We start from the raw sequence: 57,331 nt of genomic DNA, 5'->3' as shown, positions 1-57,331 counted from the left end.
CTTATCTTGCCTGGCCAATGTCTGGTCCACCATCTCACCGCAGAGTCCCAGATAATTATTGGGATTGAGTAAATAATCCACTTCACTGCCGCTTAAAACCCCAGTTATCTCAGTATTTTCTTTTAAGAGGTCAGCAAAAGAGCGACCAGTCTCCATTGCTTTGCAACAAATTTTGTAAACCAAATCGTGGGCTTTTTCACGGCCAAGTTTGGGGCCTAGCCCCATCATCACTGCTTCAGAAGAGACCAGTCCCCCCGTCATTTCTAAATTTCGCAACATATTTTCTGGGTGCACATTGAGACCACTTAAAGCAAACCTAGCTTGTGCCAAAGCAGCAGCAGATAAACAGAAGATTTCAGGAAGAACCACCCATTCAATCTCCCAAGAACCTGTCGCTCGCTCGTGATCCTCTTCCATTGCATTCAGTAAAGCCGCCACCTGCTGCCGCACAATGGGTACTATTCCACTGATATACACCGAGGAGACGGGGTTGTGTTTTTGCGGCATAGTACTGGAAGCTCCTCGCCCTGAAGTAAAGGGTTCCGTAACCTCTCCAATTTCTGTCTGTGCCATCAGCTTGATATCTAGGGCTATTTTTCCCAATGTGCCGGTAATCAGACCCAACAGGCAAGCAACTTCAGCAATCCTGTCGCGCATGGTGTGCCAGGCAATCAGAGGCTTACCCAGGTTGAGTTCCTCCATAAGGCCAGCCTGCACTAAAAGGCCCTGCTCTCTTAAAGAAGCCAAATTGCCCGCTGCACCACCAAACTCGCCCACAAAGGCACGCTTCTTAATCTCCTCAAGGCGCTGCTGGTGCCTGTGGAAACCAGCCAGCCATACAGCTGCCTTATAGCCAAAGGTAATTGGCACAGCTTGCTGAAGGTTACTGCGAGCCACCATTGGTGTGTCCCTATAATCCTTGGCCAGGGTTGCCAGTGCATCGGCGATCGCATCTACTTCGGTTTCCACCAACTCCATTGCTGCCCGAATCTGCAATACGGTAGCGGTATCGGTAATATCCTGGGTTGTAGTGCCCCAGTGACACCACTGACCAAGACCATCACTACAGCGCTCAACTAACTGCTGTACAACCCCCAAGACCGGATAGCCGATCAATTCTGTTTGAGATTTTAATCGCTTGAGGTCAATTTCTTCGGTATGGCAATGTCTGCAAATCTCATCAGCCGCCTCTTCAGGAATAACGCCAAGTCGTGCCTGAACCCTGGCTAAGGCGGCTTCCACATCCAGATAGTATTGGACTCTTTGCCGATCCGAAAATATCTCGCTCATTGCTGGAGAGCTAAAGAGACCAGAAAAGACTTGGGAGTCAATAAGGGTTGCAGCCATTGTTAATATTCCAAACAGCAGGTAACAGTAGCAATGCTTTAAAACAATCTTTAATAGGTATAAAGGTAATCTAAAGATTCAGGAGCAAACCAAAGTCTAGATGTCATTTTTTCTAGATAGGATAAACAATAGCATTCAGGGAAGAATGCCACGGCTAGCTGACAACCTTGCTTCGGTCAAGTAGAGAAATAACAGGATCAAAGTAGTACTAAAACTAGGGCGCTAGCCAGCACCAAGACCAAAAGCCAGGTACCCCGTAATCGCCAATATAAGCAACAGTCCGATTAATCCTGCGCGACCTGGTATTTCCGAGGGAGGAGATTGTATATTTTTCTCACGCACATAAGTATTAACAATGATTTTTGCTTCTTTTAAATCAACCTTCTTGGACTCACGCAACAATTTCATAGCTTGAATCATTTCGCCATTTTCGATTGCATCAATTACATCTTTTTCCAATTCCATCATTGATCCACTTACGGCTCAAAGAACTATAATTTTGGCACGAGAAACATGAAATTGCATGGTTCCAACAATAACTCTGTCGGGTCATCCCTCGTAGCAGTTTGGGCACTATCCCTATGCCCGCCCAAGGGTTTGAGTTACCACCTTCCCATACGCCTGATCTTTTCAGAAACTAAACTAGTCGCAAAGGCGATTGTAGCCCAACGTCAAGATATAGTCGGAAGATAGCCTGTATGGACTATACTTATTAATCTGCCACTAATAGTGCTTTCCCCAGAGTGGACCGCCATCAAAGTCAGATCACTCCCCATAAACTTTGCCCAACCCACCAGCCGAATGGGTACTTTCGCCGATATACCGTCCACTCCCTTACTTTAAAGAAGTGAATTGAGTTTATGCCCCTACCTGAGAGACCAAAGAGTCAACTAGTTTGTGTTCACCACATTTGTTTTAAAACTATGTCCCTCCGCCAAAAACTATTACCCACCTAACCTATCAAATACTTCAACCCCTTGATTCAAATCAATCAAGATCAACACGAAATCAAAGAATTCCCACTGTAATTGCGGGTGACTCTTCCAGCCAGATCACAATAGGAGACATCAATATTGATAAGGTAATAACAAAAAATAAGTATATTTCATAAAATATTTTTGAACATCAGGAAGAATACCTTCTCACAAGTGTCACTTAAACAAATATGCAGCCCCAACATACTAGGGCGCCATAAAACCACCTAACCCGAAATGGGTATAAACATCTAATCATCAAGAGAAAACATTATTTGAAATTTAACCAGGAAAAGAACACACAACGAAAATCAACAAGAATTTAACAATTGCCAATAAAAATCCAACTTCGTATACTGAGATCACCCATAAAATTTCAAGCATAAAAATAAGAGCTGAACCACAGGATGTGCACTAGCAGTTTGCCAAGAGCCCAACCAATCACTTTAACTTTTCAATTAAAAAGAGAATTTGAAAACTCAATAAGCAGAAAAAATCATGATTGGTTAGTGTCATTACCCCAGGAAAAGCGTATTAAAAACTTCGGATCGAAGGTAGAACTTTGGATTTAGATACTCGAACAGCCATATAACACTCAAACAATAAAATCAAGCAAAGATTAATTATCAATCAGCCAGACATCAGGAGTGGCTCAGGATGAACCAACCTATCTCAACTGAGACAATTTACAATGCTCAAGCTACCAATTGGCTCAGGTCTGAAAAAGTACTGTTAAGTGATTTCACTGCAAGACCTCGCGTCTTAGAGGCTCTGGGCGAGATCACTGACCAGGATATACTGGACTTTGGCTGCGGTGAAGGCTACGTATCACGCATGCTACTGGAAGCCGGTGCCAAGTCTATTTTTGGTATTGACTCTTCAGCTGAAATGATTTCCCAGGCACAAACGATGGCCAAGGAACTAAAGCTGTTTAATGCAAGCTATACAGAGGGTAATGCGGTTACATTTAACCAATTCCCAAAAACCAGCTTCGATAAAGCGATTGCGGTTTTCCTCTTCAATTACCTAACCATCGAAGAAATGACTCAGGTAATGAGTAAAGTACGCTCACTATTAATTCCTGGTGGCACTTTCGTCTTCACCGTACCTCATCCCTGTCTTCCGTTTATGAGGGAAGAAACCCCTCCATTTTATTTTGAGCATGGTGATAAATCCTATCTCGATGGAATTAATCAAACCTTCGAGGGAAAAATCTGGCGCAGAGATGGCATTCCAGTATCTGTTCGATGTGTTCATAAAACCTTTGCGCACTATTTCGAAGCTCTGACACAAGCTGGTTTTAACAGTATGCCCGAAGTAAAAGAGTTAGCCGTAACCGATGAGCACCTAGCTTTTGACCCTGAATTTTTCAGCCCACTGAAAGGCTACCCTCTGCATGTATTATTTAAGGTAAAAGCAAATGATTGAAATGGCACCAGCCGAAGTTGTCTGCGCGCAAGCGTGGACAGCTTCGGAGATGACGGCAAAATCCAACTGGAAATTTAGATGGCCTGTCAATTGGCAAGCAGAAATCAAAGCTCTCCAAGAGTGGTCCAAAGGGCAAGAGGACCCCATACAAGCTTTGCGAGCCGATTCCGTTTCCACGCCTCAGTTCGATCAACTTGCTTACAAGATCAAACATGAAGTGCAAGAGGGAAGTGGTATAACCTGGATTCAGGGTGTTGAAGGTTTTGACCAGAAAACCCTAAACCTTCTGTTCCTGAATCTAAGCCTGGCAATGGGACAAACTATCGACACCTATGGCAGACTCTACGGTATTCTAGATACCGGTAGAAGCTATAAAGAGGAAGCCATTCCTGTCTCTCAGACCAACGCGGCAACTGGTGTGCACACGGATAGCTCGCAACGAGCAATACAGCCAAATATCCTCGGGCTCTGCTGTATTACTCCAGCCATTGAGGGTGGCAAGTCCAAAGTAGTTTCTGCTGCTCAGGTGCATAAAAATCTCGAGGAAAGTGCTCCTCAGCAACTGGAGCTACTCTACAACAATTACATTCGAGACCTTGTCACACCAGGAAGCGACAAAGATCTCCAAAATATCCTAAACAATCACTTCCCAATTTTCAGTTATGCCAATGGAAGACTTTCCATTCGCTATATGCGCTACTGGATAGAAAAAGGCCACCAACGCGTGGATAAACCTCTAATGCTAGAAGTGCTTCAGGCACTGGATATGCTAGATGGAGAGCTCAACAATGAAGAAAATGTCGTTAGCTTTTATATGAATTCTGGCGACATGATTTTTATTGACAACACCAGAGTTCTGCACGACCGTGATGAGTTCATCGACACTCCCGACCAAAAACGAGTTTATACAAGGGTGTGGATAGATTAAGTATCAACAACTCCCAGGAGAAGAGAGACTTCTCCTGGAACCACATTAGGTTTGACAACCTTCGCTATACATTGTTGAAACTTACCCTATTAATCATCCTCATTAGTAACATAGGTGTGGGGAATCTGTACATATTCGAAGAACTTTCGTCCTAATCGCCCTCCTGTAGTTTCCCTGATGCCAGCTCTACCAAAAAACAGCTCCCCTATATTCAATCCAACCCCAAAATAGAGCTCCCTACGCAGAGGCTCGTTTTTCTCTTGCTCTTTCAAGGTGAATCCACGGGCAAAGTAACCTCCATGTAACTCGAGATAGTTAAGAGGATTCCTTGGCGATAGATCGAACCCACTTAACTTTAGCGCTAGTAGGTATTTCTGTCCTGAGTAATCTGAGTGTGGCTTAAAGCCTGAGCGATTACCGGAAGGAAGATATTCAAGACGAAAGTCCAGTTTCTCCCTAAGTCCGGGTATGTTCCTTCTCAAGTAAGAGAGACCTACCCCTGCGGTATTGGCTACAATATCTTCCCAGGCAAAACCATGTTTCTCAGAGTAACCATCTCCCAGTTCCACAAAAAGCATACTCAGCCAAGCTAAAGTGACCGCACTAGCCTCTGCGCCCACAGAATTAGCTGCCTTACAGTGAATAGCATCTGTAAAGAGTTCACTGAGAAGGTAGGCTCCATAGACATGGCCGAGTTTATCCATACCACCGTTGGCGGTATCGTCCCCAAAGAATCCCTCGCTGCTTGTACCAAAACTACTGGAGCCCCAATCCCAATCCATTAAGCCAAGAGCTAAAGTAGAAACTGCAACCCCAGCTGTTTCGAAAGGAGTAGCAGAAAGATGTTGTTTAAATTGTGAAACCTCAAAGCCCTGCCATCTCGGGTCAGTGACAGGATACTGCTGGATACAGCCAAAACTCTGTGATTGGCTGAAGGCTCCCTTATCAATATCCGTAGAACCGTTCATCTCTTTGGCTAATAGGTTACCGGCGCTCAAGAAAAAGACCGCAACCAAACAAAGTATTCGCTTCACTTCAATATTCATCATTTCCTTTTATTCCCTTAAGAGGAAAATCCGCTTTCAATTTAGCTTACTGAAAGATGATTTTAAGATGGAGGACAAACGATCAAGGTCATTAAATTACACCCAAGAATCTACCTTTCCTAATTAACGCTTAACATATCAACCAATAAAGATAGAAATTAATACAGTTAAAGTCTATTAATTCCTTTCAGCAAGGATTTTCATGACAAATAATTAACATCACCCAAATAACGATAGAAGTAAAAAACACTTGAATATTATATTTCAGATAGAAAGCTCACCTCTTACACCATATAGCGATGAGAGGAAGCCGAACTGATTGCAAAGGGGAGTGAAGTGAGCGAATTGATTATCTAGTATCAAAAATACAACTTAAAATACCAGGCAAATCTTTTCCATACTATCCATTTGTTGATCTGCAAAGAGGTATAAAATACTAGGGAGCCTGTCAAATAGTTCAAATATTCCCTTATATCCTACTAAGTCCATCCTTGGACTTTACCGACAAGATTCAAGCGAAAACGCTCAATCTGTCAGCAATGCACAATTTACTGCTCTATTTTCCCCGGCAGGCTTAAGTCACCAGAGGCGATATCCATTACATTGACAACACAAAGCAGCGGAGCATGCGCACTCTGGTTCACTCTGAGTCCAGCAGTTACCCCATCGTATTGTATAGCGCTCAAATCTACCCGGTGATCGATCGAAGGCCACTTTCACTTCTACAGTGTCTTCATTGATTATCGGGTCCCATCCCGGACTATCAAGCAATAATGGTAGGCCAGGCCAAGTATTGGGCAAGGCGGGCTTGCTACCCTCAGGAATATCTACCACTGCTAAGGCATCTGCTCCGCAACGCTCATTGGGCTTTAGTACAACCCAATGACTGTGCCATACATTGCCATCGTTACCGGGGTCATTATCGGCATTTTCATCGTATAGCGGTGTATCGTCAAAGTCTGGATGTGCTGTAACTGCCAGGGCTAGGATGCCTGCATTTTCTGTAAACCCAACAGTAGAGCTTTGAGCGTCGTCGGCCATACATAAGAAAACACATCGCTGCCAGCTAGTTTACCGTTGGCAGTAGGCTTATTGCTGCCCGCCTGACCGGACACGCCCATGTGAAATGTTGCCACATTATCCAGGTAACTCACTCGTGCATGCACAATATCAAATGGTGCCAGTACCCCCTCGGAAATACCGGCGTGCACACCACCTCGATGGCTCCCACCAGCGTGCGCCAGAGAAGTGATTGTTAGTGCAGAGAGGGCAAAGTAAGGGAGGATTTTCATTGGTGTCTTCCTTTTCGTTTCGAGTCGATACCATTTTTCTCATGAACATTGAAATAACATCCCGCTTACTAGAGCGCTTGAGTAGCTTGCTTCGCAGTGAGGGGCGCGGCCTACTGAGCGAATACGGCCTACAACCAGTGCAACTAGAGGCTTTGCATTATTTGTCGCAGTGCAACCGCTATTCGAATACGCCAATAGCTGTCGCCGAGTATTTGCGCCAGACCAAGGGAACGGTATCTCAAACATTGAAGGTGCTGGAAAAGAAGCAACTGATCGTAAAGACAGCCGACCAGAAAGATAAACGTGTGTCTCACATGACTTTAACGACTCAGGGGCAAGCGATAGTATCAACACTATTTCCTTCGCCCTGGCTAAAAGCCGCTCTGGCAAGCATGCCTGAAGCCCAGCAAGAGGCCACTGAGGAATCGCTGCGGAAGCTACTGCAAACCATTCAGCAACAAAACCGCCTTAAAGCCTTTGGCCAATGCCGCCACTGCGACTACAACCAACCACATGGCGAGAAGTTTTTATGTGGTTTGACTGGTGAAACCCTAACTCCGGATGAAACCCAGTTAATCTGTCGTGAATATACTTGCAATAAAGCAACGGGATAACAAAAATCCCCTTAGTAACTGATAGAAAATGAATCACTATTCCTGATAAAAATATTGATACTAGCCTGAATCAACTCAATGAAAAATATACTAATGATAAAAACTTCGGGTTAATTACTTGAGAGTGTTATTGGGCTTTTTCAGGTAAAAGATTAGACAGGTGGATTACTATCTTTGGCACAGTTCCATTTCGGCAGGATGAAAAATTGAGAGTATTAACAATATCTATACCCCAAAAGGCCAACCTTAAAATATTCATTAAATATTTGGAGGAACTGGGCAGCGGCATAGATTTCTAGATAGGTATCTACCTTATAATAACTGATATCAGTAATTGATAGCTCACGGAAAAAGAATATAGTGAATCCTTTGAGGCTATGTTGACACAGCAGTTGAAGAGTCTGTGTTCTTGTGGTTGGGCATACGCCGGTACTTCTCAAGAAGGGCGTCCACGCCGCCACTTGAAACGGCTTCCTTGTACCAATAGAAAGTGCCTCTCGATACACCCAGCCTCTAGCAAGCTTTGGATATATTGCCGAGCTCTTCTGCCAGATTTAGTAATCCAGTCTTGTGTTTGATGATACGATCATTAGTATGGATCATGGGGTTTATCCTTGGTTTTTCTTTTAGGTTTAGGCGCCCTCATCAAAACCGGTAAACCCCTCTTTTTCAAGAGAATATGTCAGATTTGGCCTAAACTAATCCATATTATATATCGATCCCAACTAACATTCTCGCATCTGTATTCATCTACAAATGCCTCTTAAGTTTTTTAATTTTCCTAACTGTTTCCTCTGAATCATTCAACCACTCTTCTGTTGTCATGCAAACTTTTTTCTTAAATTTTGAACCCGTTGTTTCTCGAAACTTACATACGAGCTCACTCTTGGATTCCCCTTCTTGACTGGGACCTGAGGCTAGTTTTCCAAATTGATTTCCGCCATCTCTTTTCTGATCAAGTGGCACGGCGGTGCAACCGGCAACTAAAAGTACCAATGTTGACAAACAATATTTACTCATAACACATCCTTATCATTCTACACTTAATTCCATACTTGAAGTGTAACACACCATTCTGACCACTTTAAACACACCATATTTTCAATAATTTACAGACTTACATAATATTTCACTCCAATTTACAATGATCACTCATCGAGAAATACAACTCAATCTTAATCAGCCCCTTACGCCACAACAAAAATATTGCAAGTCAAGATGATGACACATCTAAAAATTTTTCGTTTAACATGCAAGAAACCGCCAATCCAGATTTTTTAAGGGATCACCTGATAAGACTTTCCGTTGACGATATCCGTCCAAACAGGAGAAAGGTAAACCTTGAGTCTAAATTAAATATCTGAAAGTGCTGGGTCGTATCAGAGATTTCGAAATAAGTATGCACACTTTCTTAACACATACAAATGCTTGGCAACTAGCAAAAAAGCACGTAGGGTTGCAGTGCCGGCTTGCACTTTTGCAACGATTAATAATTAAGTAAGCAATAAATTTCTTGATTGAAACATAACTTGATTCATGAACTGAGACCTAAACTCATTACCACCAGCAGAACTAATGGAATAAGCAAAGAGGCTTGCTTTAAAGCAGGATCAGTTCAAATCTAGCAGCATTCTGGCATATTCTTTCTTTATCCGCCCCAAACGGATTTTATTGAAACCCACACTTCCTCTTACCTTTTTCTCAGAGTTCTTCGCCCAATCTGCTAGCTTATCTATCGCATATTCAACTCCACAATAACGCAGATCCTCAGGGTAAAACTCAGGGTAACATTGCTCATCCGGAACCAATGGCGTACAACCCGCTACGGCAGCCTCCATTACCGCCAACCCCTGAAATTCATGATAAGCGGTAGATAGAAATACATGACTATTATGTAAGGTTTGTCGATATAAAGATTCGCTTTCCACATAACCTACCACCAGGAGATTCTGGTTAAACTCCTGTTGAATCAGCTCAAACTCCTTTGGACTATTGCGAAACGATTGCCCCATCATATTGAGTAGGAAATTGACTTTTTTCTTTTTTAAGCCTTGAAGGATTTGCAGCAGTCGATCCGCACCTTTGTCATATTCCCAGCGAGCGGCCCAACTAATAATTAGGGTTTCATCGGTTACCTCTCCCTGAAAGCCCTGCTCCCAGCGGTGATCCCAGCAAAAATCAGTTTGAGTGTATTCTTGAGTAAAAAGTGCATCCTCTAGTGGCACCGGCAATACTTTAGACTTACTTTCTATTTCCTCACAAACTCCCACAGGCACACAGTCGGGGAAACGCTTCAGAAGCTTGGCCGCTCCCTCAATCAGGGTGCGGCGGTTGTATTCTGAATTAAACAGCAACAGGTCACCGGCTAGCGCGGAGTAGATATTGAGCAATTGCGGTTCTATAGACTGAAATGCATCCGAACTGGTTGGGTAGGCGAACTGATTCTCGTGAAAGTACACCACGGTGGGCACCCCCACTATCTCAGGCACCAAGCCACGCAGTGCGCTGAGATCCGTCATGGAAGTGGCAATAATTAGATCCCATTGCTGCCTTAGCGTTTGCGCCGACTCACCCCTGGCCCAGGTAAGGCTGTTGCCGCGAATACGCCAACTGAAATATCGCGGTGGCAGTGTTAGGACTGTCCACTGCCATTCGGGAAAGGCGGCAACCAGACCTTTACGCCAGCGCTTGTGACTGTCAGCGTCATAGGCCGAGAGCAGTAAAACTTTCATGGAAATTTAAACAACAAAAGAGGGAATACAGAGCTGGGCACAAAAATATCCAGCTCTACCACGGGCTTTCAGAGAAAAAATCAGTCGAAAGAGCGCACATTCATCAGGCGTGCAAACAGGCTAGAAGTGTCCCAGCGGGAGCCGCCAATTGCCTGTACTTCGCTATAGAATTGATCCACCAGTGCAGTTACCGGTAACAGGGCACCGTTGCGCTGGGCTTCCTGCAGGACTATGGCCAAATCCTTACGCATCCAGTCCACAGCAAAGCCGTGCTCATATTCACCTGCCAGCATGGTTTTAGAGCGGTTTTCCATCTGCCAGCTCTGCGCTGCGCCTTTGGAAATGACATCCACAACCTGTTCGGCATCCAGGCCCGCCGCTTTGGCGAAGTGCAAACCTTCGGCCAACCCCTGTACAACGCCGGCAATACAGATCTGGTTGACCATTTTACACAACTGGCCACTGCCCACCGGGCCCAGCAAGGTTACGGCACGGGCAAACGTATCAATGAGGGGCTGAACACGCTCAAAGTCTGCCGCCTCGCCACCAACCATTACGGTGAGAACACCATTTTCTGCTCCCGCCTGGCCACCGGATACAGGAGCATCAAGAAAGCCTATTCCTTTCTCTTTACCAATTTCAGCCAGTTCACGGGCAACATCCGCCGAGGCGGTGGTGTGATCCACAAACAGTGAGCCCTCTTTCATAGTGGCGAAGGCACCCTGCTCCCCAATAGCTACCTGACGAAGGTCGTTATCATTACCCACACAGGCAAATACCACTTCTGCGCCTTTTGCGGCTTCAGCGGGTGTTGTAAAGCTTTTACCCTGATATTCACCCAGCCATTTTTCTGCGCGACTTGCGGTACGGTTATATACCCGTACTGAGTGGCCGGCTTTTGCCAGGTAACCCGCCATGGGATAACCCATTACACCCAAACCAATAAACGCTACCGTTGCCATATTGATTACCCCCATATCATCCAAATAAGAGCCGCCCCCAAAATCAGGCGGTAAATCGCAAATGGCGCCATGCCGATGCGACTAATAAATTGCAGGAAAAAATGAATACACAAGTAGGCACTAATAAAAGAAAGCAGAGTGCCCAATAAAATATCACCCCAAGGTACCGATTCCAGAGCAAGCAAATCGTATGTCAGCAACATGGCAGGCAAGGCTATCGCCGGTATCGACAACAGAAAAGAAAAGCGTGCGGCGGCTTCGCGTTTCATTCCAAGCATCAGCCCTGCCGTCATGGTGATGCCGGAGCGAGAAGTACCGGGAATAAGCGCCAGCACTTGCGCGCCACCGATGAGCAGCGCCTTTTTCCAGTTGAGTTGGGCCAGGGTCTGCACCCGTCTGCCGCGCACATCTGCCCACCAAAGTAATAAACCAAACCCGATTGTAGTAGCCGCTATAACCGCCGCCGAGCGCAGATGAGTTTCTATATAGCCTTTAAAAATTAAACCCACCAAGCCTACAGGAATCGTTGCCAGTACGATCAGCCAGGCCAGGCGCCCTTCATCACTGAACTGCATCGACTTAAGCCCTCCCAGGCCATCGCGCAGCAGTAGCCAAATATCTTTTCGAAAGTAAGTGATTACCGCAATCAGTGAACCAAAATGTACAGCCACATCGAAAGCGAGCCCTTGATCCTGCCAGCCTAGAACTTCTGCGGGCAATATCAGGTGCGCCGAGCTTGAAATGGGAAGAAATTCAGTGAGGCCCTGAATCAAGGCCAGTACGACAATCTGAAATATTTCCATGTATTACCGGGATCGAATTTTTTGACGTTTTTGCCAGGTGACTTCATTGCGAAGATAAACGGGCTCCAATGCCTCGGCAGGCACTACCTTTCCCTCTTGAAAAAGGGGTACAGCCAATTCGGCAATATCCCGCGCATGGATCAAGGCATCCAAGTCCAACTCTTCCGCCTGAGCCTTTTCGAAAGCCTCATAGTGCCAACCAGGCCCAGCACCGTAATAAGAATTTGTCAGTTCAGCCTCGTTCAATGACAGTAGAACCTGCTCCGGGTTCTGCACCGCTTCAGGTAGCAGACTGTCATTGGGCGTCTCGGTGCCATAGATACCCCAATATACTTGCTGCATTCGAGCATCCAGCATCGCAATAATTGGGGATTGCTTCCAATGCGGGTGCGCACGCCTGGCACCCAAAGCCAAAGCGGCCAGACTGGAAACCGGCACTACGGGTTTATCGGCGGAAAAGGCCAAGCCTTGCACACAACTAATGGCGATTCGCAGGCCTGTAAATGAGCCGGGTCCCCTGCTCACAGCAAAGGCATCTAAATTAGATAAGCCTAATTCTGCTTCTGCCAATACTTCATCCACCATCGGCAATAAGCGGCGAGTATGATCCCGTTCCGCCTGTACGAAGCGCTCATTGATCTGACCGTTACTATAGAGTGCCACAGAGCAGGCACCAGAGGTGGTATCCAAGGCAAGAATCTTCACAACTATTTCAAACCGGGTAATCGAGGGGGGTGAATTGTGGCATGGTCACAATGTCTAGTCATGTAGATTAGTGTTATGCACAAAGAGAAAACCCCGGCGCAAACCGGGGTTGACGAAGAGTCAGCCATGCCCTAAGGCATGCAGCGAACTAAAACAATACTGAACTAGGCTGCATTCTTCGGCGGACGGCCGCGGCGGCCGGCACCAGCCTTAGGCGGACGACCGCGACGGGTCGGTGCTTTCTTGGTCACTTCCGCTTTTGCGGTGGACTTCTTCGGGCGACCCACTCTCTTGGCTGGCTTAGCTGCTGAAGTAGCCTTTTTAGGACGCCCTACGCGCTTAGCGGCTTTAGTTTCAGAGGCAGCCTTTTTCGGACGACCTGCTTTTTTGGCGGGAGTAGACTTTTTAGTCGCGGCTTTTTTCGCTTTTTGCCCTTCAGCTTTAAGCTTGGCAGCGGCCTTCTTCTCTAACTCCTTCGCTTTAGAAGCGGCTTTCTTCGCTGCAGCCTTTACCTTGGCCTCAGCTTTTTTCTCCGCGGCTTTGATTTTCTTGGCGTGAGCCTTCTCTCGGGCCTTCACCCAGCGCGATTCAAAAGCCTTGAGCGCTGCGGCCAGGTCTTTATCGGCTTTGGCAGAGAGGCTATTAGAAAGGGCGCTAACCTTTTCTTTAGCCGCTTCTTCGGCGAGACGAACGGCATCCATGGTCTTGGCCTTGGCGAGTTCCATTTTTGCCATCGCCAGCTTGGCGCGTAAATCCTTTGCTTTGCTATTGGCATTAGTCAAGGAAGTCTTTGCCGCTGCCGTACTACTCTTTTGTGCCCGCGCTTTAGCTTTTGCCACACGATCCATTTGTGCATCCAGCGACTTACTCGCTGCATCCACGGCTTTTTGTGCTTTTACGACTACTGGCGACGCCTTGGTCGATCCAGTTGCCTTTTTAGCACGTGTACTCTTTTTTACTACTCTTGCCATCCCTTGTCTCCTCACTAAAAAGAAGAAGTACTTCCAAAAGTGTGCTGGCAGCGCTGCCTGTTAGCTATCGAATAAAACCACGATGGGTTGTTTTATTGCTTATACAGAGCGGTGCACCGCCTATTTCGATACAACTTTATCAAAGTTAATAAAAATATGCGGCATTGCAAGTAAAAAAGCGAAAAATGAGAAACTTTTCAGCAAAAAAGTATCTTTTTCTTATCAAATTGCCTTTTGCGGTACCCAAATGGCTTAAAACCGAAATTTATTTTGGCCCCGGTAACTTGTTTTCGACAATCGCTGCGAGTGCTTCAATATGATCCGCTCGCAAATTTAACGCGGAAATATAATGATATTCACTTCCGCCCGCATCGATAAAATTAGCGCGATTCTCTACCGAAATTTCTTCCAATGTCTCCAGGCAATCTGCTGAAAACGCCGGGCAAATTACATCGACACTCTTAATGCCGCTTTTACCCCACTCAATCAATGTTTTATCAGTATAAGGTTGCAACCACTCTGCCTTACCAAATCGAGACTGGAAAGTAACTTGCCAACGATCCTGCGAAATTTGTAATTCCTCCGCGAGAAGTCGCGCAGTCTCCTGGCAATGGCGCAAATAGGGGTCCCCTTTATCGACATTCGCTTTGGGGATACCGTGAAAAGACAGCATTAATTTTTCAGCCTGACCATGTTTCTGCCAATGCTCGCGGACAGAATTAGCGAGTGATTTGATATAAAGAGGGTTATGGTAATAGTCACGAATCAGAGAAATATCCGGAATATCGCGACTCTTACGGAAAATTTGCGCCACCTGGTCATAAATTGCAGCGGTGGTCGTAGCTGAATACTGTGGGTATAAGGGAAATACAATAAAGGATTCAAAGCCTTTTGCTCGCAACGCCTCAATAACCTTATCGAGTCGCGGTTCGCCATAGGTCATGGCAAACTCCACAGCAACATCCCACCCTTTATCCGTCAAGTGCGTTTCTAATAGCTCCGCTTGGCGACGGGTATAGTAGAGAAGTGGCGAACCTTCAACTTGTGCATCGTCCGCACTGCAATTCCAGATTTCCGCATAAGCCGGTGCAATTCGCTTTGGGCGAAAAGGTAATATCAGGCCATTTAAGATTGTTAACCACAACGGGCGGGGGATTTCCACCACTCTGGGATCGGAAAGAAAATCCCTTAGGAAATCTCTTACTGCAGGCGCAGTGGGTTGCTCAGGGGTACCCAAATTCATCAAAACGATCGCTGTGGACATAAAAAGCCCCGTCTGTAATACAATTTTGCCAGGAAAAAACTGCCGATTATCTTAAGGATTGATCAGTCAGCTATAAGGGAAACTCTCCCTGAAAGCTCCAAAGAGCCCCCTTGAGAAGATACAAAAAAGCCCCCAAATGGGGGCTTTTTTAAAAGTGTTATTGCAGCAATCAGCTCAGTGCCTCAATGACTTTATCGCGGATCTCATCCATGCTGCCTACACCCATCACTTTGCTGTATTTGGGGGCTGCTTCTGGGGAGCGCGCTTCCAGCTCTCGGTAAAAGCCAACCAACGGCGCGGTCTGCTCGTGATAAACCGCCAAACGCTTGCGCACAGTCTCTTCGGTATCGTCGCTGCGCTGCACCAATGCCTCACCAGTCACATCATCTACACCTTCGCTTTTGGGCGGGTTGTACATAACGTGATAGACACGGCCGGAACCTTCATGAACGCGACGTCCCGACAGGCGCTTGACAATTTCCTCATCGTCCACGGCAATTTCCAGCACATGGTCGATATGAACATCGGCGTCCAACAGCGCTTGCGCCTGGGGAATAGTGCGGGGGAAACCATCGAAGAGGAACCCGTTTGCACAATCCGCCTGAGCGATGCGCTCTTTCACCAGGGCAATAATCAGGTCGTCGGAAACCAGCTTGCCGGCCTCCATAATGTCTTTCGCCTGCAAGCCGAGAGGTGTGCCCGCTTTCACCGCTGCGCGAAGCATATCGCCGGTGGAGATCTGCGGAATGCCGAACTTCTCTGTTATGAATTGTGCCTGAGTGCCTTTGCCGGCCCCCGGCGCCCCCAAGAGAATAATTCGCATGTTCAGTAAGCCTCCAAAACTATCGACGCACCAATAGCCGCCGCGCCAAAAGAGCGCTACCTTACACGTACACCCCAAATTGGGCAAGATTGCGACTGTTGTACACCCATTACTTCAGGATTAACGACGACTTTTCCTGTCGTTTATGTACCTGGTTTCTGTTTCTCGTCGGCTTTCGCCTGCTCCCAAAGCTGGTCCAGCTCCTGCAAGCTAGCCTCTTCCGGTCCGCGTCCATCGGTCCGAAGTGTGGCCTCAACCAAACCAAAACGGCGCTCGAACTTGCGATTGCACTGACGCAGCGCTGCTTCTGGGTCAACTTTCAGGTGGCGAGCGGCATTGACACAGGAAAATAACAAATCGCCGATTTCTTCCTCGGCATGCTCGCGATTTCCGGCCGCGATAGCCTCGCGCAACTCCGTCACCTCTTCTTCAATTTTATCCAGCACACCATTGATCTCAGGCCAGTCGAAGCCCACCTGAGAGGCGCGCTTTTGCAATTTGGCCGCACGCGTCAAAGCCGGCAATCCGGCGGTAACACCAGCCAAGACCCCACTCTCCCCCTTAGCGTTGCGCTCTTCGGCTTTGATGGCCTCCCAGCTACGCTTTACCTCTGCCTCGTCCACCGCAGAGGGGTCATTCGCTCCATAGAGTTCGCCGCTGGGAAATACATGGGGATGGCGGCGCACTAGCTTACGCACCAAGGTGTCGACAATACGGGAAAAATCGAAGTGACCCTGCTCAAGACCGAGTTGAGAATAAAAGATCACCTGGAACAACAAGTCCCCAAGCTCTTCATGCAGATGCTCGTAATCCTCGATCTCAATGGCCTCGGCAACTTCGTAGGCCTCTTCAATCGTAGAAGGGACGATACTCGAAAATGTCTGCTTCAGATCCCAGGGGCAACCACCATTTGGATTGCGTAATTGGGCCATTAGGTGGAGCAAGTCCTCCACCGAATATTGATCTTGCAAGTATCCCCCTCAGCGCAGCATGCGCCGCTTTGCCGATGCCACATTAGGCAGACGATTAATGCGGTGCAATACGTAACTCAGCTCTTCAAAATTGTGAATCTCGGCGGTGAGCACCATCTCAACCGTGTGCTTATGCTTATTGGTGTGTGTTTGCATCGCCGTTATATTGATTTTCTGGCTGTCGAGCATGGCGGTGACATCACGTAGCAGCCCCAGGCGATCGTAAGCCTCAATAACGATTTCCACTGCGTAGAGCTCCCTCGGCTTAGCCGCCCAATTGACCTCTAGGACCCGCTCAGATTCTTCCGCCTGCATGCGCAACATATTCGTACAGTCTTTACGATGTATGGATACCCCGCGCCCGAGAGTGATGTAACCCATAATTTCATCGCCAGGTACAGGGTTACAACAGCCCGCAATATGCGTCAGTAAATTACCGACCCCTTCGATATAAACATCCGCTTTGCCCGCCCCTGTCGCCACCGGCGCAGTCAGTGAGGGAACCCGCTCAACATCGTCGACTTTCACCATACGCTGGGCGGTATTCAATACCTGGCCAACACCGATATCCCCAGCCCCCACCGCCGCATAGAGATCGTCCAGCGAGTGCATATTCAGCTTGGCGGCGAGCTTTTCAAAATTAAAGTCAATAAGGGCCAGTTGCTTAAATTCACCATCGAGAATACTGCGCCCATCGGCAATATTTTGATCGCGGGCTTGCTGCTTGAACCAGTGGATGATTTTGGCCCGTGCTCGCGAGGTGGTGATATAGCCCATACCGGAAGACAACCAGTCACGGCTGGGCGCTTCGCGCTTGCCGGTAAGAATCTCCACCTGGTTGGCAGTTTCCAGCTCGTGGTTTAGCGGCACAATGCGCCCATCCACCTTGGCGCCTCGGCAGCGATGGCCGATCTCGGTGTGAATTTTGTAGGCGAAATCCAGTGGAGTGGCACCGCGGGGCAAATCGACCACGTGCCCATCGGGGGTGAACACATAAATGCGGGAATCCCCCTCCCCAGTCTGCAGGTCGTCCTGTAAGGGATTGCCCCCCACCTCTTCATGCCAGTCGAGTACTTGTCGCAACCAGGAAATCTTTTGCTCATAGCTATCCTGGCTCTCTGTTTTCAGATCGGTACCTTTATAGCGCCAGTGTGCACAGACCCCGTACTCAGCCTCCTCATGCATAGCAAAAGTACGGATTTGCACTTCAAGTACCTTGCGCTCAGGGCCGATCACTGCTGTGTGAAGGGAGCGGTAGCCATTCTCTTTTGGAGAGGCAATATAGTCATCAAACTCGTTGGGAATATTTCGCCAGAGATTGTGGACTATCCCCAGCACCGCATAGCAATCCCGCACAGTAGGCACCAGTATGCGCACAGCGCGAATATCGTAAACCTGGGAAAAGCCGATATTTTTGCGGCGCATCTTGCGCCAGATACTGTAGATGTGCTTTGCTCGGCCATAGACGTCGCCTTCAATGTCCGCCCGCGCCAGCTCTGAACGAAGAAGCTCCAGCACCTCATCGATATATTTTTGCCGCGCCATCCGCTTTTCATCCAACAAGCGCGCGATCTGTTTGTAGTCTTCAGGTTCCAGGTAACGGAAGGACAGATCCTCCAGCTCCCACTTGATATGCCCAATGCCAAGTCTGTGGGCCAGCGGCGCATAGACATCGGCTACTTCGCGGGCCACCCGCTTGCGTTTTGCTGGCTCAGCATTTTTGGCCGCGCGAATAGCACAGGTTCGCTCGGCAAGCTTAATCAGAGCAACTCGGACATCGTCGACAAGTGCCACCAACATACGGCGAATATTTTCCGAGTGCTCCTCTACCGCGCCGCTTTTACTTTCCCCTCCAGTATCCGCGCTGCGGCTGCGAATCGCCGCCATACGCAGTACACCGCGAATAAGCTTGGCCACGGTCTGGCCAAACTCCTCCTCAACACTTTTTAGCGTCAGGCGCTTCTCTCGCACCGCCCGGTAGAGTACAGCGGCCACCAGTGCCTCAGAGTCAATCTGCAAATCTGCCAGTATCTCGGCCATTTCGAGGCCGGTGGCAAAACTACTGGCGCCCTCAGCCCAAATATTTTCCGCGGCGATAGCCCGCTGCTCCGCCTCGGCACTCACTTCTGCTGCACGGCGCAATGTCACTATGGCAGCACCGTCCAACCCAGCCAGCTTCTGCACATGGCGCAACCAGGCTTCCAGGTCGTGCTCTCTTTCACCTCCAAAGGAATGATGTTTTCTGACTTGAACCATGTCTTAACCGGGCCGAAACAGGAATTAGTTAGCTTGTAAGCACCATTTGCCGGCTTGTACTGCAACAAAACCAAGCAAAAAGAATACCTTCCCTCATTAGGGGCGCTTCTATCATAGGTTTGGACACACTAAAGTCCACGATTTTCTTTATGTTTTCAATATGCTGCGTGAAATTTAGCGATAACTCGCAGCAGTGGACAGCGTTTAATACAGGGATTGGAAGTCACAACACCAACTAGTCAAACTCTTTTAAGTGAAGAAATCCGCACCATGAAAAATACGACCAAAGGAATGCTCGCCACGTTGAAAGGATTTTCCGGGGAGGCTTTTTTATAATCATATCAACACGAGAACTGGCGCTCCATCTAGTAAAAACCAGCCTTTACTGGGGCTTTTCTACAGAAAGATAGAACATTAATTGATTAGCCAATAAAACTCTTAGCCTTTTTCTACTGCCATCAGCCAATGAATGGTTTGTATTCCCACAGTATGAACTATGCGTTATCGCCCGAGAAAACAAAGGCACTTTGCAAGATAAGAAGCGTTAAGGGAAAACAAGAATGAAGAACTTCAAAAGCAGGTAAGCGAAAACATTAAAATTAAGCAGGCAGAAAAAGGGATATTTAAAAGTTTTCCCGTAAATTTTGGGTGCAGAAAAAATTTCAATGCACCCAATGAATCTTTGTAAAAATCAAACTTATTGATTGAAAAGTCCGGAAGATAAATAACGATCACCGCGATCGCAAATAATTGCCACTATCGTGGCATTCTCCACTTGACTTGAGAGACGCAGGGCACCGGCAACCGCACCTCCAGAGGAAACACCACAGAAAATGCCTTCTTCCCGTGCCAATCTGCGGGTCATTTCTTCTGCTTCCCGCTGATCCATATCGATAACGAGATCAACTTCGTCAGGGATAAAAATTTTCGGCAGATAAGCCTTAGGCCATCGACGAATGCCGGGAATGCTGGAGCCATCGGTTGGCTGCAGGCCAACAATCTGGATTTCTGACTTTTGCTCTTTCAAAAAGCGACCGCACCCCATGATGGTGCCTGTGGTCCCCATTGAAGAGACAAAGTGCGTAATCTCTCCCCCGGTCTGCTGCCAAATTTCAGGGCCGGTGCCCTCGTAATGGGCCAGAGGGTTATCTGTATTGGCAAACTGATTGAGAACAAGGCCCTTGCCCTCGGCCTGCATATTAAGAGCCAGATCCCGAGCACCTTCCATGCCCTCTTCCGCACTGACCAAAATGAGCTCGGCCCCGTAGGCGGTCATAGAGGCCTTGCGTTCAGCAGTAGCACTATCCGGCATAATCAGGATCATGCGGTAACCCTTGATGGCTGCCGCCATTGCCAGTGCGATACCGGTATTGCCGCTGGTGGCTTCAATTAGGGTGTCCCCTGGCTTGATCTGCCCCCTTGCCTCTGCGCGGTTGATCATAGAAAGGGCCGGTCGATCCTTTACCGAGCCAGCCGGATTATTGCCTTCCAGCTTGAGCAAAATCGTATTACTGGTATCACCGGGCAGGCGTTGCAGCTTGATCAGGGGCGTATTGCCTACACAATCAGCAATCGTTGGGTAATCCATAGTACCTTGAATCCAGACAAATATTGCGGCTGCACAGTGTACCCGAAGCGCTCTGTCCGGCTAAATACCGACTTTTTTAGTGGACTAGGTAGTCGAGTTATTACGCAACACCTGTGATAAGCAAAATAGAAAAACATTTACCCCCAGAGCCTGTATAAGAGTGCGCCCCCTCTTACATATGGGTAAAATGGGGAAAAAATAATCGCACAAGACTCCCCAGCTGCCATGGCCCCTAAAAATACCGACTCCTCCATACCGGCGCCTTCCGAGCTGCGTTCATTGCGCTCAACCATGTTTCGCTTCACGGTTGCGCCGGCACTGATCCTGGCTATGACTCTGGCCCTGGTGTTTACGCTTCAGCAAATGCACGATCGTCGCCAGCTCTTGCTCAGTCACGGACGTGCGAGTGCCGAGCAACTGGCCGAGCTGATCGAGATGAGTGGCGGCCACCCGTCCGAGCTACGCATGGAGTGGTTACGTAAAAGCCTGCTAGCGCTAATGCTGGAAAAGGATATGGTGCGTTCGGTGCATATTTATTCCACCGAGGCGAGCAAAAAACGTCCACTGGATCTCACCACCGGGCTGGGCCTTTTGGCAAGTGTGGGTCCGCGACCGCGCACCCCTATTACCAGCAACCAACTCAATAAGCGCGAAGCCTTTATTTTTGAAGATGATGAGACCCTGCAGGTTTTACAGCCATTAAAAGGGGATATCACCACCTGCTGGATCAGCATCGAACTGCACCGTCCCTATTTTCTTGTGGGCACCTACCAGGTATTACTCGTCGGCTTGGTGGGCCTGATTATCTGTACCCTGGCAGCCTTGGCTTGGTCGGTGATTTTATCTGAGCGTTTTGCCCACAGCCTGGTGCGTATGGGGCAGGTTCTACAGGCCATGGGGCGCGGCGAGTTCGACCGCCGCACCCATGAAATAGAGAACCGCGAACTGGCACAGCTAGCCAGCCAGATCAACGAGATGGGCGAGAGTCTCTCCAGTTACCAGCGGGACTATAAATCAAATATGTTGCAGAGCATGGACGACCTGCGCCAGTCTCTCGACAGTATGGAAGAGCAGAATATCGAGCTGGACCTGGCCCGTAAAAGAGCCCAGGAGGCAAGCCGTATCAAGTCGACCTTCCTGGCCAACACCAGCCACGAAATTCGCACTCCACTGAACGGCATCATCGGATTTACAAACCTATTATTAAAAACTGAAATCGATGAGCTGCAGCAGGACTACCTGCAAACCATTCTGCGCTCCTCGGAAAACCTGCTGACCACAATTAACGATATCCTGGACTTTTCCCGTATCGAATCCGGTAATCTGGTGCTCGACCATATTCCCATGGACCTGGGGCAGCTACTTGAAGAGACCCTGCAAATCCTCGCCCCCTATGCCTATGAGCATCGCCTGGAGCTGGTGCCACTGATCGATCCGCAGCTTCCGGCCACCCTGGTTGGCGACCCGTTGCGCACTAAGCAAATATTTACCAACCTGCTCGGCAATGCCGTGCGCAGCTCAGAGAACGGCAATATCCCTGTACGCCTTACGGTACAAAGCAATAAAGACTCTGAGCTGGTATTGCGGATCAGTGTGACTGACCTCGGCAACCGCATTGATGAGCCGGGCCGTCGTGAGCTGGAACAAATCCTCAATGCCAAGACACCGCAGCACTCACAGCAGATCAGTGCCAACGGTCTCGGCATCTCTATCGCCCGCAGCCTCGTCGAGCGTATGCGCGGCTGTACCGGTATGGAAGTTGCCGCCAACGGTGGCAGTACCTGCTGGGTGGAACTGACCCTAGTACCGGAACGTAATCGTGGCATCCCGCCACGCGTACTTTTCCCGAACTGCCGTATATTGATTGCCGATCCCAACCAACTGACCCGCTCCCAGGTCGCACAACTGCTCAAGCAGTGGCAGGTAGAGCCCGTAGAGCTCGCCGATACCGACACCTTGCAGCCGGCGATTGAACAAATGTGGCGGCACGATGCACTACCGGACGCGGTGATTATCGACACCGCCATCGCCAAGGGGGACTTCGACAACTTCAGCGTTAAGGTGCAATCCCTGGTCGATGCCTACCAGTGCCGAGTGATTGTCCTCGGTGCCCCGGCGGAGCTGCGCCGCTGCTACGAGCAACTGCGCACCCGCACCCTGACCTTCCTCGGCAAACCGGTAACCCGCGAAAACCTGCTGCGCGCCCTGAAGAGAGCTGTACCCCAACAGAGCCAGCCCCGCCCCAGCAATGGCGCCGTCCCCGCCCTGCCCTGGCCCGCACCACCACGGGTTTTGGCCGTAGATGATCACGCCGCTAATCGGCGCCTGGTCGGCGAGTTACTGCGCGCCCAGGGTGTGGAAGTGGTGATTGCCGCAAGTGGTGAAGAAGCCTTACTGCACTGGCAGCAAAGCGCCTTCGATCTGGTCTTTATGGATATCCAGATGCCGGGCATGGACGGTATTGAAGTGACCCGCTGTATCCGCGAGCGGGAAACTGGCCGCCGCACCCCCATTATCGCCCTCACCGCCCATGTAGGCGCTGAAGAGAAGGCGCGCTTGTTGTCTGCCGGACTGGACGATTACCTGAGCAAACCGGTGAGTGAAGCCCAGCTATCCCACATGATCAAACGCTGGCTCAAAATCATCACGCCCCAGGTAGTGGAAAAACTGAATCCAAACCAAATGCGCCTGGTGGATATCGGTGAGAGCCTAAACCTGGCCAACGGCGATGCGAAACTGGCCAGGGATATGCTGCAGATGCTTATAGATGGACTGATGACCGATGAGCGGGAACTGGAACGCCTGCAAAGCCTCGGCGACATTAAAGGCATGTTTGAATTGACTCACCGAATGCACGGCGGTTGCTGCTATTGTGGCGTGTCGCGTCTGCGCGAAGCCACCTGTGTATTGCAAGAGGAACTGCGCACCCAGCAGAGCAAGGAGAACCCCGAATTCGACCGGCGCAAACTGGACAGGGTATTAAGAGAGATTCGCGCCCTGCGTGAATGGGCCTCTGAACAAGACCTGGACGCGCTATTTGGTCTGGAAGTTGCCTAGCCCTCAACAATGTTCGGCCGGGGGGATTGCTCCGGCCTAACGCCGGGCCTCAAAAATCACGAATGCCAGGGCCGCGTCTTTTTCGTCTGAGAGGGAGAGATGTATCACTTCTGCCCCCATCGCCTGAGCGCGTCTCTGTGCTTCACCGCGCAGTAGCACTTGCGCAGCTGCCCCCTGGCGCCGGCGCACTTCAATATCCTGCCAGGAGACCCCTTCACCAATACCGGTACCCAGAGCCTTGCCTACCGCTTCTTTTGCGGCAAAGCGCTTGCACAAATAGGCCGCTCGATTGGCTTCGGCCAGGTCGGCAAAGTCACAGCGCTCACCATCGCTCAATATGCGCGCCACGAAACGATCGCCGTGACGACGCCAAACGGACTCGATACGGTTGTAATTACAAATGTCGGTACCGATACTAACGATCATTTCCCGTAAACCTGTTTAAATAACTCGCGGCTCTGCAAGGGCTTTTCCCCCAGTAATGTACGCAACAAAATACGGGTTAAACGCTTTGCCGGGCCCAGCACCTCCGCCGGCCACCTGCCCGACTCCTTGGCCCGCAACATACCCAGCAGCTCTGAGCCATAAAATTCCCCCTCACGCAGAGCTGCGTTACCCTGCCTATGCACCGGTACAAAGCCCAACTCCAATTCCAGCCGGTAGCTGCCGGCCTCACTCACAACGCCCTGGCTCTGTGCACAGTAATCCAGAGACGGACAACTGCCCAACTCCGTGAGCAGTTGCAATTCGAAACTGCGCAGTGGCCCCTCCAACTCAGCGCTGTCCATGCCCCTCAGGCCGGACAGCTCTTGCAGTAAGCGCTGGTAGGTGGCAAACAGACCATAGTGCGCCTCTCCTTCTGGTATCAGGCGCACCATCAGCTCATTGGCATAGAGCCCGCCATACACTGCCCGCCCCTTAAGCCAGAGCGGTACGCCGGCATTTTCCACCGGTCCGAGGGTTTTCAGAGATCCTGCACCAAGCAGAGTAACCAGCAGAGGCGTGAATGGCTGCAGCGCCTGTTGGCGCCGCTGCTTATCCCTTCGCGCGCCGCGGGCTACACAGCCAATCCGGCCGTAGTCCGGGGTGAACAGCTCTAGAATCAGGCTGGAGTCGCGATAGGGTCGGGAGTGGAGGATATACGCCGGCTGTGCCGGCGGTGGAGTTTTCATGGCGAGCGGCTGGCTGAAAAAGCTTACTCGTCCCGATACCCGAGACTGCGCAGGGCGCGCTCGTCATCAGACCAGCCAGACTTAACCTTAACCCACAAATTCAGCATTATCTTGCTATCGAACAGGCGCTCCATATCCTCACGGGCCTGGCTGCCAATCTGCTTGATGCGCTCACCCTTGTTGCCGATGATGATACGTTTCTGCCCGGATCTCTCTACCAGGATCGCCGCACTGATATGCAGGATCTTACCTTCCTGCTTGAACTCCTCGACCTCAACTGTGACCTGGTAGGGTACTTCAGCACCCAGTTGACGCATGATTTTTTCACGCACAATCTCTGCGGCGAGGAAACGCGAACTGCGATCGGTAACCTGGTCCTCCGGGAAGAAGTGTTCCCCTTCTGGCAGATGTTTGAGAATCACCTGCTCCAAGGCATCAAGATTGACATTGCGCAGCGCCGATATCGGTACAATCTCGGCATTCGGATTCTGCTCAGCCAGGGTCTGCAGCTGGGGTAGCAGGTCATTCTTATCCTCCAGCTGATCCACCTTATTGACGGCGATAATCAGCGGACACTTGAGGCCGCGCAGCTTATCGGCCACCAACTGATCCCCCTCACTCCAGCGGGTACGCTCCACTACAAATACGACCACGTCTACATCCCGCGCCGCACTGGAGGCGGCTCGGTTCATATAGCGGTTAATGGCCTTCTCCTGATCCGAGTGCAGTCCGGGGGTATCCACAAAAATAATCTGATTGGGCCCCTCGGTTTTAATACCGAGCATATTGTGGCGGGTTGTCTGAGGCTTGCGCGAGGTAATCGCCAGCTTCTGGCCCAGCAAATGGTTAAGCAGCGTAGACTTTCCCACATTGGGACGGCCGACAATCGCGACATAGCCGCAGCGAGAGGGTTGTTCGCTCAAGAAGTTTCTCCGAAAAGGGTTGGAAGCGCCCATGTACAAGGGCTGTCTGTCCGAGCCGGGCGGTGAGCCGCCCGTGCTCTTATTGTAAGGTTAGTCCTGGCCAGTGAGGCGTCTGTATGCCTCTACCGCAGCAGTTTTTTCCGCAGCGCGGCGACTATTGGCCTCACCGCGCACCGGCTGCGCCAGACCACTAACGCGGCATTCTACGATAAAGTGCTGGGCGTGCTCAGCACCGGAAACATCCACAACCGAATACTCCGGCAGCGGTTTCTTGCGGGCCTGCAACCATTCCTGCAACCGGGTCTTGGGGTCTTTCACCGTTTCCAGTGATAACTCCTGCAGTCGTGGCGCAAACCACTCCAGTACTCTGGAACGTGCGGCCTCCAGGCCGGCATCGAGGTAGATTGCACCAATCAGGGCCTCTACCGCGTCAGCCAGAATCGAGGCGCGGCGAAAACCGCCGCTTTTCATCTCGCCCTCACCCAGGCGCAAGCAGTCACCAATATCCAGCTCGCGTGCCAGCTTGGCCAGGGTTTCACCACTCACCAGTTGCGCGCGCAAGCGACTCAGCTGGCCCTCGCGCCCCTGGGGAAATTGCTCGTAGAGTGCGGCACCAATGGTAAAGCCGAGAATGGAATCACCGAGAAATTCCAGACGCTCATTATTGCGGCTGCCGTGAGAGCGGTGCGTGAGCGCCAACTCTAGCAGTGCGCTTTGTTCAAACTTATGGCCAAGGCGCTGACAGAGGCGCTCCAGTAAAAGGTCAGTCACGTTTGCGGAATTGCTCCAGATCTATCAAAGGATCACAACAAAGCTCGGGCTTGGCCGTATCGAGCTGTTTGTTAAATTTCATTACGACATCCACGTTATAAATCAGTGGCTGGCGCAACTCGTAATTGATACTGACCACTGTGCTCTTTGCGCCACGCACTACCTGCAGTGCCTTAGTGGGCTCGCCTCGCACATTATTGATCAGAAAGAAACGGCCCAGTTCTTTCTTGATCTGGCCCGTCGACATATTTTCCAGCTCCGGGTTTTCCCCCAGGGTTTTCAGAGCTTCACTCACATAGCGCGCATCCACGTAGGCGGGAGCCATCTTGGAAACACAGGTGAGGGCAAAGCCCAACACCGCAATAACCACTAACCAGCCCCAATAACTCATACCGCGCTGACGCTTTAGTGAAGCTCGGATAACACTACTCATGACTTTTGCCCTCAATCCATATCGCCGGCAGAACGCCGGCCGTTTTCGTTATTGGATAGAGCCTACACGTTTAAAGCTGGGCAAACTGAGCAAATGATCCCAGTGCATCCAAATGGCGAAGGCTTTGCCCACGACATCGCGCTCGGGCACAAAGCCCCAGGCACGGCTATCGAGGCTGTTATCCCGGTTGTCGCCCATCATAAAGAAATGACCTTCCGGAACTACACCACTAAAGTTACCGTACTGACTGGCACGGACATTTTTTTGCATCAAGTGGCGCTTGCCATAGAGGTTTTCCCAAAGTATTTCCTGTTGCGGATTCACTGGTGGTATCGCCTGGATCAGCTCCTGCGGAGCCAACTCACCGTTGACATAGAGCACGTTGTTTTTCAACTCGATCTTATCGCCAGGCAGGCCGATTACCCGCTTGATAAAGTAAGTATCGTTCATGTGCGGTGGGAAAAAGACCATCACATCACCGCGCTGAGGCTCACCGATATCCACCACTTTCTTGCGGGATACCGGCAGACGCAGTCCGTACTCGTACTTATTGACCAGGATAAAATCACCGACCTGAAGGGTCGGGATCATAGAGCCCGAGGGAATCTGGAAGGGCTCAACAATAAAGGAGCGCAGCACAAAAACGATGGCCAGGATCGGGAAGAACGACTTCGCGTATTCCACGATAACCGGGTCTTCCTGCTTGTCCCCGCCTTCTTTTTTACGGCGGCGGGCAAAAAACAAGCTGTCCACCAGCCAGATACCGCCACTGATAACGACCAACCAGAGCAGAATCAGAGGTAAATTAATATCCATTACGTATCTCTATTTTCCTTGATGCCAATAGCAGGCCCAACCCGCTATTGATCCACCTTCAGCACTGCCAGGAAGGCCTCTTGAGGCACCTCCACTCGGCCGAGCTGTTTCATACGGCGTTTACCCGCTTTCTGCTTTTCCAGCAGTTTTTTCTTACGGGTGACATCGCCACCATAACATTTTGCGGTCACATTCTTGCGCAGAGCCTTCACGGTGGTACGGGCCACCACCTGTCCACCGATAGCGGCTTGGATCGCCACATCGAACATCTGCCGGGGAATCAATTCTTTCATTTTTTCCGCCATGGCGCGTCCCTTTTGCTGGGCATTTTCGCGATGCACGATTAGCGCCAGGGCATCGACGCGATCCCCGTTGATGAGGATATCCAGGCGCACCAGTTTTGCCGCTTCAAAGCGCACAAAGCTGTAATCCAGAGAGGCGAAGCCACGGCTTACCGACTTGAGGCGATCGAAGAAATCCATCACCACTTCACTCATCGGCAGCTCGTAGCGCAGAGATACCTGTGAACCCACATACTGCATATCCTTCTGGATACCGCGCTTCTCCACACAGAGAGTGATCACGTTCCCTAGGTACTCCTGCGGCACCAGGATATTCACCTCGGCGATGGGCTCGCGCATTTCCCCGATATTGCCCACATCCGGCAGGCGCGATGGGTTATCCACCATCACCACTTCGCCATCGGTCTGCTCAACCTCGTACACCACGGTGGGTGCGGTGGTGATCAGGTCGAGATCATATTCGCGCTCCAAACGCTCCTGGATAATCTCCATATGCAGCATGCCGAGGAAGCCGCAGCGAAAACCAAAGCCGAGCGCATCGGAGGTCTCAGGCTCGTAAAACAAAGAGGCGTCGTTCAGCGACAGCTTCTCCAGCGCATCGCGGAAGGCTTCGTAATCGTCAGAGCTGACCGGGAATAGACCCGCATATACCTGCGGCTTGACCTTTTGGAAGCCCGGCAGCATTTCAATTTCATCGGCGCCTTTGGCGTGAGTCAGGGTATCGCCCACCGGCGCGCCGTGGATGTCCTTGATGCCGGCCACCACGAAGCCCACCTCGCCGGCGCGCAGCACGCCAGTTTCTGTGCGCTTGGGAGTGAAAATACCAACGCTGTCCACCACGTGAGGACGGCCAATCGACTTGGTGACAATCTTGTCTTTGGTTTTCAGGGTACCCTGCACCACGCGTACCAGGGACACAACGCCCAGGTAACTATCAAACCAGGAATCGATGATCAGGGCCTGCAGCGGCGCGTCGACATCACCTTGCGGTGGGGGGACCAGGCGAACCAGATCCTCCAGCACATCCTCCACCCCCAGGCCGGATTTGGCGCTGCAGCGGGTTGCATCGGCAGCATCGATGCCGATAATTTCCTCAATTTCCTCAGCGACCTTATCCGGGTCCGCCTGGGGCAGATCCATCTTGTTCAGTACCGGAATAACTTCCAGACCCTGCTCAATCGCCGTATAGCAGTTGGCCACCGACTGGGCTTCAACACCCTGGGCAGCATCCACGACCAGCAGCGCCCCTTCACAGGCCGCCAGGGAGCGGGATACTTCGTAGGAGAAGTCCACGTGCCCGGGGGTATCAATAAAGTTCAGCTGGTAGGTCTTGCCGTCCCGCGCTTTGTAATCGAGCGTTACACTCTGCGCCTTGATGGTGATGCCCCGCTCGCGTTCCAGCTCCATGCTGTCGAGCACCTGCGCTGCCATTTCGCGGTCTGAGAGCCCGCCGCAGTCCTGAATGAAGCGGTCCGCCAGGGTAGATTTCCCGTGGTCGATATGGGCAATAATGGAGAAATTGCGGATATGTGAGAGATCTGTGGCCACTGCGGAATAAAAACCCTTGAAAAATCAAATGATTAGCCGGCGGAGCTGCCAGCTGTGTGGCGCAAGTCTAACAGAACTCCTGAGCAGAGGTGAGAGGCAGGTGACCCATTGGGCCACCATTCGCCTCTTGTACTTAACTTTCGATCTTAATTGTGCGGAAAGTTGACTGGCCGGCGCGGAAGAAGCGGATCGGCAGCAACTCATCTTTGGGAAGGTCGTCAACCACCGTTTCGTAGTCGCTGATATCGGTCACTTCCTCAAAGCCGAGCTGGGCAATGATATCGCCACTGCGCAGCCCCGCCTTGGCGCCTGGCTTGCCGGGAATGACCTGGCGCACCAGCACACCGGTATCTACATTCCAGCGCTGCTTCATGCCCTCGGGGATTTCCTCCACGACAACGCCCAAGGGACCACCCATTCTTGAAGCCGGCAGTGCGGAAGCCTGGCTGCGCTCCTCATCAGAGCCCGGCAGAGAACCGACGATCACTTGCAGCTTTTCGGTCTTGCCCTTGCGCATCAGCTCTACGGGTACCTGGGTACCTGGGCGGACCTGGCCAACCACATGGGGCAGATCTCCGTGCACACCAATCTTGCGGCCATCGAAACGGGTGATAATGTCTCCGGGTTTGATACCAGCCTCTGCCGCAGGGGTGCCGGGGCTTACCTGCTCCACCAACGCACCGGAGGGCTTACCGAGTCCCATAGCTTCGGCCATATCGCGATCCACATTGCGAATGCCAACGCCGAGCCAGCCGCGATCCACACGCCCTTTCTCCTTCAGCTGCGCCACCACATCCTGGGCCAAGCTCGCTGGGATGGCGAACGACAGGCCGATAGAGCCACCACTGCGGGTATAGATCTGGGAGTTGATGCCCACCACTTCACCATCAAGGTTGAACAGAGGACCGCCGGAGTTACCGGGGTTGATGGCCACATCGGTCTGAATAAACGGCACGTAGTTCTCACGGCTCTCATTGGGGATACTGCGCCCCATCGCACTGACGATACCGGCACTGGCGGAGTAGTCGAGCCCAAACGGTGAACCGATTGCGACCACCCACTCACCCACCTGTAAATCCTCTGAGTCTCCCCAGCGTACTGCCGAAAGGTCATCGGCTTCGATCTTAAGCAGGGCCAGATCCGAGCGCTCATCGGTACCAATAACCTTGGCCTCGTATTCACGGCGATCGGTTAGGGTGACCCTTACCTCATCAGCCCCATCGACCACATGATTATTGGTCACGATATAGCCATCTTTGGAGATGATGAAACCGGAACCCATGCTGGCCACAGGGCGCTGGTTCCGGCGCGGCTCGAGCAGATGGCGGAAAATGTCAGGAATCTCCTGCTGGTATTGCGGCGCATTGTTATTGCCGCGAGCCATACGGCTGCGATCCACGGTGTTGATCTTGACCACCGCAGGGGAGTTTTCCTCGATCAGTTCGGTAAGTTCTGGCAGCCCGCGCGCACTGGCAGCGCCGGAAACCAAAAGACAGAGTACCAAGAGATATTGTGTACAGCGTTTAACCATAGGTTTGTTACCCCTAGTGTTCCCTTCTAATATGAAACCATTGGAAATTGAATCCCTTCCAGGGCTTGCCATGGCAAACTAGCTCCGGCCCCTTTGGGGACATTCAGTAACGATTTAGTGGCTATATAGCCACAAAAGTTCTCCTGCCTTATGTAAATCTGTGTAAAGGCCAGCGATGTCCAAACTGCGCCCACGCCCACAGCGAGGCCAATTCCACCTTCCCAGAGAGCTGTACGGTTACAGTGCCCTGGGCGCGCCACTTTTTTATTTTCCCGCCCAATCCGGCCACAAAGCAGGCCTGGTAATGGCCGGCACACACGGCGATGAGGTCGCCGCTGTAGTGGCGCTCTCTTGCGCATTGCGCTCACTGGCAGAGGGCCACCTCAAGCACCATGTGATACTGGCGGTAAACCCCGACGGTTGCCAGCTGGGAACCCGCTGTAACGCACATGGGGTGGACCTGAACCGCAACTTTGCCACAAAGAACTGGGATGGCGATGGCAATGTGTACCGATGGAACAGCGCGGCGGATGCCCGCGACGTCCAACTGAGCACCGGCGACAGCCCCGCTTCAGAGAGCGAGACCTCCGCACTGTGCCAACTGATTGCCACACTAGCGCCCCCTTGGACAGTCTCTATCCACGAGCCCCTGGGCTGTGTGGAAGACCCGGATAAAACTGAACTGGGAGCTTGGCTGGCCGAGGGCATGCAACTGCCACTAATCGAGCAGATAGGCTACCAAACGCCAGGCTCTTTCGGTACCTGGTGCGCTGAACGCGCCCTGCCCTGTATTACTGTGGAGTTTCCCCCTATCTCTGCCGATGCTGCCAGCGAAGAGTACCTAAGTATTCTGATAGATCTACTCACTTACGACCAATAAACCCTGCCGGCGGTAAAGCGCAGCGGTGGCTCGGTATCCCTCGCCAGCCAAGTGGGGCCATCCAGGTCCAGGTAGCGCGCCTTTGGCCCCAAAGGCCAAGCTGCGCGGATTGCCCTTGAAGTACAAAGCATACAACCGAGCATCAGCTCAAAACCCTGCGCGGACGCCTCCTCCGCCAGAGCTTCGGCCTCGCGAATCCCCCCCGTTTTATCGAGCTTGATATTGACCATTTCGTAGCGCCCTCTGAGGCGTGGCAAGTCGGCGCGGGTGTGGCAGCTTTCATCGGCACAGATAGGCAGGGGGTGTGTAAATGTGGCAAGAAATTCATCGTCACCGGCAGGCAGAGGCTGCTCGAGCATAGCAACCCCCAAATCCGCAAGCTGTTGACAACGCTCGACCAGGTCAGCGCTATGCCAAGCCTCATTGGCATCAATCACCATCTGAGCTTTGGGTGCGGCGGCACGCACAGCCGCCACCCGATCAAAGACCAGGTGATCGTCCAGCTTGAGCTTTAGCACCTCCACTCCCTGGGAAACAGCCTCACCCGCAGCCAGGGCCATAGCTTCTGGGCTATCGATTACCAAAGTCTGTACGGTGGGGAGGGAGTCGGGGCCGGCAAAAGGTTCATCTTTGTACTTCGCCTCCCAGTCTGCGAGAGCGCAATCCAAGGCATTACGCGCTGCCCCTGCGGGAAGCCGCGACGCTAAAGCATTTCTCTTTAAGCCGGCTGCCAGCTCGGAAAGCAGGGGCTCGAGCTGTCGCACGACCGAATCGGGACTCTCTCCATAGCGGGCATAGGGGGTGCACTCCCCAATACCCACACGACCTTCCAGTTTTACCTCCACCACGACGACTTCTGCCTCAGTGCGAGCCCCACGGGAAATGACAAAGGCCGTGCGCAGAGGCCAGCGCTCGATATAGCAGCGGGCCAACATGGAAAGACTCCAATTAATCTTTGGAGTTATCAGTTTAGATTTAGTTATCCGTGCCCGCTGTTGTGCTCGATTCGCAACAGCACTGGCGTGTAGGTGGGGTTGGAAGCTTGGCGGCGACTGTACCAGCGCACTCCGAGAGCACCTCCTAACAGGCCCAGCACGGCACCAATTACCGCACCAGCTTCAGCGAAAAGGTAATCCCCCAGCAGAGCAACAAGCACCAGGGAAACCAGGGGCAATAGATAAACCAGCAGGGTACTGCTGGTAAGGGCATTTTCGGCGATGCCAATCACCGCAGTATCGTTCAGGGAAATTTTATTGGCCGGGTAGCCGTTGAGAACGGCTCTCACCCTTGTGGAAGAGGAAAAGAAGTCGCCAAGGAGTCCTGTGCCGCAGCCGGATTTGGCCTCACAGCCATTACAGGCACTGCGCTGGATAGTTTCAACCCAGACAGCATCGGACTCTATGGCCACAATACGGCCGCGCTCTTCCAGCACGGCTCTCAACCTTTTTCAGCGATAGAGCTGGCTACTCTGCGCGCCGTAGCATCGGGGATCTCCCCCACTACAGTGATGGTGTAAGCCACGCCATTGACTTCCATTCGGTCCATATAGGCCACGGTAGCACCGCGTATGGCGCGACCTTTAAACTCCTTGAGCTCAGGCCCCAGGCGCTGCACAAACACGGTAAATACGCCCAGGCCGTCACTGAAGACCATCATATCCCCATCGGAGAGGGGTTTTACCGATACCACCTTGAACCCTTCCGGCAGCCAGCGCACTTGCCAGCGACTCTGGGAAGATTCACAACTAGTGCGATTATCAACCCGTCGCGCATTACTGGAGACTGCCTCTAGGGCACTATCTTCAACAGGTGTCAGGTCCAGCTGTACAAATTGGTAACGCTCGAGGACACGGCCCTGAGTGCTCACCAACATGGTTTTAAGAGGCAGGCCGGTTTCCCGGTCCAAGCTAACCACCAGACCAAGGCGATAGCGATCCCGCGGCCGGGCCTCGATCACCACCGCGTCGCGATCGGCAATACGCTCCTCGCCACGCAAAATAAATTGATACGCGCGCTGTACCTGCTGCTGCCCCACTGCGTTCCACAGTGTGGCCCGTGCACTTGGCGACACACCGTACTCGCAGTTGCTGCCGCTGCCATGACTGATTAATTCACGCGGCTCGCCGCTCAGGTAGCGCACACGCTCCACCTGTTCGCCGTCGCGCACCGCATGCACAACCTGTAGGGTTTCGAGCATGCCGGCGTGCTCAAAGGTGACCAGCCCGCTGTACTCCAACTCGGCGACCGCCTTGGCAAGCTTGGCCAGCCACTGCTCCACTTCATTGCCGGCCACCGCGACAGACACCGCACCTGGACTGGCCAGGGCTTCAGAAGAGAGCACGGTAGGATCGACAATCTCAGGCTCGGCATTGCGGACATTGGTAGGGGCCTGGTTACCCTGTTCAGCAGCCGGATCGGCCACCTCAACAGAGGCTGCCACTGCGCCAGTCGCTGCCTGGGAGCTGGCCATATCGAGGTTCACAGTACTTGGCGCACTGGAGGGGATAGTGTTAACAGTGTTGACGGACTCCTGCGCAAACGCCAACGGCGCCAGCAGAGAGGAGGCCAGCAGTAATTTGCTGGCCCTGAGAATTCCAATACGGATAAGGCTCCCCCTGAAAACGACTTTCGTCACACTACATTCCAACTTGTTCGCCGTAAGTCGCGCGAGCGAAAGGCACCATACCCTGGCTGCCGACATGCGCGGCCTGCTCAGAGTGCTGAATCATTACGCGGTTCAAGTGGCGCATCAGCTCCGGCGTAGGCACCTGCTGAATCACCTGCTGACCGACCACACCCCGCTGCTCGGGCACGAAACTCGGAGTTGCAGTGCTCACCGAGCGGGTGGATGGCGCCGGCACATAGAAGCCGGACGGCTGTGGGGCAGATTGCACCACCGGCTGTGCCGGTCGTTCGATTTCCGCCACCAGCTCATTACCCTGCACTGGATTCTGCTGGGTATCGGTAATCTGTTGAACCCCCAGGATTGCGGCAAATGCCACAGTGGCCGCTACCGCACCGCGTGAGAGCGGACGCCACCAACGGTTGTTGATCAACCCATTGGCCGCAACGGCACCACCATTCCCCGCTTGCGACAGAGGCTCTTCGAGATCGATCGCCGCAGAGATACTCGCAGCGAGGCCGCTTTCGACGGAGGCGACCTGTTCGCGGCGCATAACACTCGCCGCCAGTTGGTAGCGTGACCAGCGCTCACCCAACTCTTCAGAAGCCGCAGAGGCTTTTAACAGCCGTTGCAGCTCCAACTCGCTGACTTCGCCATCCATAAGCGCCGAGAGCGACTCGTTGAGACGTTCCTGATGATTCCCGTGGGACATAGGGGTTAACCCTCTTGTGCAATCGTTTATTCGGTGCCCACACGCACCATAGTTGGTATGAGATATGACCGGGCTCTCGGCGGTTTGTTTCCCCAATTGGGAAAATTTTCCGCAAATTTAACCTCGGTCACCCAGTGTTTCCGGCTCACCGGCCATCACGGCCTGGACTGTCCGGTCAATAGCTTCCCGTGCACGAAATATTCTCGAACGCACCGTACCCACCGGGCATCCCATCACCTCGGCGATCTCCTCATAGCTCAATCCCTCAAGCTCCCTCAACGTAACCGCTGAGCGCAGGTCCTCTGGCAGTGCGCGTATGGCGCGATGCACCGCAGATTCCAGCTGGTCGCGAAACAACTGGTTTTCAGGCGTTTCGTTATCCCGCAACAGGTCGGCGCCGGAGTAGAACTCGGCATCCTCTAGATCCACATCGGAAGACGGGGGCCTGCGGCTGCGGGAAACCAGGTGGTTTTTGGCGGTATTAATCGCGATCCGGTACATCCATGTGTAAAAGGCGCTGTCGCCACGGAAATTGGCGAGCGCCCGGTAGGCCTTAATAAAGGCCTCCTGAGTCACATCCTGTACCTCACTGTGGTCCTTGATGAACCTGCTGACTACAGCAACTATTTTGTGTTGATACTTGAGTACTAAAAGGTCAAAAGCGCGTTTATCTCCCTTTTGAACTCGCTCTACCAGCTCACGGTCACTCGTTGACGCCTGATGCGCTGTCATCCCCAACTCCCATATCCAGCCACACTGCGGGTGCCACGACTATTTATTAAAGGGCTGCCTGCGCAGGCGTTTCTTTTACTGTGTTGAAGACACTGACAATAGGACATAAGTTCCACGTCAAATCGACGAAAAATTAAGAGGCGCTATACTACGCGACCCTAAAAGATAAATGAAATCTATGAATGCCCAGGTAAACTACGACGTTCTTGTCATCGGCAGCGGCGCCGCCGGCCTCACCCTGGCCCTGCATCTCTCGGCCAAGTACCGAGTAGCTCTGCTCTCCAAGCAGCGCCTGCAGGACGGCTCCACCTGGTTCGCCCAGGGGGGCATCGCCGCAGTGTTGGACGAGATGGATTCGGTGGAGTCACATATTGCAGACACATTAGACGCGGGTGCCGGACTCTGCCACCCATCGTCTGTGCGCTTCACCGTGGAAGAGAGCACCGCGGCCATTCGCTGGTTGATCGACCAGGGCGTGGACTTCACCCGCGAAGGCGAGGACTACCACCTGACCAAAGAGGGAGGCCACAGCCATCGCCGCATTATTCACAGCGCCGATGCCACCGGTCGAGCAGTACACAGCTCTCTACTGGTAAAAGTTCTCAACAGCCCGAACATCGATTGCTTTGAGCATCATGTAGCTATAGACCTGATCCGCCAGCCTGACCCACAAAAAGGCCGCTTTCGCTGTGCCGGAGCCTATGTGCTGAATAAAGCCACAGAAGATGTGGAGCTGCTGCAGGCCAAAGCGGTAATTCTCGCCACCGGCGGCGCAAGTAAGGCATACCTCTATACCAGCAACCCAGATGGCGCCAGCGGCGACGGCATTGCCATGGCTTGGCGCGCCGGCTGCCGGGTGGCCAATATGGAGTTCAACCAATTCCACCCCACCTGCCTCTACCATCCCAAGGCCAAGGCCTTCCTGATTACCGAGGCTCTGCGCGGTGAGGGCGCGCAACTGAAGTTGCCCGATGGCAGCCGCTTTATGGAGCGTTTCGACAAGCGCGGCGAGCTGGCCCCCAGGGATATCGTCGCCCGCGCCATTGACCACGAAATGAAACGCCTCGGTGCCGACTGCCTCTACCTGGATATCTCCCACAAAGATCCCGCCTTTGTGCGCGAGCACTTCCCCACCGTATACAGCAACTGCCTGAAGTACGGCATAGATATGACCAAAGAGCCCATTCCGGTGGTGCCCGCCGCTCACTACACCTGCGGCGGCATCATGGTGGACCAGCACGGGCGCACCGACCTCGATCAGCTTTACGCTATCGGCGAAACCACTTTTACCGGCCTGCACGGTGCCAACCGCCTGGCCAGTAACTCATTACTGGAATGTTTGGTATACGCCCGCTCGGCCGCCCTGCATATCGATGAACACCTGGACTCTGTTCAAGCTCCGCGCAAGGCGCCGGAGTGGGATGCCTCGAGGGTGACGGATTCCGATGAAGACGTGGTGATCTCCCACAACTGGGATGAGTTGCGCCGCTTTATGTGGGACTACGTGGGAATTGTGCGCACCCGCAAGCGCCTGTTGCGCGCCCAGCACAGGGTGAAGCTGCTGCAGAGGGAGATCCTGGAGTTTTACGCCAACTACCGCATCACCAACGACCTGGTGGAGCTGCGCAACCTGGCCTTGGTTTCCGAATTGATTATCCGCTCGGCTCTGGACCGCCGCGAGAGTCGCGGGCTGCACTACTCACTCGATTATCCAGGTCTGAGGGAACTGGCTATGGATACGGTATTGGTGCCGGAAAACTACGCCAATCAACGGCAGTTTATTTAAGCAGCGCGGTTAGGACGGGCTGGAATCTGCCCTAACGTGAATACCGCAGTGCCACCTGCAATCGGCGCCAGTCGTCCCCATTAAGCGCATCCCGCGCCAGCACAAGGCGCAGGGATGTGCCGGCCTGATCGCGTCCGCGGATTACCAGCAGCCACTGCCACAGTACCAACTCACCGCAAAACTCAAATTCACGCTCCTCATCACTCTCACCCCGCCAAAACCAGCGGCGCTCCCGGGTCGATATAACCCCAACCATTCGCCCCAGACGGCGTTTCTCTAAAAAGGCATAGACGCAGACAAGCAACAGAGAGGGCCAGAAAAGCCAGAGAGGGAGGTCACACAACCACAGCAGCAATACCGCCTGCCCTGTAGCAAGCAGCAAAAAAAGATGAAGGAGAGGCGATCGCGCAACAACGCAGCTTAAGCGCGCGCTGCGCTCGTAATATTGAGGCGGAGAATTACTGCTGCAAACCGGTGTTGTCACGAATGATCTGCACTATACGCAGCAAATCCGGGTCGGCCGGATCTTCACGGCGCATGAACCAGGCAAACAGGTCCTGGTCCTGCTCATCCATCAGTCGCACATAGCGCTGCTGATCCTCAGGCTCCAGAGTCTCGTAGATATTATCCAGAAACGGCAGCAGCACCAGATCCAGCTCCAACATGCCGCGGCGGCTGGCCCAAAACAGGCGGTTGCGATCCATACTTCATTTCCAACCAGGTTAAAGCGCGCAGTATACCTGCTAGCTGAGCAAACTTGAAAAGGGGCGCGGCAATCCCCAATTAATGCCACCAAGACAACCGGAGGTGGCAACACTATGGACCAGCAACAGTGGCAGGATTTTCTCAGCAGCGAAGGCGCCATTTGGGAAGGCGGCAGGGCCCACTTCCCTCTTACCAGCAATGATAATCGCCAGGGGTTACATCTGATCGATCTCGGCCCAGTAGGCGCCGTTTCAGTAATCGGCCCCGATAGCCAGAAGTTCCTACAAGGCCAACTCACCTGCGACCTTGTGAATCTACCCGATGGACACAGCACCTTGGGCGCCCACTGCAACCCCAAAGGGCGCATGATCAGCGCCTTTAGCGCCCTAAAACTCTCCCAAAGCGAATTTATACTCCGCCTGCCCCGCAACCTGGCCCCGATAGCCCAGCAGGCACTGGCGAAGTACGCCGTATTTTTTAAGGTGGAGCTTCGCGATATCAGCGAGGAATTCCACTGGCTCGGCCTGCAAGGGCAGGGTGTCGCGGAACAGACAGCACAACTGCTCGGCTTCGAAGCCCCCTCCCCCGGTCAAAGTGTCACTTTTAATTTTGACGGTGAACGCTGTATCGCCCAATCGACCAATGAGCTCCAATTGGCATTACTCTGCCCTGCCAGTAAGACACAACAACTCTGGCAGATGCTTTCCCCACACAGCGAGGCGACCGGCTACGACCAGTGGCAAAAGGGACAAATAGAGGCCGGCATCCCCCAAATTGATGCTGCCACTTCTGAGATGTTTATCCCGCAGATGACCAACCTGCACCTGCTCGGCGGCGTTAGTTTTAAAAAAGGTTGTTATACCGGCCAGGAAGTGGTCGCCCGTATGCAGTTCCGCGGTGCCGCCAAGCGCCGCCTGTACCGAGCAAAGTGTGAGGGCGGTGATCTTCCCGCCAGCGGACTGGAGATTTTTGCTGACGGACAACAAAGCATCGGCAACCTGGTTGAAGCTTGTCATAGCGAAGAGGGTATAGAGTTACTCGCTGTACTGACCATCGCCAAAGTTGCCGCCGGCGAACCTCTAAAACTAAAAGATGGACGCTCCCTGGAGATTCAGGAGCTGCCTTACGATGCCGACGCCGACCCTTTAGCCTAAAATTAGTACCCAATCCGCACAAATTAAAAAGGCGACTTTCCGAGTCGCCTTTTTATATTTAAAACCATACAAACAATCCACTACTGGTCTAGGAAAGAAACATCAATAATTTTATTAGCTGATCTACTACAGCAGCAGCTAGGGCCACTACACTGATTTATGCTAATTTCCACTTTCGTGGCAGCAGGGGAAGGGGCTATTGAAAGAGATTGATCAGCTTATTATCGCCCTGGAATCCTGCATCGTATTGGCCGGTTTTGCCGCAATCGTAGGCACACTCCAGCCGAAGAAGACGCGAAAGATCACCAAGGGAAGAATTGTCTCCCTTGCAATGATTATTTATATCAGCCTGGTCAATGCGCTCCTCGCCGCTTTCACTCTCATATTATCCAACTTTGGCATTAGTGATCAGAATCTATGGTCCCTAAGCAGCTTCGCAATGAGCGCAGCCACAACCTTTTCTATCATTTATCTCTGGATAAAAAAACGACTAAAGACGGTATCTAAAGCCGCCAAAATCACCTACTTCCTGCTTTTTGGCCTTGCTGGAACCATGGTTCTTGTCAACCTGCTAAATGCCCTCGGAATTGGCTTCAATAAGGAGTACGGCCCCTACTTTTTATCTTTCGTTTTGAATTTATTTATTGTTGGGTATGCCTTTTCCAGACTGCTCATGCGCCCAATGTGGGAGGTGGTGAGAGAAAATGAACTGAGAGGCCCACTTAGGAAATACACAGGCAAGAGATAAATTGTAATTTCCACTAAAGAAAACAGACAAGTAGATTGAGACGTCAAGAAACCCCACCCCTATATAAACCTTCAACAGAAACAGTAAGTCGAAAAAAGCATAAACTATCCTTTATTCACGGGTAATTCCCTCCAACTTATCATCACTGCTCAGGACGACAGCTAAAGATGGATAAACTGTCGGGACAAATTGATCAGCTGCTTCACATAATAGAAGTCGCAATCATTTTGGCAGGATTTGCAGCGATGGTGGCGACGTTTCAGTCCCGTAAGGTAGAAACCATCACCCGGGGGCATGTCGTGTCCCTTGCTATGATCGTCTATATCAGCCTATTTAGCGCTCTACTCTCGGCGTTCTCGCTTGCTCTACTAAATTTTCATATCAAGCCGGGGTATGTATGGTCCATCAGCAGTGCCTTGATGGGAATAGCAACCACAGGATTTATCGTATATCTCTGGAAGAAAAGGCATTTTAAATTTGTCTCTACCATAATGCGGCTCACCTACTATGGGCTCTTTGGCATAGCCTGCTCCGTGGTCATAATAAGCACCCTAAATGCCGCAGGAATATTCTTTGAGAGAGAATTTGGTCCCTACTTTATGGCTTATATTTGCAACCTGTTTTTTGTAGGGTTCGCATTTGCCAGACTATTGATGCGACCGCTCTGGAAGTCTGTTGAAAAAAAGGAGGACAGCCAGTTACATCATATTCGATCAAGAAGGCGCCGCTAAATGGAAAATCGTTCCCACGTTACCCCGCCATTATTCTCTATGACCCTGCAGCAAACGAGGTAAAGACCGAGTACCTATTAATCAACGACATCAAGAAAGGGTTAGGTAATGATTTTTCAATGAATACACATTAAGATCCAATAAATCCACATAACTAACGCATTTATCATTTCAGAATAATGGGAGTAAAAACACGTTCCCAAAGGAAGTGCACAATCTGACAAGCATCACTAATGTAAGATAGGCAAAGGGTCAGAAAACCATTAAACTAAAGCGAACTCCCCCTGCTTAATCACCCTACTGCAAGAAATTTAAGCAGAATCGGCTGGCACCTGGCAACAATTCTCTATTTTTCTCATTTTCTCGACGGATGGAAAGCCTGTCACCATCCCCCTAACCGTAGATTTGGTGACAGCAAATAGGGACTTATTGTCTTTAAGATATCTGACCAATTCTTTCAACGGCTCCCCCTTCTGGCACAAAGCCTGTACTGCCGAGTTAGTTCCATGGGACCAAATACCAAAGACCAAGCATATAGAGCTTCCTTTATGATAAGGGTTTTCTGTAAAAAAAATAAATCCGTAATCTTCAGTAATTGACTCACCTAATATACTTGACCGATAAACACTATCATCAACCCCATCAACAGCAAAACGGCCCAAAAAATCCATTTTGAATTTTGCATCTATTTGTCTAGTAAGCAACAAGTCTCGACTCACAACATTTATAGCTGGCCCACCAACACAAATAAAACTCTTATGATCACCAACAAAGTTGCGGGAATCGTGACAAATTACCTTCCTCTTTGGATATGCCTTTTCAATAGCATCTTTTAGAAGCTGAACCCCCTGAGATTCACAATAGGGCATAAACAACACATTCTCCGGAATCCGGCTTTGTGTCTTGGCAATTTCGGAAAAAAGTCTTTTTTGTTTTATTAGAGGAAGCACCACATGAATTTCAGAGCCAGATTCACCAAAAAAATTAGCCCACAAGTTTCTAAAAGTTTTTGCATCAATCTTTTTCTTTAAAACTGCTCCAGATCCAATAAAAGTTGCAGTAAGAAAGGCCTCCACAAATGGAGCCGCAAGAATATCCACAATAGAATCAGCTAAATCGGTCAACAATAGCAGCACTGGCAGCCCCCACTTAAGTTGCTAGGTGTCGTAGAATTTTTTACGCAGCGCTAGCCTTGCAAGAGAGAATAACCTCCTCATACACTCTAATCAAAAAACTGCAGAGTTTAATCTGAAATCATTATAGACAGGTTATAAAAAAGCAGAAAACACCCATCTGTGCGAGAGAGGCTCTCAGGCACTTAAATAAACCAGTGCGAAGGCTTTAGTAGAAATAGCCTCAACCACTTGTAAATATCGCTTAGATTAATTGACTAAATATACCCAGCTTACCCTTAAAGATCGTAAGCTGGGTTGGTATTTTGAGAGGTGATATTTATCGAAGGGATGTTTGCTATTAGACTTCTACAGCAACTCTTTTTAACTGATTTGCCTCAGGCAGGGCCCATTCAATGGGCTTCTCACCGCGCTCTTGTAGCCATTGATTCGCTTGAGAGAAAGGTTTAGTGCCAAAAAAACCACGGTGGGCTGAGAGGGGGGATGGATGAGGGGCGCGTAGTACCAGATGCTTATTGCGATCGATAAAACCGCCTTTCTTCTGCGCGTAACTACCCCAGAGTACAAACACCAGACCTTCGCGCTCCTCCGCCAGCTTATGGATCGCGGCATCGGTAAACTGCTCCCAACCACGGCCCTGGTGGGCGCCAGCCTTGCTGTCCTCTACCGTGAGGGTGGCATTGAGTAACAGTACTCCTTGCTCTGCCCAGGGTTGCAGACAACCGTGGTGCGCTGGGGGTATCCCCATATCTGAGTGCAATTCTTTGTAAATATTCTGTAGTGATGGTGGGATACGCACGCCGGGCATAACAGAAAAACACAAGCCGTGTGCCTGACCTACACCATGATAGGGGTCCTGCCCCAGAATCACTACTTTCACCTGATCAAATGGAGTGGAGTTAAAGGCGTTAAAGATCTGCCCACCTGGTGGATAGATACGCTTGCCAGCCTCTTTTTCTCCCCACAAAAACTGGCGCAACTCGGCCATGTAGGGCTTCTTAAACTCTTCACCCAATACATCATACCAGGAGGGGTGGATCTTAATTTTGTCCGGAACCGGCATTATCTAACCTTCAAAATCTTTTTTACGTATTTTTGCAACTCGGGCACTACCTCTTCCTCAAACCAGGGCCTGCGCCTCAACCATAAAGTATTGCGTGGGCTGGGGTGCGGCAAAGGGAAATACCCCGCTGGCAGAGCATCGCGGTAGTGGCGAACATTCTCAGTAATGCTGCCATACCAGTGCGGCAGGTAGTGGCGCTGGGCGTATTGTCCCACCAATAGTCTGAGTTGCAAGTGAGGCAACTGTTGCAGCAGGCGCTTGTGCCAGGTTGCGGCGCACTCAGGGCGCGGTGGCAGATCGCCCCCCTTACCGCGCCCCGGATAGCAGAAGCCCATGGGGATAATGGCAATCTGGGATTCGTCGTAGAAGGTATCTCTATCAATCGACAACCATTCACGCAGGCGATCGCCGGAGGGGTCATTCCAGGGAATACTGGTGGCGTGCACCTTGGTCCCCGGCGCCTGCCCTACGATCAATAGGCGCGCAGATGCCGCTGCTCGCAGCACCGGATTGGGACCTAAAGGCAGGTGATCCTCACAGAGGCGACAAGCGCGAATTTCTTCTAACAGAACAGGCAACTTCTCAACCACCACCTACTGCGCCCCCTCGGGAAAAGCCAGTTGTAACAAAAGCCCCCTTCGATCCTGAGGGTCATGGATGCGGCTAATATTATCGTTGTCAAACACGATAAAAATACCCTGTTCATTCACCGCCAACCCATCCCCTTTGCCACCAGTACGGGACACTTCATACCTGAGCTCAGAGGAGTTTTCCTGCTCCCAATAATCCAGGCACCACTGTGCTTTCAAGCTTGGCAACTCCCTTCGGCACACCGCATAAGCATTTGGCTCTAGGGTAAACAGGGCGCCATCATAGTAATAGAGAGCCGCTAAGTTTTCTGATTGCCCTCGAAAATTCAACCCTGCGACTGGCGGCAACTTGAAAATCTGCACGCTCTCTTTGGGACCGATCTTTACCAGGCCGCGGGGGTCGCTCTCTAGCCCAATCCAGAAGTCATCGCCGATCTTCTGCAAGCCCACACCTGAAAGGTTATATCCCTTTAAATAACCTTGAGCTTTTGCTGTTGACGACCACATATTTTCCAGCCAATGGCCCTCGCCCTGCATATTTATTTCTGCAATACGGTTATAGCGCTCACTCAGCAAATAAAATTTATTATCTACGCAGCTGATTGCCTCAAAGTCCATTGCCGCAGCTGGTCGGGTAAGATCCAGTAAAAAGTGCCAAAAGTTTGTGGGCCTATCTTTTTTCGGAGCACCAAGCCCATAGAGGGTCAAGTAAGGCTCTAACTCAGCGCGCCTGCCCTCCACGATAATTTCATAAATCTCTTCTGATTTTTTATCGGAAATCGTAAAAAGTTTTCCATCACAAAAAGTTAAACCAGAGATACTCAGCCCGGCACTAGCGCTTACCCAGTAATGATTGAGTTTGTTGGCGGGAATAATTTCTGTAGCCATCCCCAGGGGTGGCACCAATACAAAAAACACGTAGAGGAGGAGGCGCTTAATCACAGTCACTCCTATTAAAAGGCTAGGGTAAGAGGCAATGATTGCATTTTGCGGCAGTTTTCACAGGCGCGAGCACTAACTACAGTCTTTGTGCTCACTTAGCCCAGAATTGCACTTTTCTTTGAAGTCATAAAGATAGTGCTTGTACGCTCTAATGATTACTCTCAGGGAAGGCTAGATGCAGCAATAAGGCGCGCTTGTCCTCCGGCGCCTGAGCACGGCCGACATTATTATTATCCAATACAACGAAAATGCCCTGGGAATTGACAGCTAAGCCTTCTCCCTTGCCGTAACGGGTTTCTTCATAAATCCGCTCGGGAGACTCCTCTAACTCGCGATAATCTACACACCACTGGGCTTTTAAGCTTGAAGGCTCCCTGCGACATACTGCGTGGGCATTGCGCTCCAGGGTGAACAGGGCCCCGTCATAATAATCGAGACCGGTCAGATCTTCTGAACGCCCATAAAAATCCAGACCAGAAACCGGCGGCAAAGTAAATGTTCTGACCTCACCATTAGCGTTGAGCCGCAGTAAACCTCGGGGATCGCGCTCCATTGCCACCCAAAAGGTATCACCGGCCTTGACCAATCCCTCGCTGGAAGCGTTGGGCTTTTGCAAATAGCCCTGCTCCCTGGCTTTGGGTGACCAGATATGCTCCTGCCAATTCGCCCTACCCTGAGCATCCACATTGGCGATACGGTTATAATGCTCGCTCACCAGGTGAATGGTGTCATCGGCACAGCTGATACCCTCGAAGTCCAGCTCACCAGCAGGCCGGAAGAACTCAGTAAGGGCGACCCATAAACTCCCCGTCTGATCCTTGCTGGGGATACCCAGATCGGCGAGAAGTAGATGGGAGCGCAGCTCGGCGCGATCGCCATCCAGTGCCAAAGCGTAAATCTCCCCAGAATTCTTGTCGGAAACCGCCAGCAACTTACCGGCACAAAAGCTTAAGCCCGAAATGTCCAGCCCTTCGCTGTTATCCACCCAATAGCTGGCCTGCAGCTTTGCGGGGGTAATTTCCACTGCTGCCACCAGAGGCGAGAGCAACACAAGAGTAATACTGAAGAGAAAACGTTTAATCACTGAAGAACCAATTAATCGCGGAAGTTGTTAAATTGCAGCGGCTGCTCAAGCTCTTTACCACGCAAAAGGGCAATCACCTGCTGCAGATCATCGCGCTTTTTGCCGGTAACCCGCACTTGCTCGCCCTGAATAGCCGCTTGCACCTTGAGTTTTTCATCCTTGATTAGCTTAACGATTTTTTTTGACAGTTCTTTGTCGAGGCCATTTTTCAGGGTGATGCCCACTTTGACCTGCTTGCCAGACTGCTCTTTTTCACCCACATCCATCGCTAATGGATCGATATCACACTTGATCAAAGCACCGCGCAGCATATCCACCATTTGGTCTACCTGCATATCGGCTTCAGCGCGCACCACCAGGGAGAAATCACTCATCTCCACTTCTGCATCCACCCCTTTAAAGTCAAAGCGATTGATGACAGTGCGGTTTACCTGATCTACAGCGTTGGTCAGCTGGTGCTTATCCACTTCAGATACAATGTCAAAAGAAGGCATTAATTTCTCTGCTCCTATTTCCAGATTTGCGGAGTAATCTCCGTATTGTGATTGTTATCGGCCAGCCAAATATGGCCATCTTGAATGGTGATACTGAAATCCATATTGCGCTCGGCCATCTGCGCTAGTTGCTCGGTGGTATCAGCGGCGAGATGGTAAACCCTGAGGTTTTCAAAGCGCTCAAGCTGACTTTCCAGCTTTTGCCACCAGATCGGCGCGGCACGCCGCCCGTAACTGTATACCAAAACCTGTCCGGCGCGGTTGCTGGCTTTACGCAAACGCTCCTCGGCGGGAAGACCCACCTCTATCCAAAGATCGATCTCTCCACTGAGGTTCTTCTGCCATAAATCCGCTTCCTCATCAGAGGAGAGACCTCGGGTAAACTCCAGTGCATCGGACGCATTGTGCGCAAACGCCAATAAGCGCACCATCATGCGCTCATCCGTTTCCGAAGGGTGACGCGCCAAGGTCAGCTGGTGTTCCGCGTAGTAATCGCGGTCCATATCGGCTATTTGCACCTTGGCTTTGAAAATTGTTGCTTTTAGTGCCATTTCGGCTCCATCTCTACGCCACCTTTAGCACTGCAACTAAGGCGGACTATTCTTGGTTGGTTCACGGAAGATTAAGGATATTCCGTATGACCTCTGCGACCGGTGGCAGCCTGCCAATCTGGCGCTGCACCCTGCTGTGTCTGCTGGCAAGCTTTATCAGTGGCTGCGGCATCAACAATATCCCCACCTATGACGAGCAGGTGAAAGCTGCCTGGGCCCAGGTGGAAAACCAATACCAACGCCGCGCAGACCTGGTGCCCAACTTGGTTAAAACCGTTCAAGCCTACGCCGGCCATGAACGCGAGACCCTCCAGGCCGTTACCGAAGCGCGCGCCAAGGTTAATTCCCTGCAGCTGGACGGTGAGCTACTCAACGATCCGGCCAAGCTACAACAGTTCGAGGCTGCACAAACACAGCTCTCCAGCGCCCTATCGCGGCTGATGCTAGTGGTGGAGCGCTACCCCGACCTCAAAGCCAACCAGAACTTCCTCAGCCTGCAATCTCAGCTCGAAGGCACCGAAAATCGCATCAGCGTGGCGCGCCGGGATTATATCCAGGCAGTGCAGCGCTACAACCGTGAGATTCGCACTTTTCCCGGCCGTATCTGGCATGCGCTCCTCTACCGGGATATGCCGCTTAGGGAAACCTTCCAGGCTACCAGTGAGGGAGCCGAGAAGGCTCCGGAAGTCAACTTCCAATAGGCAGTCGGAAATCCCTTATGACACGCCCCTCTCTCACCTTATTGACACTCATCACACCACTGCTGGCCATGGTGCTCTGGGCCGAGGTGCAGTTCCCCCCCCTATCTGGGCGAGTGGTGGACAGAGCCGAACTGCTGACCGCCGAAGAAAGGTACAAACTGACAGAATTGATTCAGCAATATGAATCTGAGAGCAGCAATCAACTGGTAGTGGCCACCCTGCCGGAGCTTCAAGGTATCACCATAGAGGAATACGCCAATCAATTGGCGAGAGAGTGGAAGCTGGGACACAAGAAGAAAAATAACGGGATTCTCTTCTTGATAGCGCCCAAGGAGCGCAAAGTCCGCATTGAAGTGGGCTACGGTCTGGAGGGCGCGCTTACCGATGCGCTATCTGCCAATATTATCCAAACGAAGGTGTTACCAGAATTCCAAAAAGGCGATTTAGCCAAAGGGGTTAACGCCGGGGTGAACTCCATCATTGCCGCCACCAAGAACGAGTATGTGGCTGAGCCAGTGGAAACTAAAAAAGACCGGCGCCTAACCATTGTGGTTGGTCTATTTCTATTACTGGTAATGCTCCATCTATTCGGCAGCTCTGTCCTCAGTTCCCCGGTTCAAGGCCGAAATTACAAGCGCGGTCGCTTTGGTGGCTACTATGGTAGTGGCGGCTTCGGCGCCGGACACTCAGGTGGCGGTTTTTCCGGCGGCGGTACCGGAGGCGGCTTCAGCGGAGGGGGCGGTGGATTTGGCGGAGGAGGTGCTTCGGGAGGATGGTAATGCTAAGTAGCAGTTATCAACGCCAGGTGGCCGAGGCCATCAAGGAAGTGGAGACCCACACCGACGCGGAACTGGTGGCAATTGTCGCGCGGGAGGCCGATAAGTATTTATATATTTCCACTCTATGGGCCGCTTTCATAACGCTATTGCTCTCGCCACTATTTCAATTCCTGCCCTGGTGGCTCAGCTTTCAACAGGCCTTCCTGCTTCAGTGGGTTCTGTTTATCGTTCTGGCAGTGTTCTTTCGCTGGCGGCCAATCACCATGCGCTTAGTGCCTAAGAAGATCAAATTCTGGCGAGCCTCAAACCTGGCCCGCCGCCAATTTCTGGAACAGGAACTGCACAGCACCAAAGATCGCTTGGGTTTGTTGGTTTTTGTCTGTGAGGCGGAGCACTATGTAGAAATACTCGCAGACCGCGGCCTTGCTCAACATGTCTCCAATGACGATTGGCAGACCATCATCGAGCAATTTGTGCGGGAACTTAAGCGCGGTAAGGCTGGAGAAGCACTGTTACTCTGTATTGCACAATGTGGAGACTTACTAAAAGAGGCCGCCCCAAGTAGTGCCATAAAGGATGACCTGCCCAACCATCTAATCCTGATCAACTAACGCTAGTTATAGCCCTGTTTCATCGACAAGAATGTTTTTAACGTCACAATATTCCCATATCCCTGCGCCAACTATCCCTTCTACTAAGCTGCTGCTAAAGAGCCGTTAATTACCAAAGACAGCTGGGGTTACACAAATAGGATTGACCGACGATGATTTGTTATGGCGTGTCACTAAATAGGACATGGCCTCCAGAATGGAGTGATTAATAAGGATGTCTGCCGCCTAGCTTCTATTTAGCTCCCATTACACAAAAACTGCCAGCCAGCCTGGAGGGCAAGGTGGGCTCCATCTCCTTCACTGAGACCGATCCAGTGGTTTGTCACAATTTTATTAATCAAATTTATCAAAAGGTAAATAAAGTTTTCGGCACCGACGTAAAAGCGCCAAGTTAACTGACCAGCGTTCAGCTGCCTGACCTCTATTAACTCAGGACTTCTTAGCAAAAACTTAAAACCAAAAAAATAGAAAAGTCAAATGGGAAAACTCATCACTACAATTTCGATCCTTACATCGCTGCTTATATCGATCTTTATATCGATCTTTATATCAATCTTTGTATCACCACTTACTCGTGCAGACTTTATTAGTCTTACTGGAGCGGAAACTGCACCAAATATCGCAGAAATAGAGATATTGAATAATCACCTACACATTAGCCTTGAAATCTCCGCAGCTGATGCCGGTACATTCTGGCCAGGCTTGCCTTCAACCAAAAGTATCTATGAAATCGCTCGGCTTGCTCAAACACAAAAAGAGTTTGCCATTGAAGTTTATTCCCCGGACGGAAAAATTGAACCCACAACAACATCTATCAGAATTGCAGAGAGAAAGCCGAGAAACTCCCCTTTTGCCGGAAAAACAGACCCCAGGACCGGGGTACGTATGCCGGATTTCCCCTCCGATAAAACCATCATCTTAGCCAATTTGGAATTTCCCATAAAGGGGTTGACCAATCTGGAAATCCGCCCTCCATTAGATACAGATGGCACAGCCTCAGTCACAATCGGGTTTACTAGCCAGCATGGCCACACACCAGTGAGTAGTTTCCACTATTTGTCTCAGGCTGAACCTCTAAAAATCGACTGGAAAGACCCTTGGAACACTCAATTCGAAAACCAAAATATCAATCGACATAACCGCCACCCCCTCAGGTCCTTTCTCTATGTAGAGCCTCGCCAGATTCGCCACGAGATCCTACTGCGCCCGAGAGACTTATTGCAATGGACTGACCAATCCTTTAACGCCTGGCAACCGCTCACAATCAAGCGCAGAAAACAGCTACAAGAGACTGCAGAGAAATTTCTACGGAGAAAAAACCCCACCACCATCGACCAGGCTCTAGTTGAGCCCATAAGCACTGAAACGGTATTTCTTAAAGCCAATAATACGGGCTTCACCACCATAAAAGAGCACGAGCCCATTGAGATGGGCTCCCTGTTAATTGGTTACCGGGAAAAATATCCTATTAAAGAGTTACCGCAGAGTGTCACCATAGATTGGAAGCTCTTTACCGAATCTATCAACTCCGTTCCCACATTAATCCAAGACCCAGCAGGCCCCTTCCCCACCCATGTTATGCCGGATTTCCCCGACATCCAATGGCGCAACTATTTATACGATTATCGCGCGCCCAACAGCGACCCTGTACCCGTTGAGAGTACTATAGCCGCCATTCCCATGGCGGTGCTTTTCTCCTTCTGTTTTGGGGTATTTTTTATTCTTACATTGCGCAGCAAAAAAGTGGAAACTAAAAACAAGCATCCAATACTCTTTTACAGCATCGTGATTATCTGCGCAGTACCTATCTATTATGCCCTTCCAAGTGAGTTGCGCATTCCCTTACCCGGAACCATTAACAAAAAAGAACTAAAGGAAATTACTGAAACATTGCTCGTGAGACTTTCCGCCGCTTATGAAGAGCCACAGAGCGAGGAATTAAAAATTCAACTTGCCAACCTGGTAAGCCGAGAAAGGTTTAACTACACAGTAAAAAACCTTTCGCAAATCTATCAACCATTAACCAGTAGTGGCAATAAGGGATCAATAAGATCTATACGCGACCTGGAGATCGAACATGCTGATCAAACTGTCGTAAACGGAAATAAGACCTTCAGAATTGTCGGCAAGTGGCACTCATACATCGAAGACTACAGCTGGGGACAGATGGAGCGATTACCGAGAGAAACCCGTGCGAGTATTGAAATCACTCAATCTGACAATTATTGGAAGATATCGGCCTTTACACCGCTTTCTATACGATAACCTTACCTTGAGACATTACAGGCAATTATGCATGAGCAATCCATTTAATAGAATTATCAGTTGGGCCTTATCAGGTTTAATTTTTTTAATCGCCACAACTCTAGATTCAAAAGCCCATTTTACCTCAAGCCTTGACAAGCGGATCATTATTATTGAACACACACCCGAAGAGATAAACCTCTATGTAAGATTACCTCTTTCATATCTACTTACCAATAAAGTAGAACTCCATAAGGAAAAAACGTCCAAGACAACCTATAAACAATTCCCTTATATAAATAAGACCATAGAAAAAGGTGAATTAAAGTACTATGTAGACCTTCATCAGTTTGCAGAAAGCCCTACCGGGCTTGGCAACCTTGCAGAAAAAACAACCAATATTTATTCTGAAAACAAACAACTTGAAGGACGAGTTCAAGCAGTACGACTATACCGAATTGGATATGAACCAAAATTTAAATCCTTAGAGGAAGCTAAGGATTCATTCATTAAAGATTATTTCCCCTACAATACCGGTGGCCCGGTTCATGTTAATGATTCGCTGATAGATATTAAAATAAAGTACGACTTAATATCCCCAGTTTCAGAGTATCAATTATCAAGCAAACTTAACCCAAGAAGAATAGGTCAAGAAGAAATTAAGAATGAAGTTTGGGAGTATCACCGTGAATACATAACAATCATTAAAAATGATGACCTTTTAAACTACCCCATATCATTTCAGTGTGCGAGCAAAGAAGCCGCAACAACCCACACAGGTTGAAAAGGGTAAAACATGATGAGCAAAGCCCACCATTCCATTGCTATAGCTTTAGCATTCCTATCCATAGTAACTCTAATTGCGTTCTCCCCAAACAGCAAAGCCTACTTTACACTCTCTTCCAATATAAGAGTCTTACATATTGAGCATACTTCCAACCAAGAGAATTTCTATATAAGGCTACCTCTTATTTATTCACTAGGGAGTAAAGCCCAGCGTATTATTGATCCCTTATCAAGTAAAATCACCAATCCCGAACCCTATATTCCCAACAACCTGATAGAGAATCAGCTGTTCAGCTCACTGAACCCGGGTCTACTCAATCAGGAAAACACCGCAAACTTAATCCTCAACTACAACCCAGGAAAAACTCAGGTTTTTCGCTCTAGGGCAGTAATACATAAGTCTGCTCTCACTAGCCATTCCAGTGTGGATTCTGTAAAGACCTTCCTCCGGCAGGGCATAATGCATATTATTGAAGGATTAGATCATGTGCTTTTTGTACTCTGCCTTAGCTTAAGTGCACTAACCCTACCCCTACTACTATGGCGTGTCACTGGCTTTACCATCGGCCATAGTATTACCCTGTCAGCGGGATTCTTTGGTTTTATTCCCACCGCTGCCTGGTTTATCCCATTAATTGAAACCGGGATCGCTATTTCTATTATTTATGCAGCCTGGCTTTCCTTAAGGAAACCATCCATCACTACAACATCCAGCGAGCGAACAATTTTTTTCACTGCCTGTATACTGGGCTTACTGCATGGACTGGGATTTTCTTTTGTTTTGCACGACATACTCAGTATCAACTCACCTAATATTTGGCAGAGTCTGTTGGCATTTAATCTTGGCGTGGAAGCGGGTCAGATTTTAATAATTTTGGCAATCTGGCCTCTTCTTTACTTGGCCAGGCGCCGACAGCAAGCATGGGAGACTCAACTACGCTATTCAATTGCCACTATGTGCTGTGCCGTTGCCTTAATCTGGACCTTTGAGAGGGGCTATGGGTTGATCAGTGTTATTTAGCAAGAAACAACATTTCATTATGCCGGACAATAAATCTACTAACACAAAGTTAAAGGTGGCTGTAGTTCAAGCTGCGCCCTGCTTACTGGATTTGCAAGCAGGAGTTGAAAAAGCGATCGCCTTTATTGATGAGGCGGGACAAGCCGGTGCAAAGATTATAAATTTCCCGGAGCTATGGCTACCAGGATATCCCTGGTGGATCTGGTTAAATCCACCAGCGGAGAATATGCAGTACGCCATTAGCTACCTAAAGAACTCCCTAACCGCTGATGATAAATTCGACCAAGCTCTACGCAAAGCCGCATGCCGCAATAGTATCCATGTGATTATGGGCTTATCAGAACGAGTTGGTGGCAGCCTTTATATTGCCCAGTGGCACTATGGGCCTGAAGGAGAGGTTCTCTGGCGTCGTCGCAAGTTAAAGCCCACCCATGTAGAGCGCAGTGTATTTGGCGAGGGAGATGGCAGTGATCTGATTGTTGCAGGAACCGAATATGGACGTCTGGGTGCCCTCTGCTGCTGGGAGCACCTGCAGCCTCTCATGAAGTTTGCGCTGTACAGCCAGAATGAGGAAATACACTGTGCCGCAGCCCCCACTTACGGTCTTTATGCAAAGCTATTCAAAGCATTTAGCCCAGAAGTCAGTATGCGCGTCTACCAAATCTATGCGCTAGAGGGGCAATGCTTTGTCTTATCTGCCTGCTCAATAATCGATAAAACTATTTTCAACCAGCTGGTTAAGAACGAACAGCAGGAAAGTTATTTAGAAATGGGGGGCGGCTACAGCCGAATCTTCGCCCCTGACGGATCAGAATTCAAAAATCACCTCCCCCACAACCAAGAGGGCCTATTGATTGTTGAAATTGACCTAGACCAAATACTCGCCGCCAAAACCGCCGCCGATCCCGCAGGCCACTATGCTCGCGCCGATGCAGTGGCCCTATTGTATAACCATAGAGAACGAAGGTCGGCAATCGACTTTGATGAGATTAATTTTAAAGGAGAACCATAGTCCCCCTATTAAATCCAGTCCAAAATAACAGACTGGGAAGACAATTCAGAATTTTCCTAAAAGCAGATCTATTTGATATAGGGTTGTGACAGATAAAAACTATAATCGCCCTCGAACACCGATCTGATATAAAAACACTGCGGCTGATCCCCCAGTAACGACTTCATCACTGATAATCTAAGTTTCTTTCATACCATGAACCTGGCTCTTAAATCACCTGCAACAAAACTAAAGCGCAGCAGTAGTTTTGATGTAGGATTCATTTAATTGTTAACTATTTTGTTTGCAAACGTAGTAAAGGTGCCAGGTGACCAATATTGGAATGACCAAGTAGATTGAAATTAGGTTATTTACACCCATAAAACCGATGCTAGCTAAAATGAGAGAAATACAGCCGATTAAAAGATGTATTCGGTAATTCTGGATAGGATGATTAATTTCTCTCCATATAAGCTTCCTAAGTAATTGGATAATGCCCCATACTCCAATACCCCCAAGTAGAATTGATGAAAACACCAAAAATCCAACTGGCTCTCCTTCTACCATGACAGCAATGCTATAAGGAAGCCCTATACCAACACCCATAAGCCAAAGAATCAATGTTGGCCCGTAGCCTATTAAAACTTCGCTCGAATAAAGCACTAATTTCATAAGTTACGTATTGTTAAACTCCGCAATCAAATGCGGCTTACCTTGTGTGCTTTTTGCACGAAAATAGGAATACCGTGATTATATAAAAAACGTTCAAAGCAAAACGTCCGCCACATTGCTTTTTTACGCGCCGCGGTTGGCCCGCTTGTACTTTTCCTGATACTCCCGGCGTTGTTTAGTAACTTCATACAAAACAATTCCAGAAGTTGTTCCGAGATTCAGGCTTTCTATCATTCCAAACATTGGAATGGATACGCAGAATTCACTATTTTCAACTGCAAGATCACTTATACCTCTAGATTCATTACCAAACCATACAGCCAATTTTGGCTGTCTATAATCAGCCTCGTGCAATATGAAGTTGTCCTTTCCTTTTACATGAGGTGAAGTGACGATTGAGGTAAATCGGTTCTTCTCCAAATGAGCCAGACATTCTTCAGTACTATTAAAGCGCTTTACAAAGCTCCATTTGATCGCAGAGACAGACGGCTTTGAAAGTGATTTCCTTTCTCTCATTTCCTGCCAATCATCAGGTAGTGAATTGCGTGGATCAACAATGTATGTTTTTTCGACCCCTAGCGCATTGACGTTTCTAATGACTGTTCCGATGTTCTTCATATCCATTGGATATTCGAGGACAGCGATAAGATGTTTGCAGCGGTAAGGTTTGATTTCATTAGCTCTTTTCCTAGCGTCACTTTTGTCAACTTCCATATTTCGTAGATCTCAGATAAATTACTTGTGCCTAACCATTAGTTCAGGTGCGCTGTCGGCGTCACCTGAAGCTGCTTGATATGCGGCAACAATTTTTTCAGACTAACGGAAACAACCATCCTACAATTGCGCCGATACCATACCAAAACGCGGCCACAATCGAGGCAAACGCAAAAATTATTGCGAATACATTAAACGTCAACCAATCGAACGCCGAGCCATCATCATCCAAGTAAACTTTATCTTCTCGCTCTGGATATTTCACAGAGCTCATATAAGCCTTTTTTACGATCCTGAATATACCTTGAGTCAAACCACCTAGCAGCACCGACGGCCAAAATGGCCAATCACTGTAACCAGCCACCAACAGTACAATTATTATGGCTAAGCCAACAATCAAAGAGTTTATTAAGTAAATCCTTAGAATGTTATTAGTAATATTTTTTTCATTAGACATTATAATTTAGCCTTACTTCTCAGAGACCGCATAGAGCAGTGTGAAGGCCAATTTTATGGCAAAGCTGTTCTTTAAATTGTCCCAATTGCGCGCTCTGTTATGTTTTTGACCACTTCACTGCTTTCCCTGAACAAAGCTTTGCCGCCCAGCAATTATTAACGAATGGAGCAGCAGAGCAACTTGTGTTTATTATTGCATCAGCATCTAACGACGCGGCTTTGGCCTTTAGTGCTTCAATTGCCTTTTCTGCGTCACCCCAAACTCGACCTCCATAAGGAGCACCAGAACAATCAGCAGCACTGATATCATCTATGGTGGTATATTCCATATTGGGAGCTTGACCTTCCTTAAAAACCTCGATTTGATCTATTCTTGCTGCTTGAGCTTGAGTCAGCTTGGGCGCCCCCATTACGCAACCTGCAATAACAAGAATAATTGGCAAAAAAATCAAAGATTTCATTAGCACTCCTTAAATATAAAGCTAAAAGCAAGTGTGTGTTCATGCGCCACTTTGCCTTCTTTTTATGGCCTTGAGGCCAAATTACTGTTTCATTATCTGGCTCAAAAAGGTAACTGCATTGCATCTCTGAAAGGTTGCCATTATCAAACCAGAACAAAATACCAAGTCCATTATGTTCAAGACACGTGTGAGTTCCTTCTTCGCTCCACATCCAGTCTTCTCGCTTGGGAATTTCTCCAGTGACTATCGCTACAAAGTGCCTAACTGTTTCTTGAGGAAGGTTAAATAATTCCTTTTCCATAAGAGGGTAGTCGGAACCCACGACTGTAATTGTACCCAAACGGTAATCATCGTCTTTATCAAATGTGAAATGTATATTCCTTGACCAATACCACAACACCCTATGCCAATCGCCACTTCCCTGCACATACTCTTCTTCATCGATTTTATCCGGATCGCCAATGATTGAGATTAACTCTTTTTCAGTTATCCCATACTCGACTACCCCTACTCCAACTCCTGGATGAATTCTCATTTCTTAAAGGCCATAACACTGCAAACTGCGGCGTGGAGCACCCGATCCCTTACCTAGCTATGCAATTTTAGTAGAGATTTTGACATCTCTACATTTTGGCTGATTGATTCGCCTTTAAGCGCAGCTTCAAGAGCAATCTTTTGATCATCGTAGAGAGGTGAATTATGTTCTAGCAG

At 50.2% G+C, this 57,331-nt stretch carries 59 protein-coding genes and 1 pseudogene (2 of these 60 running past the window's edge); 16 read left to right on the top strand and 44 right to left on the bottom strand.

The genetic code is table 11. The annotated features are described in order from the left end of the window. Both pcaB and ACJJID_RS04255 read right to left on the bottom strand, forming a co-directional pair. Positions 1–1,347, bottom strand: partial view of a 3-carboxy-cis,cis-muconate cycloisomerase gene (gene pcaB / locus ACJJID_RS04260; RefSeq protein WP_444921628.1) — the 5' portion only. It extends 3 nt beyond the left edge of the window; 1,347 of the gene's 1,350 nt are visible here — the first part of the coding sequence; its start codon is at positions 1,345–1,347; its stop codon lies off the left edge, out of view. A gap of 222 nt (positions 1,348–1,569) precedes the next feature. Then, entirely contained in the window at positions 1,570–1,815 is a 246-nt protein-coding gene (locus ACJJID_RS04255; protein ID WP_152452646.1) for a hypothetical protein, read from the bottom strand. Positions 1,816–2,978: 1,163 nt separating this feature from the next. Here ACJJID_RS04255 and ACJJID_RS04250 point away from each other — a divergent pair. Further along, complete coding sequence (locus tag ACJJID_RS04250) at positions 2,979–3,749, top strand: class I SAM-dependent methyltransferase (protein ID WP_444921627.1); 771 nt, start codon at positions 2,979–2,981, stop codon at positions 3,747–3,749. Continuing rightward, the gene (locus ACJJID_RS04245) at positions 3,742–4,677 is read left to right on the top strand and encodes a TauD/TfdA family dioxygenase (RefSeq protein ID WP_444921626.1); all 936 of its coding nucleotides are present in this window, start codon (positions 3,742–3,744) and stop codon (positions 4,675–4,677) included. Before ACJJID_RS04250 ends, ACJJID_RS04245 begins: the two co-directional genes overlap by 8 nt. A gap of 89 nt (positions 4,678–4,766) precedes the next feature. Here ACJJID_RS04245 and ACJJID_RS04240 read toward each other — a convergent pair whose 3' ends face one another. The 3 genes from ACJJID_RS04240 to ACJJID_RS04230 form a co-directional block, all read right to left on the bottom strand. Then, entirely contained in the window at positions 4,767–5,726 is a 960-nt protein-coding gene (locus ACJJID_RS04240) for a DUF2279 domain-containing protein (protein WP_444921625.1), read from the bottom strand. Between the two features lie 576 nt (positions 5,727–6,302). Next, the gene (locus tag ACJJID_RS04235) at positions 6,303–6,764 is read right to left on the bottom strand and encodes a hypothetical protein (RefSeq protein ID WP_444921624.1); all 462 of its coding nucleotides are present in this window, start codon (positions 6,762–6,764) and stop codon (positions 6,303–6,305) included. Further along, complete coding sequence (locus tag ACJJID_RS04230) at positions 6,707–7,015, bottom strand: hypothetical protein (RefSeq protein ID WP_444921623.1); 309 nt, start codon at positions 7,013–7,015, stop codon at positions 6,707–6,709. The genes ACJJID_RS04235 and ACJJID_RS04230 overlap by 58 nt, the downstream gene beginning before the upstream one ends. A gap of 41 nt (positions 7,016–7,056) precedes the next feature. Between ACJJID_RS04230 and ACJJID_RS04225 the strand changes: the two genes are divergently transcribed. After that, entirely contained in the window at positions 7,057–7,629 is a 573-nt protein-coding gene (locus ACJJID_RS04225) for a MarR family winged helix-turn-helix transcriptional regulator (RefSeq protein ID WP_444921622.1), read from the top strand. Between the two features lie 390 nt (positions 7,630–8,019). Here the strand turns inward: ACJJID_RS04225 and ACJJID_RS04220 are convergent. From ACJJID_RS04220 to cysM, 12 genes and pseudogenes are all read right to left on the bottom strand, one after another. Further along, a pseudogene (locus tag ACJJID_RS04220) lies at positions 8,020–8,232 on the bottom strand (helix-turn-helix domain-containing protein); the annotation flags it as partial. A gap of 147 nt (positions 8,233–8,379) precedes the next feature. Then, positions 8,380–8,649: a hypothetical protein gene (locus ACJJID_RS04215; RefSeq protein WP_444921621.1), complete on the bottom strand. Its 270-nt coding sequence runs from the start codon at positions 8,647–8,649 to the stop codon at positions 8,380–8,382. A 590-nt stretch (positions 8,650–9,239) separates the two neighbouring features. Beyond that, the gene (locus ACJJID_RS04210; RefSeq protein ID WP_444921620.1) at positions 9,240–10,361 is read right to left on the bottom strand and encodes a tRNA-queuosine alpha-mannosyltransferase domain-containing protein; all 1,122 of its coding nucleotides are present in this window, start codon (positions 10,359–10,361) and stop codon (positions 9,240–9,242) included. A gap of 80 nt (positions 10,362–10,441) precedes the next feature. Further along, on the bottom strand, positions 10,442–11,323 hold the full coding sequence (locus ACJJID_RS04205; protein WP_444921619.1) for an NAD(P)-dependent oxidoreductase: 882 nt from the start codon (positions 11,321–11,323) through the stop codon (positions 10,442–10,444). Between the two features lie 5 nt (positions 11,324–11,328). Further along, positions 11,329–12,126: an undecaprenyl-diphosphate phosphatase gene (locus ACJJID_RS04200; protein WP_152452636.1), complete on the bottom strand. Its 798-nt coding sequence runs from the start codon at positions 12,124–12,126 to the stop codon at positions 11,329–11,331. Between the two features lie 3 nt (positions 12,127–12,129). Continuing rightward, a complete protein-coding gene (gene tsaB, locus ACJJID_RS04195; protein WP_444921618.1) occupies positions 12,130–12,831 on the bottom strand; it encodes a tRNA (adenosine(37)-N6)-threonylcarbamoyltransferase complex dimerization subunit type 1 TsaB in 702 nt (233 codons plus the stop codon). Between the two features lie 164 nt (positions 12,832–12,995). Next, positions 12,996–13,802, bottom strand: a complete 807-nt coding sequence (locus ACJJID_RS04190; protein ID WP_444921617.1) for a hypothetical protein — start codon at positions 13,800–13,802, stop codon at positions 12,996–12,998. A gap of 265 nt (positions 13,803–14,067) precedes the next feature. Then, entirely contained in the window at positions 14,068–15,066 is a 999-nt protein-coding gene (gene hemH / locus ACJJID_RS04185) for a ferrochelatase (protein ID WP_444921616.1), read from the bottom strand. Positions 15,067–15,235: 169 nt separating this feature from the next. Continuing rightward, entirely contained in the window at positions 15,236–15,889 is a 654-nt protein-coding gene (gene adk, locus ACJJID_RS04180; protein WP_444921615.1) for an adenylate kinase, read from the bottom strand. A 143-nt stretch (positions 15,890–16,032) separates the two neighbouring features. Then, positions 16,033–16,860, bottom strand: a complete 828-nt coding sequence (gene mazG / locus ACJJID_RS04175; RefSeq protein WP_444921614.1) for a nucleoside triphosphate pyrophosphohydrolase — start codon at positions 16,858–16,860, stop codon at positions 16,033–16,035. A 9-nt stretch (positions 16,861–16,869) separates the two neighbouring features. Beyond that, positions 16,870–19,116: a GTP diphosphokinase gene (relA, locus tag ACJJID_RS04170; protein WP_444921613.1), complete on the bottom strand. Its 2,247-nt coding sequence runs from the start codon at positions 19,114–19,116 to the stop codon at positions 16,870–16,872. 697 nt (positions 19,117–19,813) lie between these two features. Further along, entirely contained in the window at positions 19,814–20,704 is an 891-nt protein-coding gene (gene cysM / locus ACJJID_RS04165; protein WP_444921612.1) for a cysteine synthase CysM, read from the bottom strand. A 225-nt stretch (positions 20,705–20,929) separates the two neighbouring features. Here cysM and ACJJID_RS04160 point away from each other — a divergent pair, with 225 nt between their 5' ends. Continuing rightward, the gene (locus ACJJID_RS04160) at positions 20,930–23,761 is read left to right on the top strand and encodes a response regulator (protein WP_444921611.1); all 2,832 of its coding nucleotides are present in this window, start codon (positions 20,930–20,932) and stop codon (positions 23,759–23,761) included. A gap of 36 nt (positions 23,762–23,797) precedes the next feature. On the opposite strand, the gene acpS is transcribed toward ACJJID_RS04160, so the two are convergent. The 8 genes from acpS to ACJJID_RS04120 form a co-directional block, all read right to left on the bottom strand. After that, the gene (gene acpS, locus ACJJID_RS04155) at positions 23,798–24,187 is read right to left on the bottom strand and encodes a holo-ACP synthase (protein WP_444921610.1); all 390 of its coding nucleotides are present in this window, start codon (positions 24,185–24,187) and stop codon (positions 23,798–23,800) included. Further along, a complete protein-coding gene (gene recO, locus ACJJID_RS04150) occupies positions 24,184–24,933 on the bottom strand; it encodes a DNA repair protein RecO (RefSeq protein ID WP_444921609.1) in 750 nt (249 codons plus the stop codon). The genes acpS and recO overlap by 4 nt, the downstream gene beginning before the upstream one ends. A gap of 23 nt (positions 24,934–24,956) precedes the next feature. Continuing rightward, positions 24,957–25,889 (bottom strand): GTPase Era, encoded by a 933-nt coding sequence (gene era / locus ACJJID_RS04145; protein WP_444921608.1) that lies wholly within the window; start codon positions 25,887–25,889, stop codon positions 24,957–24,959. Positions 25,890–25,946: 57 nt separating this feature from the next. Continuing rightward, positions 25,947–26,627 carry a ribonuclease III gene (gene rnc, locus ACJJID_RS04140; RefSeq protein ID WP_444921607.1) on the bottom strand — a complete coding sequence of 227 codons (681 nt, stop codon included), beginning with the start codon at positions 26,625–26,627 and terminating at the stop codon, positions 25,947–25,949. Further along, positions 26,620–27,060 carry a DUF4845 domain-containing protein gene (locus tag ACJJID_RS04135; protein ID WP_152452610.1) on the bottom strand — a complete coding sequence of 147 codons (441 nt, stop codon included), beginning with the start codon at positions 27,058–27,060 and terminating at the stop codon, positions 26,620–26,622. The genes rnc and ACJJID_RS04135 overlap by 8 nt, the downstream gene beginning before the upstream one ends. A gap of 48 nt (positions 27,061–27,108) precedes the next feature. Beyond that, positions 27,109–27,876, bottom strand: a complete 768-nt coding sequence (gene lepB, locus ACJJID_RS04130) for a signal peptidase I (RefSeq protein ID WP_444921606.1) — start codon at positions 27,874–27,876, stop codon at positions 27,109–27,111. 44 nt (positions 27,877–27,920) lie between these two features. Continuing rightward, positions 27,921–29,726, bottom strand: coding sequence for a translation elongation factor 4 (gene lepA / locus ACJJID_RS04125; RefSeq protein WP_152452606.1), 1,806 nt, complete (start codon positions 29,724–29,726; stop codon positions 27,921–27,923). 133 nt (positions 29,727–29,859) lie between these two features. Next, a complete protein-coding gene (locus ACJJID_RS04120; RefSeq protein WP_444921605.1) occupies positions 29,860–31,257 on the bottom strand; it encodes a Do family serine endopeptidase in 1,398 nt (465 codons plus the stop codon). Between the two features lie 175 nt (positions 31,258–31,432). On the opposite strand from ACJJID_RS04120, the gene mpaA reads away from it, so the two are divergent. Further along, complete coding sequence (gene mpaA, locus ACJJID_RS04115; RefSeq protein ID WP_444921604.1) at positions 31,433–32,137, top strand: murein tripeptide amidase MpaA; 705 nt, start codon at positions 31,433–31,435, stop codon at positions 32,135–32,137. On the opposite strand, the gene ycjG is transcribed toward mpaA, so the two are convergent. From ycjG to rpoE, 5 genes are all read right to left on the bottom strand, one after another. Then, positions 32,125–33,072, bottom strand: coding sequence for an L-Ala-D/L-Glu epimerase (gene ycjG / locus ACJJID_RS04110; protein WP_444921603.1), 948 nt, complete (start codon positions 33,070–33,072; stop codon positions 32,125–32,127). The two genes, mpaA and ycjG, sit on opposite strands and share 13 nt — an antisense overlap. A gap of 44 nt (positions 33,073–33,116) precedes the next feature. Beyond that, on the bottom strand, positions 33,117–33,569 hold the full coding sequence (locus tag ACJJID_RS04105; protein WP_444921602.1) for a SoxR reducing system RseC family protein: 453 nt from the start codon (positions 33,567–33,569) through the stop codon (positions 33,117–33,119). Between the two features lie 5 nt (positions 33,570–33,574). Further along, positions 33,575–34,771 (bottom strand): MucB/RseB C-terminal domain-containing protein, encoded by a 1,197-nt coding sequence (locus ACJJID_RS04100; protein WP_444921601.1) that lies wholly within the window; start codon positions 34,769–34,771, stop codon positions 33,575–33,577. Position 34,772: 1 nt separating this feature from the next. Further along, positions 34,773–35,471 carry a sigma-E factor negative regulatory protein gene (locus ACJJID_RS04095; protein ID WP_444921600.1) on the bottom strand — a complete coding sequence of 233 codons (699 nt, stop codon included), beginning with the start codon at positions 35,469–35,471 and terminating at the stop codon, positions 34,773–34,775. A 117-nt stretch (positions 35,472–35,588) separates the two neighbouring features. Then, positions 35,589–36,203 (bottom strand): RNA polymerase sigma factor RpoE, encoded by a 615-nt coding sequence (gene rpoE, locus ACJJID_RS04090; RefSeq protein WP_152452594.1) that lies wholly within the window; start codon positions 36,201–36,203, stop codon positions 35,589–35,591. A 169-nt stretch (positions 36,204–36,372) separates the two neighbouring features. On the opposite strand from rpoE, the gene nadB reads away from it, so the two are divergent. Further along, positions 36,373–37,989 carry an L-aspartate oxidase gene (gene nadB, locus ACJJID_RS04085; RefSeq protein WP_444921599.1) on the top strand — a complete coding sequence of 539 codons (1,617 nt, stop codon included), beginning with the start codon at positions 36,373–36,375 and terminating at the stop codon, positions 37,987–37,989. Between the two features lie 31 nt (positions 37,990–38,020). On the opposite strand, the gene ACJJID_RS04080 is transcribed toward nadB, so the two are convergent. Next, on the bottom strand, positions 38,021–38,473 hold the full coding sequence (locus ACJJID_RS04080) for a protein YgfX (RefSeq protein ID WP_444921598.1): 453 nt from the start codon (positions 38,471–38,473) through the stop codon (positions 38,021–38,023). Then, positions 38,448–38,693 (bottom strand): FAD assembly factor SdhE, encoded by a 246-nt coding sequence (locus tag ACJJID_RS04075; RefSeq protein WP_152452590.1) that lies wholly within the window; start codon positions 38,691–38,693, stop codon positions 38,448–38,450. The genes ACJJID_RS04080 and ACJJID_RS04075 overlap by 26 nt, the downstream gene beginning before the upstream one ends. A gap of 114 nt (positions 38,694–38,807) precedes the next feature. On the opposite strand from ACJJID_RS04075, the gene ygfZ reads away from it, so the two are divergent. From ygfZ to ACJJID_RS04060, 3 genes are all read left to right on the top strand, one after another. Beyond that, positions 38,808–39,848, top strand: coding sequence for a CAF17-like 4Fe-4S cluster assembly/insertion protein YgfZ (ygfZ, locus tag ACJJID_RS04070; RefSeq protein WP_444921597.1), 1,041 nt, complete (start codon positions 38,808–38,810; stop codon positions 39,846–39,848). Between the two features lie 199 nt (positions 39,849–40,047). Beyond that, the gene (locus tag ACJJID_RS04065; RefSeq protein ID WP_444921596.1) at positions 40,048–40,596 is read left to right on the top strand and encodes a hypothetical protein; all 549 of its coding nucleotides are present in this window, start codon (positions 40,048–40,050) and stop codon (positions 40,594–40,596) included. A 167-nt stretch (positions 40,597–40,763) separates the two neighbouring features. After that, positions 40,764–41,327 (top strand): hypothetical protein, encoded by a 564-nt coding sequence (locus ACJJID_RS04060; protein WP_444921595.1) that lies wholly within the window; start codon positions 40,764–40,766, stop codon positions 41,325–41,327. 311 nt (positions 41,328–41,638) lie between these two features. Here ACJJID_RS04060 and ACJJID_RS04055 read toward each other — a convergent pair whose 3' ends face one another. The 7 genes from ACJJID_RS04055 to ACJJID_RS04025 all read right to left on the bottom strand — a co-directional run bounded on the left by ACJJID_RS04055 (position 41,639) and on the right by ACJJID_RS04025 (position 47,184). Next, positions 41,639–42,463 (bottom strand): hypothetical protein, encoded by an 825-nt coding sequence (locus ACJJID_RS04055; protein ID WP_444921594.1) that lies wholly within the window; start codon positions 42,461–42,463, stop codon positions 41,639–41,641. A 337-nt stretch (positions 42,464–42,800) separates the two neighbouring features. Further along, complete coding sequence (ung, locus tag ACJJID_RS04050) at positions 42,801–43,523, bottom strand: uracil-DNA glycosylase (protein ID WP_444921593.1); 723 nt, start codon at positions 43,521–43,523, stop codon at positions 42,801–42,803. After that, a complete protein-coding gene (locus tag ACJJID_RS04045) occupies positions 43,523–44,116 on the bottom strand; it encodes a uracil-DNA glycosylase family protein (protein ID WP_444921592.1) in 594 nt (197 codons plus the stop codon). The genes ung and ACJJID_RS04045 overlap by 1 nt, the downstream gene beginning before the upstream one ends. Then, a complete protein-coding gene (locus ACJJID_RS04040) occupies positions 44,117–45,055 on the bottom strand; it encodes a hypothetical protein (protein WP_444921591.1) in 939 nt (312 codons plus the stop codon). 148 nt (positions 45,056–45,203) lie between these two features. Beyond that, positions 45,204–46,139: an esterase-like activity of phytase family protein gene (locus ACJJID_RS04035; RefSeq protein ID WP_444921590.1), complete on the bottom strand. Its 936-nt coding sequence runs from the start codon at positions 46,137–46,139 to the stop codon at positions 45,204–45,206. A gap of 11 nt (positions 46,140–46,150) precedes the next feature. Continuing rightward, positions 46,151–46,633 carry a YajQ family cyclic di-GMP-binding protein gene (locus ACJJID_RS04030; RefSeq protein ID WP_152452570.1) on the bottom strand — a complete coding sequence of 161 codons (483 nt, stop codon included), beginning with the start codon at positions 46,631–46,633 and terminating at the stop codon, positions 46,151–46,153. A 14-nt stretch (positions 46,634–46,647) separates the two neighbouring features. Next, positions 46,648–47,184 carry a YaeQ family protein gene (locus ACJJID_RS04025; protein WP_152452568.1) on the bottom strand — a complete coding sequence of 179 codons (537 nt, stop codon included), beginning with the start codon at positions 47,182–47,184 and terminating at the stop codon, positions 46,648–46,650. An 86-nt stretch (positions 47,185–47,270) separates the two neighbouring features. Here ACJJID_RS04025 and ACJJID_RS04020 point away from each other — a divergent pair, with 86 nt between their 5' ends. The 7 genes from ACJJID_RS04020 to ACJJID_RS03990 all read left to right on the top strand — a co-directional run bounded on the left by ACJJID_RS04020 (position 47,271) and on the right by ACJJID_RS03990 (position 54,338). Then, positions 47,271–47,885, top strand: coding sequence for a LemA family protein (locus ACJJID_RS04020; protein WP_444921589.1), 615 nt, complete (start codon positions 47,271–47,273; stop codon positions 47,883–47,885). A 17-nt stretch (positions 47,886–47,902) separates the two neighbouring features. Further along, positions 47,903–48,664 carry a TPM domain-containing protein gene (locus ACJJID_RS04015; protein ID WP_444921588.1) on the top strand — a complete coding sequence of 254 codons (762 nt, stop codon included), beginning with the start codon at positions 47,903–47,905 and terminating at the stop codon, positions 48,662–48,664. After that, the gene (locus tag ACJJID_RS04010; protein WP_444921587.1) at positions 48,664–49,275 is read left to right on the top strand and encodes a TPM domain-containing protein; all 612 of its coding nucleotides are present in this window, start codon (positions 48,664–48,666) and stop codon (positions 49,273–49,275) included. The genes ACJJID_RS04015 and ACJJID_RS04010 overlap by 1 nt, the downstream gene beginning before the upstream one ends. Positions 49,276–49,911: 636 nt before the next feature. Further along, positions 49,912–51,540, top strand: a complete 1,629-nt coding sequence (locus ACJJID_RS04005) for a hypothetical protein (protein WP_444921586.1) — start codon at positions 49,912–49,914, stop codon at positions 51,538–51,540. Positions 51,541–51,571: 31 nt separating this feature from the next. Then, positions 51,572–52,303 carry a hypothetical protein gene (locus ACJJID_RS04000; protein ID WP_444921585.1) on the top strand — a complete coding sequence of 244 codons (732 nt, stop codon included), beginning with the start codon at positions 51,572–51,574 and terminating at the stop codon, positions 52,301–52,303. A gap of 12 nt (positions 52,304–52,315) precedes the next feature. Then, positions 52,316–53,326, top strand: coding sequence for a HupE/UreJ family protein (locus tag ACJJID_RS03995; RefSeq protein WP_444921584.1), 1,011 nt, complete (start codon positions 52,316–52,318; stop codon positions 53,324–53,326). A 55-nt stretch (positions 53,327–53,381) separates the two neighbouring features. Beyond that, a complete protein-coding gene (locus ACJJID_RS03990) occupies positions 53,382–54,338 on the top strand; it encodes a carbon-nitrogen hydrolase family protein (protein ID WP_444921583.1) in 957 nt (318 codons plus the stop codon). 774 nt (positions 54,339–55,112) lie between these two features. Here ACJJID_RS03990 and ACJJID_RS03985 read toward each other — a convergent pair. From ACJJID_RS03985 to ACJJID_RS03965, 5 genes are all read right to left on the bottom strand, one after another. After that, positions 55,113–55,703 (bottom strand): TrmH family RNA methyltransferase, encoded by a 591-nt coding sequence (locus tag ACJJID_RS03985; RefSeq protein WP_444921582.1) that lies wholly within the window; start codon positions 55,701–55,703, stop codon positions 55,113–55,115. Between the two features lie 97 nt (positions 55,704–55,800). Further along, positions 55,801–56,160 (bottom strand): hypothetical protein, encoded by a 360-nt coding sequence (locus ACJJID_RS03980; RefSeq protein WP_444921581.1) that lies wholly within the window; start codon positions 56,158–56,160, stop codon positions 55,801–55,803. 97 nt (positions 56,161–56,257) lie between these two features. Further along, the gene (locus tag ACJJID_RS03975; RefSeq protein ID WP_444921580.1) at positions 56,258–56,488 is read right to left on the bottom strand and encodes a hypothetical protein; all 231 of its coding nucleotides are present in this window, start codon (positions 56,486–56,488) and stop codon (positions 56,258–56,260) included. Between the two features lie 19 nt (positions 56,489–56,507). Then, on the bottom strand, positions 56,508–57,155 hold the full coding sequence (locus tag ACJJID_RS03970) for a hypothetical protein (RefSeq protein WP_444921579.1): 648 nt from the start codon (positions 57,153–57,155) through the stop codon (positions 56,508–56,510). 53 nt (positions 57,156–57,208) lie between these two features. Then, positions 57,209–57,331 carry the final stretch of a hypothetical protein gene (locus ACJJID_RS03965; RefSeq protein WP_444921578.1) on the bottom strand. It continues 372 nt past the right edge of the window, so 123 of the gene's 495 nt are visible here — the last part of the coding sequence; its start codon lies off the right edge, out of view; it ends in the stop codon at positions 57,209–57,211.

The organism is Microbulbifer sp. CnH-101-G (assembly GCF_052466775.1).
Note: the sequence above shows the minus strand (reverse complement) of the source record. Positions and strands in the feature narration are given on the sequence as shown.

Coding starts and splice junctions, on each gene's coding strand:
- ACJJID_RS04255 (WP_152452646.1), bottom strand. CDS start 1,815: ATGATGGAATTGGAAAAAGATGTAATTGATGCAATCGAAAATGGCGAA.
- ACJJID_RS04250 (WP_444921627.1), top strand. CDS start 2,979: ATGAACCAACCTATCTCAACTGAGACAATTTACAATGCTCAAGCTACC.
- ACJJID_RS04245 (WP_444921626.1), top strand. CDS start 3,742: ATGATTGAAATGGCACCAGCCGAAGTTGTCTGCGCGCAAGCGTGGACA.
- ACJJID_RS04240 (WP_444921625.1), bottom strand. CDS start 5,726: ATGATGAATATTGAAGTGAAGCGAATACTTTGTTTGGTTGCGGTCTTT.
- ACJJID_RS04235 (WP_444921624.1), bottom strand. CDS start 6,764: ATGGCCGACGACGCTCAAAGCTCTACTGTTGGGTTTACAGAAAATGCA.
- ACJJID_RS04230 (WP_444921623.1), bottom strand. CDS start 7,015: ATGAAAATCCTCCCTTACTTTGCCCTCTCTGCACTAACAATCACTTCT.
- ACJJID_RS04225 (WP_444921622.1), top strand. CDS start 7,057: ATGAACATTGAAATAACATCCCGCTTACTAGAGCGCTTGAGTAGCTTG.
- ACJJID_RS04215 (WP_444921621.1), bottom strand. CDS start 8,649: ATGAGTAAATATTGTTTGTCAACATTGGTACTTTTAGTTGCCGGTTGC.
- ACJJID_RS04210 (WP_444921620.1), bottom strand. CDS start 10,361: ATGAAAGTTTTACTGCTCTCGGCCTATGACGCTGACAGTCACAAGCGC.
- ACJJID_RS04205 (WP_444921619.1), bottom strand. CDS start 11,323: ATGGCAACGGTAGCGTTTATTGGTTTGGGTGTAATGGGTTATCCCATG.
- ACJJID_RS04200 (WP_152452636.1), bottom strand. CDS start 12,126: ATGGAAATATTTCAGATTGTCGTACTGGCCTTGATTCAGGGCCTCACT.
- ACJJID_RS04190 (WP_444921617.1), bottom strand. CDS start 13,802: ATGGCAAGAGTAGTAAAAAAGAGTACACGTGCTAAAAAGGCAACTGGA.
- hemH (WP_444921616.1), bottom strand. CDS start 15,066: ATGTCCACAGCGATCGTTTTGATGAATTTGGGTACCCCTGAGCAACCC.
- adk (WP_444921615.1), bottom strand. CDS start 15,889: ATGCGAATTATTCTCTTGGGGGCGCCGGGGGCCGGCAAAGGCACTCAG.
- relA (WP_444921613.1), bottom strand. CDS start 19,116: ATGGTTCAAGTCAGAAAACATCATTCCTTTGGAGGTGAAAGAGAGCAC.
- cysM (WP_444921612.1), bottom strand. CDS start 20,704: ATGGATTACCCAACGATTGCTGATTGTGTAGGCAATACGCCCCTGATC.
- ACJJID_RS04160 (WP_444921611.1), top strand. CDS start 20,930: ATGGCCCCTAAAAATACCGACTCCTCCATACCGGCGCCTTCCGAGCTG.
- acpS (WP_444921610.1), bottom strand. CDS start 24,187: ATGATCGTTAGTATCGGTACCGACATTTGTAATTACAACCGTATCGAG.
- recO (WP_444921609.1), bottom strand. CDS start 24,933: ATGAAAACTCCACCGCCGGCACAGCCGGCGTATATCCTCCACTCCCGA.
- era (WP_444921608.1), bottom strand. CDS start 25,889: ATGGGCGCTTCCAACCCTTTTCGGAGAAACTTCTTGAGCGAACAACCC.
- ACJJID_RS04135 (WP_152452610.1), bottom strand. CDS start 27,060: ATGAGTAGTGTTATCCGAGCTTCACTAAAGCGTCAGCGCGGTATGAGT.
- lepB (WP_444921606.1), bottom strand. CDS start 27,876: ATGGATATTAATTTACCTCTGATTCTGCTCTGGTTGGTCGTTATCAGT.
- ACJJID_RS04120 (WP_444921605.1), bottom strand. CDS start 31,257: ATGGTTAAACGCTGTACACAATATCTCTTGGTACTCTGTCTTTTGGTT.
- mpaA (WP_444921604.1), top strand. CDS start 31,433: ATGTCCAAACTGCGCCCACGCCCACAGCGAGGCCAATTCCACCTTCCC.
- ycjG (WP_444921603.1), bottom strand. CDS start 33,072: ATGTTGGCCCGCTGCTATATCGAGCGCTGGCCTCTGCGCACGGCCTTT.
- ACJJID_RS04095 (WP_444921600.1), bottom strand. CDS start 35,471: ATGTCCCACGGGAATCATCAGGAACGTCTCAACGAGTCGCTCTCGGCG.
- rpoE (WP_152452594.1), bottom strand. CDS start 36,203: ATGACAGCGCATCAGGCGTCAACGAGTGACCGTGAGCTGGTAGAGCGA.
- nadB (WP_444921599.1), top strand. CDS start 36,373: ATGAAATCTATGAATGCCCAGGTAAACTACGACGTTCTTGTCATCGGC.
- ACJJID_RS04075 (WP_152452590.1), bottom strand. CDS start 38,693: ATGGATCGCAACCGCCTGTTTTGGGCCAGCCGCCGCGGCATGTTGGAG.
- ygfZ (WP_444921597.1), top strand. CDS start 38,808: ATGGACCAGCAACAGTGGCAGGATTTTCTCAGCAGCGAAGGCGCCATT.
- ACJJID_RS04060 (WP_444921595.1), top strand. CDS start 40,764: ATGGATAAACTGTCGGGACAAATTGATCAGCTGCTTCACATAATAGAA.
- ung (WP_444921593.1), bottom strand. CDS start 43,523: ATGCCGGTTCCGGACAAAATTAAGATCCACCCCTCCTGGTATGATGTA.
- ACJJID_RS04030 (WP_152452570.1), bottom strand. CDS start 46,633: ATGCCTTCTTTTGACATTGTATCTGAAGTGGATAAGCACCAGCTGACC.
- ACJJID_RS04025 (WP_152452568.1), bottom strand. CDS start 47,184: ATGGCACTAAAAGCAACAATTTTCAAAGCCAAGGTGCAAATAGCCGAT.
- ACJJID_RS04020 (WP_444921589.1), top strand. CDS start 47,271: ATGACCTCTGCGACCGGTGGCAGCCTGCCAATCTGGCGCTGCACCCTG.
- ACJJID_RS04015 (WP_444921588.1), top strand. CDS start 47,903: ATGACACGCCCCTCTCTCACCTTATTGACACTCATCACACCACTGCTG.
- ACJJID_RS04010 (WP_444921587.1), top strand. CDS start 48,664: ATGCTAAGTAGCAGTTATCAACGCCAGGTGGCCGAGGCCATCAAGGAA.
- ACJJID_RS04000 (WP_444921585.1), top strand. CDS start 51,572: ATGAGCAATCCATTTAATAGAATTATCAGTTGGGCCTTATCAGGTTTA.
- ACJJID_RS03995 (WP_444921584.1), top strand. CDS start 52,316: ATGATGAGCAAAGCCCACCATTCCATTGCTATAGCTTTAGCATTCCTA.
- ACJJID_RS03985 (WP_444921582.1), bottom strand. CDS start 55,703: ATGGAAGTTGACAAAAGTGACGCTAGGAAAAGAGCTAATGAAATCAAA.
- ACJJID_RS03980 (WP_444921581.1), bottom strand. CDS start 56,160: ATGTCTAATGAAAAAAATATTACTAATAACATTCTAAGGATTTACTTA.
- ACJJID_RS03975 (WP_444921580.1), bottom strand. CDS start 56,488: ATGGAATATACCACCATAGATGATATCAGTGCTGCTGATTGTTCTGGT.
- ACJJID_RS03970 (WP_444921579.1), bottom strand. CDS start 57,155: ATGAGAATTCATCCAGGAGTTGGAGTAGGGGTAGTCGAGTATGGGATA.